The sequence below is a fragment of the Maribacter sp. ACAM166 genome, from assembly GCF_005771495.1.
In the GTDB taxonomy this organism is placed as follows: domain Bacteria; phylum Bacteroidota; class Bacteroidia; order Flavobacteriales; family Flavobacteriaceae; genus Maribacter.
Genome location: NZ_VAUW01000010.1, coordinates 57,672 through 115,342, shown reverse-complemented (window position 1 = coordinate 115,342; position 57,671 = coordinate 57,672). Strand labels below are relative to the sequence as shown.

At 35.7% G+C, this 57,671-nt stretch carries 54 protein-coding genes and 1 pseudogene (1 of these 55 only partly in view); 19 read left to right on the top strand and 36 right to left on the bottom strand.

Annotation, left to right across the window (positions count from 1 at the left end; all coding sequences use genetic code 11):
• The first annotated feature begins 239 nt into the window (after positions 1 to 239).
• The 6 genes from ES765_RS09465 (at position 240) to ES765_RS09440 (ending at position 2,958) form a co-directional block, all read left to right on the top strand.
• On the top strand, positions 240 to 674 hold the full coding sequence (locus ES765_RS09465; protein WP_138113566.1) for an RrF2 family transcriptional regulator: 435 nt from the start codon (positions 240 to 242) through the stop codon (positions 672 to 674).
• 134 nt (positions 675 to 808) lie between these two features.
• Positions 809 to 1,102: a cupin domain-containing protein gene (locus ES765_RS09460; protein WP_138113564.1), complete on the top strand. Its 294-nt coding sequence runs from the start codon at positions 809 to 811 to the stop codon at positions 1,100 to 1,102.
• Positions 1,103 to 1,108: 6 nt separating this feature from the next.
• The gene (ric, locus tag ES765_RS09455) at positions 1,109 to 1,834 is read left to right on the top strand and encodes an iron-sulfur cluster repair di-iron protein (protein ID WP_138113562.1); all 726 of its coding nucleotides are present in this window, start codon (positions 1,109 to 1,111) and stop codon (positions 1,832 to 1,834) included.
• A gap of 8 nt (positions 1,835 to 1,842) precedes the next feature.
• Positions 1,843 to 2,313 (top strand): hemerythrin domain-containing protein, encoded by a 471-nt coding sequence (locus tag ES765_RS09450; protein WP_138113560.1) that lies wholly within the window; start codon positions 1,843 to 1,845, stop codon positions 2,311 to 2,313.
• Complete coding sequence (locus ES765_RS09445) at positions 2,270 to 2,617, top strand: hypothetical protein (protein ID WP_138113558.1); 348 nt, start codon at positions 2,270 to 2,272, stop codon at positions 2,615 to 2,617. Before ES765_RS09450 ends, ES765_RS09445 begins: the two co-directional genes overlap by 44 nt.
• 23 nt (positions 2,618 to 2,640) lie before the next feature.
• Positions 2,641 to 2,958 (top strand): 2Fe-2S iron-sulfur cluster-binding protein, encoded by a 318-nt coding sequence (locus tag ES765_RS09440; protein ID WP_138113556.1) that lies wholly within the window; start codon positions 2,641 to 2,643, stop codon positions 2,956 to 2,958.
• Positions 2,959 to 3,141: 183 nt separating this feature from the next.
• Here ES765_RS09440 and ES765_RS09435 read toward each other — a convergent pair whose 3' ends face one another.
• The 8 genes from ES765_RS09435 to ES765_RS09400 form a co-directional block, all read right to left on the bottom strand.
• Positions 3,142 to 3,924, bottom strand: a complete 783-nt coding sequence (locus ES765_RS09435) for an ABC transporter permease (protein ID WP_138113554.1) — start codon at positions 3,922 to 3,924, stop codon at positions 3,142 to 3,144.
• Positions 3,917 to 4,627: an ABC transporter ATP-binding protein gene (locus ES765_RS09430; RefSeq protein WP_138113552.1), complete on the bottom strand. Its 711-nt coding sequence runs from the start codon at positions 4,625 to 4,627 to the stop codon at positions 3,917 to 3,919. Before ES765_RS09430 ends, ES765_RS09435 begins: the two co-directional genes overlap by 8 nt.
• Positions 4,624 to 5,862, bottom strand: a complete 1,239-nt coding sequence (locus ES765_RS09425) for a nitrous oxide reductase family maturation protein NosD (protein WP_138113550.1) — start codon at positions 5,860 to 5,862, stop codon at positions 4,624 to 4,626. Before ES765_RS09425 ends, ES765_RS09430 begins: the two co-directional genes overlap by 4 nt.
• 135 nt (positions 5,863 to 5,997) lie before the next feature.
• On the bottom strand, positions 5,998 to 6,429 hold the full coding sequence (locus tag ES765_RS09420) for a nitrous oxide reductase accessory protein NosL (protein WP_138113548.1): 432 nt from the start codon (positions 6,427 to 6,429) through the stop codon (positions 5,998 to 6,000).
• Between the two features lie 10 nt (positions 6,430 to 6,439).
• The gene (locus ES765_RS09415; RefSeq protein ID WP_138113546.1) at positions 6,440 to 7,081 is read right to left on the bottom strand and encodes a hypothetical protein; all 642 of its coding nucleotides are present in this window, start codon (positions 7,079 to 7,081) and stop codon (positions 6,440 to 6,442) included.
• Between the two features lie 123 nt (positions 7,082 to 7,204).
• Entirely contained in the window at positions 7,205 to 9,163 is a 1,959-nt protein-coding gene (nosZ, locus tag ES765_RS09410) for a Sec-dependent nitrous-oxide reductase (RefSeq protein ID WP_138113544.1), read from the bottom strand.
• A gap of 38 nt (positions 9,164 to 9,201) precedes the next feature.
• Positions 9,202 to 9,783 (bottom strand): fasciclin domain-containing protein, encoded by a 582-nt coding sequence (locus ES765_RS09405; protein WP_138113542.1) that lies wholly within the window; start codon positions 9,781 to 9,783, stop codon positions 9,202 to 9,204.
• A gap of 105 nt (positions 9,784 to 9,888) precedes the next feature.
• Positions 9,889 to 10,395: a c-type cytochrome gene (locus tag ES765_RS09400; RefSeq protein ID WP_138113540.1), complete on the bottom strand. Its 507-nt coding sequence runs from the start codon at positions 10,393 to 10,395 to the stop codon at positions 9,889 to 9,891.
• Positions 10,396 to 10,593: 198 nt separating this feature from the next.
• Between ES765_RS09400 and ES765_RS09395 the strand changes: the two genes are divergently transcribed.
• Positions 10,594 to 10,950, top strand: a complete 357-nt coding sequence (locus tag ES765_RS09395) for an RrF2 family transcriptional regulator (protein ID WP_138113538.1) — start codon at positions 10,594 to 10,596, stop codon at positions 10,948 to 10,950.
• A gap of 563 nt (positions 10,951 to 11,513) precedes the next feature.
• On the opposite strand, the gene ES765_RS09390 is transcribed toward ES765_RS09395, so the two are convergent.
• Positions 11,514 to 12,725: a hypothetical protein gene (locus ES765_RS09390; RefSeq protein WP_249356310.1), complete on the bottom strand. Its 1,212-nt coding sequence runs from the start codon at positions 12,723 to 12,725 to the stop codon at positions 11,514 to 11,516.
• Positions 12,726 to 12,926: 201 nt separating this feature from the next.
• Between ES765_RS09390 and ES765_RS09385 the strand changes: the two genes are divergently transcribed.
• The 4 genes from ES765_RS09385 (at position 12,927) to ES765_RS09370 (ending at position 17,256) form a co-directional block, all read left to right on the top strand.
• Complete coding sequence (locus ES765_RS09385) at positions 12,927 to 14,183, top strand: alginate export family protein (protein ID WP_249356309.1); 1,257 nt, start codon at positions 12,927 to 12,929, stop codon at positions 14,181 to 14,183.
• Positions 14,184 to 14,284: 101 nt separating this feature from the next.
• A complete protein-coding gene (nirK, locus tag ES765_RS09380) occupies positions 14,285 to 15,757 on the top strand; it encodes a copper-containing nitrite reductase (RefSeq protein WP_138113532.1) in 1,473 nt (490 codons plus the stop codon).
• Positions 15,758 to 15,790: 33 nt separating this feature from the next.
• Complete coding sequence (locus ES765_RS09375; RefSeq protein ID WP_249356307.1) at positions 15,791 to 16,546, top strand: formylglycine-generating enzyme family protein; 756 nt, start codon at positions 15,791 to 15,793, stop codon at positions 16,544 to 16,546.
• Positions 16,547 to 16,551: 5 nt separating this feature from the next.
• Positions 16,552 to 17,256, top strand: a complete 705-nt coding sequence (locus ES765_RS09370; RefSeq protein ID WP_171017272.1) for an SCO family protein — start codon at positions 16,552 to 16,554, stop codon at positions 17,254 to 17,256.
• Between the two features lie 358 nt (positions 17,257 to 17,614).
• On the opposite strand, the gene ES765_RS09365 is transcribed toward ES765_RS09370, so the two are convergent.
• The 4 genes from ES765_RS09365 to ES765_RS09350 form a co-directional block, all read right to left on the bottom strand.
• On the bottom strand, positions 17,615 to 17,839 hold the full coding sequence (locus ES765_RS09365) for a hypothetical protein (protein ID WP_138113530.1): 225 nt from the start codon (positions 17,837 to 17,839) through the stop codon (positions 17,615 to 17,617).
• Between the two features lie 556 nt (positions 17,840 to 18,395).
• The gene (locus ES765_RS09360) at positions 18,396 to 19,295 is read right to left on the bottom strand and encodes a neutral zinc metallopeptidase (RefSeq protein WP_138113528.1); all 900 of its coding nucleotides are present in this window, start codon (positions 19,293 to 19,295) and stop codon (positions 18,396 to 18,398) included.
• A gap of 125 nt (positions 19,296 to 19,420) precedes the next feature.
• The gene (locus ES765_RS09355) at positions 19,421 to 19,786 is read right to left on the bottom strand and encodes a hypothetical protein (protein ID WP_138113526.1); all 366 of its coding nucleotides are present in this window, start codon (positions 19,784 to 19,786) and stop codon (positions 19,421 to 19,423) included.
• Positions 19,787 to 20,083: 297 nt separating this feature from the next.
• On the bottom strand, positions 20,084 to 21,364 hold the full coding sequence (locus ES765_RS09350; RefSeq protein ID WP_138113524.1) for a M24 family metallopeptidase: 1,281 nt from the start codon (positions 21,362 to 21,364) through the stop codon (positions 20,084 to 20,086).
• 231 nt (positions 21,365 to 21,595) lie between these two features.
• Between ES765_RS09350 and ES765_RS09345 the strand changes: the two genes are divergently transcribed.
• Positions 21,596 to 22,375, top strand: a complete 780-nt coding sequence (locus tag ES765_RS09345) for a DUF481 domain-containing protein (protein ID WP_138113522.1) — start codon at positions 21,596 to 21,598, stop codon at positions 22,373 to 22,375.
• Between the two features lie 67 nt (positions 22,376 to 22,442).
• Here the strand turns inward: ES765_RS09345 and ES765_RS22885 are convergent, their stop codons facing one another.
• Positions 22,443 to 22,682: a PH domain-containing protein gene (locus ES765_RS22885; protein ID WP_138113520.1), complete on the bottom strand. Its 240-nt coding sequence runs from the start codon at positions 22,680 to 22,682 to the stop codon at positions 22,443 to 22,445.
• A gap of 1,177 nt (positions 22,683 to 23,859) precedes the next feature.
• Between ES765_RS22885 and ES765_RS09330 the strand changes: the two genes are divergently transcribed.
• Positions 23,860 to 25,053: a PAS domain-containing sensor histidine kinase gene (locus ES765_RS09330; RefSeq protein ID WP_138113516.1), complete on the top strand. Its 1,194-nt coding sequence runs from the start codon at positions 23,860 to 23,862 to the stop codon at positions 25,051 to 25,053.
• A 763-nt stretch (positions 25,054 to 25,816) separates the two neighbouring features.
• Here the strand turns inward: ES765_RS09330 and ES765_RS09325 are convergent.
• The 22 genes from ES765_RS09325 to ES765_RS22580 form a co-directional block, all read right to left on the bottom strand.
• Positions 25,817 to 26,770 carry a hypothetical protein gene (locus ES765_RS09325; RefSeq protein WP_138113514.1) on the bottom strand — a complete coding sequence of 318 codons (954 nt, stop codon included), beginning with the start codon at positions 26,768 to 26,770 and terminating at the stop codon, positions 25,817 to 25,819.
• Positions 26,771 to 26,948: 178 nt separating this feature from the next.
• Entirely contained in the window at positions 26,949 to 27,791 is an 843-nt protein-coding gene (locus tag ES765_RS09320) for a mechanosensitive ion channel family protein (RefSeq protein ID WP_138113512.1), read from the bottom strand.
• 121 nt (positions 27,792 to 27,912) lie between these two features.
• Complete coding sequence (locus ES765_RS09315; protein ID WP_138113510.1) at positions 27,913 to 29,271, bottom strand: NAD-dependent succinate-semialdehyde dehydrogenase; 1,359 nt, start codon at positions 29,269 to 29,271, stop codon at positions 27,913 to 27,915.
• 25 nt (positions 29,272 to 29,296) lie between these two features.
• Positions 29,297 to 30,487: a C45 family autoproteolytic acyltransferase/hydolase gene (locus tag ES765_RS09310; RefSeq protein ID WP_138113508.1), complete on the bottom strand. Its 1,191-nt coding sequence runs from the start codon at positions 30,485 to 30,487 to the stop codon at positions 29,297 to 29,299.
• 79 nt (positions 30,488 to 30,566) lie between these two features.
• Entirely contained in the window at positions 30,567 to 32,105 is a 1,539-nt protein-coding gene (locus ES765_RS09305) for a biotin carboxylase (RefSeq protein ID WP_138113506.1), read from the bottom strand.
• A 30-nt stretch (positions 32,106 to 32,135) separates the two neighbouring features.
• On the bottom strand, positions 32,136 to 34,871 hold the full coding sequence (locus tag ES765_RS09300; RefSeq protein ID WP_138113504.1) for an aminotransferase class I/II-fold pyridoxal phosphate-dependent enzyme: 2,736 nt from the start codon (positions 34,869 to 34,871) through the stop codon (positions 32,136 to 32,138).
• A 3-nt stretch (positions 34,872 to 34,874) separates the two neighbouring features.
• Positions 34,875 to 35,282, bottom strand: a complete 408-nt coding sequence (locus tag ES765_RS09295; protein ID WP_138113502.1) for a VOC family protein — start codon at positions 35,280 to 35,282, stop codon at positions 34,875 to 34,877.
• 29 nt (positions 35,283 to 35,311) lie between these two features.
• Positions 35,312 to 36,235: a carbon-nitrogen hydrolase family protein gene (locus ES765_RS09290; protein ID WP_138113500.1), complete on the bottom strand. Its 924-nt coding sequence runs from the start codon at positions 36,233 to 36,235 to the stop codon at positions 35,312 to 35,314.
• A complete protein-coding gene (locus ES765_RS09285; RefSeq protein ID WP_138113498.1) occupies positions 36,232 to 37,548 on the bottom strand; it encodes an aspartate aminotransferase family protein in 1,317 nt (438 codons plus the stop codon). The genes ES765_RS09290 and ES765_RS09285 overlap by 4 nt, the downstream gene beginning before the upstream one ends.
• Before the next feature lie 103 nt (positions 37,549 to 37,651).
• A complete protein-coding gene (locus tag ES765_RS09280; RefSeq protein WP_138113496.1) occupies positions 37,652 to 38,059 on the bottom strand; it encodes a PepSY-like domain-containing protein in 408 nt (135 codons plus the stop codon).
• A gap of 312 nt (positions 38,060 to 38,371) precedes the next feature.
• Positions 38,372 to 39,244 (bottom strand): Crp/Fnr family transcriptional regulator, encoded by an 873-nt coding sequence (locus tag ES765_RS09275; protein ID WP_138113494.1) that lies wholly within the window; start codon positions 39,242 to 39,244, stop codon positions 38,372 to 38,374.
• Between the two features lie 1,068 nt (positions 39,245 to 40,312).
• Positions 40,313 to 41,539, bottom strand: coding sequence for a bifunctional alpha/beta hydrolase/OsmC family protein (locus tag ES765_RS09270; protein WP_138113492.1), 1,227 nt, complete (start codon positions 41,537 to 41,539; stop codon positions 40,313 to 40,315).
• Between the two features lie 922 nt (positions 41,540 to 42,461).
• Positions 42,462 to 42,986 carry a glutathione peroxidase gene (locus ES765_RS09260; protein WP_138113490.1) on the bottom strand — a complete coding sequence of 175 codons (525 nt, stop codon included), beginning with the start codon at positions 42,984 to 42,986 and terminating at the stop codon, positions 42,462 to 42,464.
• Positions 42,987 to 43,569: 583 nt separating this feature from the next.
• A complete protein-coding gene (locus tag ES765_RS09255) occupies positions 43,570 to 43,797 on the bottom strand; it encodes a hypothetical protein (RefSeq protein ID WP_138113488.1) in 228 nt (75 codons plus the stop codon).
• A gap of 366 nt (positions 43,798 to 44,163) precedes the next feature.
• Positions 44,164 to 44,388: a DUF255 domain-containing protein gene (locus ES765_RS09250; protein WP_212744226.1), complete on the bottom strand. Its 225-nt coding sequence runs from the start codon at positions 44,386 to 44,388 to the stop codon at positions 44,164 to 44,166.
• A 91-nt stretch (positions 44,389 to 44,479) separates the two neighbouring features.
• Entirely contained in the window at positions 44,480 to 44,791 is a 312-nt protein-coding gene (locus ES765_RS09245) for a 4a-hydroxytetrahydrobiopterin dehydratase (RefSeq protein ID WP_138113486.1), read from the bottom strand.
• Between the two features lie 164 nt (positions 44,792 to 44,955).
• Positions 44,956 to 45,891, bottom strand: coding sequence for a protease modulator HflC (hflC, locus tag ES765_RS09240; protein WP_138113484.1), 936 nt, complete (start codon positions 45,889 to 45,891; stop codon positions 44,956 to 44,958).
• A complete protein-coding gene (gene hflK / locus ES765_RS09235) occupies positions 45,881 to 46,864 on the bottom strand; it encodes an FtsH protease activity modulator HflK (RefSeq protein WP_138113482.1) in 984 nt (327 codons plus the stop codon). Before hflK ends, hflC begins: the two co-directional genes overlap by 11 nt.
• A 339-nt stretch (positions 46,865 to 47,203) precedes the next feature.
• Positions 47,204 to 47,584 carry a hypothetical protein gene (locus tag ES765_RS09230; protein WP_138113476.1) on the bottom strand — a complete coding sequence of 127 codons (381 nt, stop codon included), beginning with the start codon at positions 47,582 to 47,584 and terminating at the stop codon, positions 47,204 to 47,206.
• Positions 47,585 to 47,595: 11 nt separating this feature from the next.
• Positions 47,596 to 47,922 (bottom strand): HPF/RaiA family ribosome-associated protein, encoded by a 327-nt coding sequence (locus ES765_RS09225; protein ID WP_138113474.1) that lies wholly within the window; start codon positions 47,920 to 47,922, stop codon positions 47,596 to 47,598.
• Between the two features lie 80 nt (positions 47,923 to 48,002).
• Positions 48,003 to 48,209: a hypothetical protein gene (locus ES765_RS09220; RefSeq protein WP_138113472.1), complete on the bottom strand. Its 207-nt coding sequence runs from the start codon at positions 48,207 to 48,209 to the stop codon at positions 48,003 to 48,005.
• Positions 48,210 to 48,677: 468 nt separating this feature from the next.
• The gene (locus ES765_RS22580; RefSeq protein WP_262710678.1) at positions 48,678 to 48,812 is read right to left on the bottom strand and encodes a hypothetical protein; all 135 of its coding nucleotides are present in this window, start codon (positions 48,810 to 48,812) and stop codon (positions 48,678 to 48,680) included.
• A gap of 248 nt (positions 48,813 to 49,060) precedes the next feature.
• Here ES765_RS22580 and ES765_RS22880 point away from each other — a divergent pair.
• The 6 genes and pseudogenes from ES765_RS22880 to ES765_RS09190 form a co-directional block, all read left to right on the top strand.
• Positions 49,061 to 49,246: pseudogene (locus ES765_RS22880) on the top strand (helix-turn-helix domain-containing protein); the annotation flags it as partial.
• 581 nt (positions 49,247 to 49,827) lie between these two features.
• Complete coding sequence (locus tag ES765_RS09210) at positions 49,828 to 50,385, top strand: RNA polymerase sigma factor (RefSeq protein ID WP_138113470.1); 558 nt, start codon at positions 49,828 to 49,830, stop codon at positions 50,383 to 50,385.
• A gap of 141 nt (positions 50,386 to 50,526) precedes the next feature.
• Positions 50,527 to 51,705 carry a FecR family protein gene (locus ES765_RS09205; protein ID WP_138113468.1) on the top strand — a complete coding sequence of 393 codons (1,179 nt, stop codon included), beginning with the start codon at positions 50,527 to 50,529 and terminating at the stop codon, positions 51,703 to 51,705.
• A gap of 53 nt (positions 51,706 to 51,758) precedes the next feature.
• Complete coding sequence (locus tag ES765_RS09200; protein ID WP_138113466.1) at positions 51,759 to 55,286, top strand: TonB-dependent receptor; 3,528 nt, start codon at positions 51,759 to 51,761, stop codon at positions 55,284 to 55,286.
• 16 nt (positions 55,287 to 55,302) lie between these two features.
• Positions 55,303 to 56,697, top strand: a complete 1,395-nt coding sequence (locus ES765_RS09195) for a RagB/SusD family nutrient uptake outer membrane protein (protein ID WP_138113464.1) — start codon at positions 55,303 to 55,305, stop codon at positions 56,695 to 56,697.
• Between the two features lie 197 nt (positions 56,698 to 56,894).
• Positions 56,895 to 57,671, top strand: partial view of a PIG-L deacetylase family protein gene (locus ES765_RS09190; RefSeq protein ID WP_138113462.1) — the 5' portion only. It continues 111 nt past the right edge of the window; only the first 777 of its 888 coding nucleotides appear in the window; the start codon lies at positions 56,895 to 56,897; its stop codon lies beyond the right edge, outside the window.

Genomic DNA, 57,671 nt, shown 5'->3' with positions numbered 1-57,671 from the left:
GAGCATTTACCCTATTCTGCCAATCCATTAACTTCTCCATTAATTCCACCACTTTTTCGGGTTCTTTATCTGCTACTGTTTAAATATACTTACTTTGTTCCTACTAGGATTTTGTTTCATAACTTTCATGAAACCGAAGGTTATCGTAACAGCAATATAGTAGTACTTAAATTTAAACAGGATAATTTTGTCCGATATAAAAATTATACTACCTTTGTAGAGTAATTAAAACTATGTAAATGTTTTCAAAAGCATGTGAATACGGTATAAGGTCAGCTACCTACATAGCCTTGAATTCTTTAGAGGGTAGGAGGGTAAGCTTAAAGGAAATTGCTAAGGAAATAGATTCTCCCGTAGCCTTTACAGCAAAAATCTTACAGCTTTTGTCAAAAAATAATATAGTTGATTCCGTAAAAGGAGCATATGGTGGTTTTGATATTAACAGAACTAAAATTGATAAGTTAATGCTAAGCGAAATCGTAAATGCTATCGATGGAGATAAAATATATGTTGGCTGTGGGTTAGGTCTAAAAGAATGTAATGCAGACAAGCCATGTCCTGTACACGAGAAATTCGTAGGTATACGTAATGATTTACGAAAAATGCTCGAAAATACAAGTCTCTACGAAATGGCTACAGGTCTCGAAATGGGATTAACGTATTTAAAACGCTAAAAAAATTAGACCTAAATCGGACAATTATATCCTATTTAGTAAAAAAATAAGAATTAAAAAAATAAAAGAGATATAAAGCTTCCCTATGTTTTGGCACACTAGGTACAATAGGGAGAGAGGTAAATACAAAATGTATGGAAGTATTAAATACGCCTAAATTGACACATTTGGCATTAGGCAAGACCATTAAGGTTATAAAAGTTGAGGGGTTAACAGGAATGAAGATGCCTGCACATCACAGTACTCAAGAAGCCGTTATTGTGGTGCAAATTGGCGAGGCACTGTTGCAAATGAAAGATGAGGAGCATCTATTGAAAGCTGGGGATTGTTTTGTTGTTCCTGCAAAAAAGGAACATACCCTGACCATTTTAAATGACTTAGAGGCACTAGCGATAATGGCCGTAGAATCTGAAATTAATTTTAAATAAAAAATTATGGAATATACTTTAGAAAAAACAATAGGAGAAATGGTTGCCGCAGACTATCGTATCGCACAAGTTTTTAAAAACCACAAAATCGATTTTTGTTGCAAAGGCAACCGTAGTATAGAAGAAGTTGCCAAAAAAAACGGTATTGATGCCGACAAACTACTTACAGAAATAGATGAGGTGCAAAGGCAGACCACCAACGAAAATACCGATTTTAAATCATGGCCTTTAGACCTGCTTGCCGACTATATCGAAAAAAAACACCATAGGTATGTAGAAGATCGCATTCCTGTTTTAAAGCAATACCTGAACAAACTTTCTAAGGTGCATGGAAAATTACATCCCGAACTGTTAAAAATTGAAGAACATTTCAACGCATCAGCGGGCGAATTGTCTATGCACATGAAAAAGGAGGAACTATTACTTTTTCCTTGGATACGTAAAATGATTAAGGCAGAACAGCAGAACCAATCGCTTGACAGACCTCATTTTGGTACGGTCAAAAATCCGATAGCCATGATGATGCAGGAGCACGAGAATGAAGGGGAACGGTTTAGGCAAATAGCAGAACTAAGCCATGATTACAAACCGCCTTCCGATGCTTGCAGTACCTACCGAGTAACATTTTCATTATTAAAAGAATTCGAAGAAGACTTGCATAGGCACATCCATTTGGAAAATAATATACTTTTTCCGCAAGCCGAGTTGCTAGAACAAAAGTTCATTTCTTAATCAAAAACATGGAGTTAAAAAAAATCAAGCCCATAAAACGGAGCCAAGCATTACAAGGGGTAAGTCGTGAACACCATCATGGCTTGTTACTCTGTTGGAAAATCCGCACAGGATTTTCAAAGGGAATAGCAGAAGAGCGAATCAAAACATATGTGGACTGGTTTTATATTACACATCTAGTGCCTCATTTTGAGCTAGAGGAAAATCATATTTTCCCCATTTTGGGCAACGACCATAAAATGATTAAAAAAGCGCTCGCACAACATAAAAGGCTGCATCGGCTTTTTGCCGAAACCGATAGCCCTTCAAAATCATTGAGCCTAATAGAGGAAGAATTAGAACAGCATATTCGCTTTGAAGAACGGGTGCTTTTCAACGAAATTCAAAAGATTGCAACTGAAGAACAATTACAAACAATTCTAAAAATACATAGCGATGAAAAATTCAATGACAATACCGATGACACATTCTGGATCTAAAAAAAGAGTAAATCCGCTATTAAAGTGGTACAATGGTGTACTGACTGAATTCAAAAAAGATCAAACGGGTTATGCCGCAATCGCGATTATAGCACAAAGTTGTTTAGGATCGGCCGCCGTAATGCTTTTGCTTATGAACGAAATGCCAATGGCAGTAAAAATGACCTTTGTGTTTCTCATTACTATTCTCTGTATGGGTTATAATGCAGCGGTATTGGCTCAACTGAAGTCTAAAATTACATTTAACATGCTTATAGTAAGTGTTGTATTCAGTAGTGCTGTTATAATCGCCAATTTATTTTGAGGAAACTTCATGAATAAGAAGGAATGTATTTTATCTATTTTAATGAATTTGGAGAAGAATACCGTGCAGAATTTAGGCCTTACGAGTATCATAATTTAATGGAACTACTCTTCGATAAGTATATTGAAGAGTGGGGAGACTGTAAAGGAAGGGCATGGTGTGGTACTTGTCACATTCAGATATTGGAAGGTCATATTTCTGAAACAGTAGATAGTGATGAAAGAAATACATTATCTATACTTAGTAATGTAACAGGTGAGAGTCGTTTGGCCTGTCAGATTCCAGTTACTTCTGCATTAGATGGTATTGTTTTTAAAATCTTAAAGGATGATGGTATTTAATTGACACTTATATAGTCAGTATGTAATCTTATCTATTTCAACACTTACGGAGAAGAATGCTGTACAGAATTTAGAAGCTATGCATAATATAGTATCCTGAAACCACTCTTAGATACATATATTTAAGAGTGGAGGATTACAAGAAAGGTTATGGTGTGTTACGTACCACATTCAAGTAGAAGTTTAGAAATCTTGTCTTTTTGATTTATAGCTCAATCGCCAAATAGGGAATACTGTCCATAAAATCAACATCAACAAGGATATGATTAGGCCTTGGTCTGTTCCGAAAAATTGTTTGAATACCGCTCCCGTATATCCCAACAGGGCTGAAATATCTAACTTTAAGAGAATCAAAGTGCGCGATAAATCTATCGGGTTAAACATCGTTGCAGCCAACGAAAAAGTATCTAAAGGGTATTCCTTAAAAATAATCAAAGACATTAGAAATAGACCGTCGTAAATGACCGCCATAAACAACCAGAGTAAAACAGCATAGCCAAAGCCTTTAATTTTATTCTCGTTCGATATCGCAATATTAAAGGACAAGGCGGTAAATATCATGGTCAAAAAAGCTCCGGTGACCAATAGTAAAGAAAAATCAAAAATTGCATCACTTTTAAATAATCCATAGAGTACGAATGGAATTCCTAATCCTAAGACCAAGCTCATGGTCAATGAACCTGCGACACCCAAATATTGACCTAAGAAAATAGAAGAGCGCTTTATGGGCTGCGCCAATAACAACTCTGTAAATTCTTTAGAATTATAGTAGTACATAATACCGAAAATGGTACCGATAAGTGGTACAAGTACAATAATGATATTCATTAAAGTTATGACTGCCTTAGAAACGTCATTATTCAAGAATAGTAGCACAAACCCCAGAATCAGGTAGAACAAGAAATATACGTAACTCCATCGGCTACGAATAAGGTCGTAAAAGCTATATTTTAGTATTTTAAGCATTGTCGTGTGTTGTTGCAATAGCCGCTATGGCATGTTCAAGATTAGTTTGTTGGGTCTTCGTCATTAATTCATCGATACTCCCTTTAAAGTAGATTTTTCCCTCTAAAAGATAAACGATAGTATCTGCCACTTCTGCAACGAATTGCATGATGTGAGAGGTTATAAGAATAGTTTTTCCATTCTTTTTTTCATTTTGTATCAATTCTTTTAGATGAATTAAGGAGGCAGGATCCAAACCTGTAGTAGGCTCATCTAAAATCAGAAGCGGACAATCGAACATAAAAGCCAAAACAATATTGACTTTTTGTTTGGTGCCTCCTGATAGTGTGGACAGTTTTTTATCTAAAAACGGTTCGAGTTTAAAAAGTGCGATTAGTCTTTCTTCTTCGCTAGGCATTTGGCGAAGGTCTTTTATCATTCGGATAAGCTCTTTGACTTTTAGGTTACCAGGAAAGTTAGCTATCTGGGGTAGATAATCGATTTGCTGTCGGTATTTCCAATTTTTTTTAATGGCTATTCCATCCATAAGAATAGTACCCTGGTTTGGTATTACCATACCCAAAATACTTTTGATTAAAGTAGTTTTGCCGGAACCGTTCGGGCCTAAAACGGCAAATATCCCATCCTTCTCAATGTTCAGGTCTAGACCCAAGAGGACTTCGTTCTTGCCGAATTTTTTATGTAGATTTTCAATTTGAATCATTTCACTTGCTTCATTAGGGGGTTAGCGTCCAAAAGATTATCAGGAGTAAAAACAGGCGATACTTTTTCTGAAAAGTCGATGATATCCATGAACAGACTTCGCAATAACACAATAGTTTCTGGAGTCTTGTTTACGATATATGAGAACAGTTTTACAGGTCGATAGGGTATATCACCGATACCATTCTTATCCAAATCGTAGCCTGCATAATCACTCCAATAATTAGAGTCGAAGACATTATCATTCAACTTGCTATTATAGGATAGGTCAAAAGAATTATGTAAAAAATTATTGTTTGAAAATGTGTTTTCGTAGCACGCACCTAAAATTTTAACGGCCCATCCGTTTCTGATGAAATTGTTGTTATTGTACTTAATTCTATTCGAGCCCTCTACATTAATACCTATGGTGTTTTCTTCAAAAGTATTTCCAATTATTTCTGCATCATTTATCTCTTTTAATAGGATTCCGAATGAAGTGGTACCCCAGTTCTTTTTAAAGGTATTATTCTTCATTAGTATCCGCTTTGAAAACATGACTGCGACTCCTGCGCCATTGTTTTCAAATGTGTTATTGGTGTAAACATCATCATTTGAGAACATAAAATGTAACCCGTAACGAAGGTTTTTTGTACTTATATTATTATTAATAGTAATATGGTCAGAAAATTCTAAATAAATACCATCGCGAGTACCTTGTACTATATTTCGATCTACTTCAACATTTTTTGAATACCAAAGTTGAATACCATTTCCTGAATTATATTCGTCTTTAGCATCGCCAATTATTTTATTATGATATACTTTTCCGTTATTTGACTTTTCAAGGTAGATGCCAAAAAATAATTTTTCGAGTACCACATTCTGAATTAAAAAATGTTCGCTTCTAACTACGCGAATTGCCGCATAATCTGAAGTATAACTCGTGCCGACGTTAATAATAAATAGCCCGTCTACTGTGACGTTATCGGAGACTATTCTGATAATCTCTCCTTGATCTTCACCATCAATTACTGGGAAATTTTCTCCCAGCAAGGTCAAAGGCTTATCTATAAGAATATTAAACTCCTTATAGACTCCTTTTTTAATTAATAAAGTATCAAAATCTTTAGCAATTTCAATTCCTTTTTTAATTGATGTTACTTTACAACTAGAACAAATGGGAATAGTGTTCGCATAAAGAGAAGTTCCTATAATGAAGTATATAGCCGCTAATAGACTTTGTGTGTAGTGCATTATTGAAAAATAAAAAATTTGGTATTGGAATTTGCTTTTGCCTAATGCAATATTTTCGTACAAAAATTAGAATGTTCTTTTGTTTTTAATTGATGAATTATCATATACTTGTTCTATTATTTGATTTTTTTTCAATCACTTGAAACGTTCTTGCAATAGTTTCCATGTAAACAATTCTCCTTTATTAATAGATTTCACATTTTCAGCTGCTTCTAAAGTCTCAAAAGCGGTTAAAAAGGCCCCCATAGGACTAGGAATATTATTACTTATAAGATAAGTAGCTTTTGTAGCATCAATAAATTCACCAGGAGCGTCATAATCGTTTACTAAAAATAGCGCTACCGACTCTTTATCAATTCCTTTTAAATAATTCAGCATACATTCTGAAGCATCAAATTTATAGCTCCTTCCCTTCTTAGTTACAAATTCAGCAGCATGTTGTTTATCAACAATAGTCATACTACAAAAATGACAACCATCACTGCCATAAGCAATTGGTTTAGGGCTAATGCTACAAGAAGAAAATGATAGCGATATCAGGGTTAATAAATATAAGAATTGTTTCATTTTTTAGCGATTACTTTTGTGATTTCATTTTTACTTCTTGAAAAGTAGATTTCCTTTGTTGCCATCCTAAATAAAAAGCAATCAAGGTCAACATCATGCCAACAAACATCATATAAGCACCGGTTCTTGGCCATGAAGCTACATCAAAATTTAGCATTTTAGCATTCCCAAGTAGTGGTGGTTTATAGGACATTGGTGTACCATCTGGGTTTGCCATTTTCATTATAGCATGAGGATCTAAATTAGTGCCGTAATCTACCATCCATGCATTAAAATCATACATACCTAAAACACCTAAAATAGACATTAAAATAAACCATCCTAAAAACCATTTATAGCTTATTTTATTTATAAAGCCTAAAATTCCTATAAGCACTCCTAAAAATACCATAGCTCCAATTACTATTGGAAACATACCAAATTCCCACATTTCTTCAGGCTTGGGTATTGTTTTCATTCCAATATAATGATTAAGACCATCTATATTTTGAATATCAAATTCGTTAAAACCCTTTATACCATCTATATAAATATTCATACCTAATGGTTCAGGATACTGAGGTGCACCCAGCATAATATTCCATAAAGGAAAAAAATACAATCCCAATAAAAACAAAGGGCCTACTATCATTAGTATACTTGCTTTTTTCATTATTACACACTTTAAATTATTTATACTATGGGTTGTAGAAGGTGGTCTGTAATGTTAAAAAGCGGGCAAGTCATAAACATTACCCGCTTTAAGTTCAAAAGAAATTAACTTACTATAGACTATTTAATCTCCTAAAGACCATGATAGTTCTAAATTAGAGTCTGCTGGTGATACTCTAACATAACCCTGCATTTCTTGGTGTAATGCAGAACAGAAATCTGTACAATAAAAAGGCCATACACCTACTTTTTTAGGTTCCCAAATAGAAGTTTTGGTTTGGCCAGGCATCACTAACAATTCTGAAGTGTTTTGTCCAATCATAGCAAAACCATGTGGTACATCAAAATCTTGTTCATGATTTGTAATATGGAAATAAACTTTATCTCCTACTTTAACGCCTTCAATATTATCAGGTGTAAAATGGCTACGAATTGTTGACATATAAATATGCACATCTTTTCCATCACGCACTACACGAGCATCAGCTGGGGTTAGTGTTGCATACTCATTTTTGTTGTCTGCAAGTCTATAGATTTTCTTAGATTTTGGTGCTATTAGTTCAGCAGGTATACCAGCAGCGTAATGTGGTTCACCATGTGTTGGGAAATCATAGATCAACTCCATCTTATCTCCAGTAATATCATACAATTGCGCTGAATGTTCCATCTCTGGACCTGTAGGTAAGTAACGGTCTTTTGTGATTTTGTTCATCGCTACTACATATTTACCAAATGGTTTTCTTGAATTTCCACCAGGTATCATTAAGTGGCCTACAGAGTAAAAAGTAGGTTTTCTATCAATTACTTCCCAAGTACCTAATTTCCATTTTACTACTTCAGAAGAAATAAAGAAAGTTGTATAGGCATTTCCTTTTCCGTCAAATTCGGTATGTAATGGACCTAAGCCACCACTTTTCACAGTACCTGCTAAAACATCTTCGAATTTTAAAATTGGAATACCATACGCTTCACCATCAAACTTTTTACCTTCAATAGCTGCAATCATTTTATCAAATGAGTGAACGGTAAGATCAGCTGATAATTTTCCGTTTCCAATGATATATTCTCCAGATGGATCAACATCACAACCATGTGGAGATTTTGGTGTTGGTAAAAAGTAAACAGCACCTGGTATCTTTGTTGGGTCAACTGTTAATACTTCTTTTACCATTGTCGAAGTTGCGGAATGTGTTTCATCACTATAAACATTATGCGCATAATTAGCAGGCATTTTTGTTCCACCACCATTATTTACATACTCTTCAATTTTTTTCCAATTAATTGCCGCAATAAAATCTTTATCATTCTGTGATGCATTAACTTCTAACAAAGAGTTAGCTTCTTCAGTATTATAGGTAGTAAAGAAAAACCAACCATGAGATTTTCCACGTCCAGGATGTGATAAATCATAGTTAAAACCAGGCATTAATATCTGAAATTTAATAGCCATGTGACCACTATCGGGATCAACAGAGATAAATGATAAGGCACCTTTAAAATTACCTTTATATTCATTTATAGGCATATCGCGTTGCGGAACAGGAACAGAAAAACGAGTTCCTGCTACTACATATTCTGTATTCTCTGTAATAAAAGAAGAACTATGGTTCCCTGCACTATTGGGTACCTCGATTATCTCAGCGGTCTCAAACGTTTGAAGGTCGATTCTAGCAATACGTGGAGTATTGTTACCATTAATAAAAATCCATCTACCATCAAGTTCGCCATTTGTTTGCGAAATATCAGGGTGGTGGGAATCATCCCAGGGTACAAATCCAAATGAAGTTTCTAACATAGGCTTTGTTTCTTCAGAATAGCCATAACCAGAAGTTGGAAATTGAGAGAATACAGGAATCTCCTTAAACATTCGTCCTGAAGGCAAACCATACACGGTAAGATTTCCACTATACCCACCTGACATAAAAGCGTAAAACTCATCTTGTTCACCTGGTGCTACATACACTTTTTCTGCATTACTAGAATTAAGTGCACCACTTGAGGAACCTTCCCCATTTTGGTTACCGCAACTAAAGAGTATCGTAGAACCCAATAGTGCCATTAAATAATTTTTATAATTTTTCATTTTTTCTAGGTTAATGTTTGTTATTTATTTTTATTTGATTACTGTGTTGGAGGTAGTATTACTTTATCTACAACATGTACAATTCCATTTCCAGCAGGAATACTTGCAATAATTTTAGCACCACCTACGTAGACATCATCACCTATTATTTCAACTGTTGTGTTTTGATCATTTGCCTGACCTAATTTTTTAAATTTTTTCAGAAAATCTTTAGAATAATTACCCGCAGTAACATGATGTTTCAAAATATTTGCTAAAGCTGCTTTATTCTCTGGTTTCAATAAATTTTCAACCGTACCATCAGGCAGCGCATCAAAAGCAGCATTAGTAGGTGCAAAAACCATTAATGGGCCAGCGTTTACTAAAACATTCTCTAATTGAGCAGCTTGTACTGCAGCTACCAATGTGGTATGATCAGGTGAACCAATAGCTATTTGTAAAACATTGGGCGCTGAACCATCGTCTTCAATAAAGGCTTGTCCTTTATTCTCCGTATCTGCTACTATTGAAGTCTCTGCAGAAGCTTTCGCGTTTGTGGTCTTAGTCTCATTTTTGCAGCTGATGATTAAAAAAAGCATCAAAAACGAACCGAATAGGAATCTCAATTTGGTTGTTTTCATAATAATAGTTTCTAGTTAATACTTTGATTATTTATTTGAAATCAGAACAGCGAAAATTAAATAGAGAGAAAAGGTTTTTCTAACGTATTCTCTTTTCTCTATACTTTATAGGGTTCTGAAATATTCTAATATCGATCGGGTTTCCGCTACGGTAAGATTTTGATTTGCCATGGCAGCCCCATTAAATTCTATCAACAAATCTTTGGCACAGCGGTCTTGTTCTGTCATTAGCTTAGGGTCTAGAATCATGTTCATAATCCATTCGGGACTCCTTCTTTCTAGAATTCCTTTTGGAGATGGACCAATGAACCTTTTATCTAATTTATGACAAGCTGTACAGTTCATTTTATAGATTTCACTTCCAGCTGCAGCCATTTCAGTGTTGATTTCAGCGTCTAGGGTTATAGACGTAATCTGCCCAACACCTTTATCATCAAGCGTAATACGTTGTGATGCAGGAACGGCATCAGATTCTGGAACAGCTGCTACAGAATTTTCTGTAGCTTTTGAACGGTCTACACTAAACCCATCTTTTTTCTTTTCTTCCTTACCACCACACCCTACTACTAGTAAAGCCAACATGATACCTGATAATAAAACATTGATTTTCATATGATTTGTTTTTAATTAAAGTTCAAAAATAGTTTCTGGGCTTTACTATAAATATGATATGTATCATATTAAGGACAAAAACATCTCTTTTATAGTGTACACTGATTTTAATCGTACCAAAAAAATGCTTTTCAACTCCTCAAAATATGCAGATAAGGCAGTACTATTCTTTTATATGAATTCTATGAAGGATAAAAAATGATGGTTAAGGGTAGTTATAGCACCATGCATGTATCCGAAGCATATCTTGGCAAATTGTTGCAGGAGCTTTCCAGGCACAATATCATTTCCTCAATCAGAGGTCCAAAAGGCGATTTTTTCTTGACCGATGAAGAACAAAAGCAATTTATTTTGGATATTGTTAGGATTATAGATGGTGAGAAACGTATAAATTTTTATGTCTTAGGAATAAGCCAGCGCAATATTAGCAGCCCTTGTATGCTACATGAAATGGTCGGACCTAGTAAGAGCAACATCTTAAAAATTCTCACAAGCATTACCAATTACGATTTGTTCCACTATATTAAAAAGGCAGATGTGTTTTTTTACTACTAAAATCATTTTCAGGGGTATCTCAACTTCTTTTTGCCAATATATATCGAGTGCCAAGATGATTGGATGAAATCACCAATAAAACGTGAATGATATGAACCGGAATATGAGACCGTTAAATGACTGCTTTAGTTGTTATATAACACGTTGGTAATAATTGGAATTATGATACAAATTATTCTTACACATAATCCTATGTAGTATTAAACTTCAGCATTAGGTCAGTCAAAAAATAAGAATTGGATTCACTGAAAATAATAATAGAAACGATATATATGAAAGACCAAGCTTTGGGTAGTACCTATGATTGAGGTGAAAAATACAATTGGAAAAAGATTCTGATGAAATTAAATACTTCTGGAAAGTTGGTGAAGCTTGAGGTAAAGTGTCTAATTAAGAGGTTCTTATCATGTTGAAAAAACGGCAGGGCGTATTTCTGATAAAATGGACAACAATAAAAAAGATACATTAGCCAAACACGCTAATGTGACATTTGAAAGTCGTTGGGCTTACCACACGCTTTTTAATTAGGTTATGGTTTTCATAGTTTTAAAGGATGATGAAGTTTAACAGTCAGGTACATAGTCAGAATGTTTTTTGTTCCAAACAAGCATATAAATCAAGCTAAAGGGTATTAATGCGCTCCCAATTGCCAAAGTGTCATAATAATTTTCAAAAAGAGAAAACCCCTGCCAACCGGCTACCCCTTTGTAAAAAATAAGTATTTCGGTCAATACAAACCCAAATACATATATGTAATACCCTTTTGTTGAAATTTTCAGTAATCTAAAATAGTCAAGTAAAAAAAATAGGCTGATTGTTATCGCTCCTAAAAATGTCCAATGTAAATACCCTATGGTGAAATCTAAATAGGTGATAGACAGATTGGCAAAATAGGGGAGTGCGGTAAGTAACTGGAGAGCCATTTTAATAAAAAATATAAACGCAATGCTTTTTAACATTCCTATTTGTAAAGAAGAAAAAAATATCTTTTGCTTTTCTATTAAACGGACTGTCAGTTTTATCAAGAACCCGAACGCAGTCAATTGTAATATGGCCCCAATAGCTCCCAAAATATTAAGAATTATTGGTGGATGCGTAAAAAGGGTAGATAGGAAAAATGAAAGTAAAATTCCGATATTGATGCTCCAAAAGAACTTTTTAAACGTCTTCTTGTCTAGTACGATCTGGTATTGTTCAAGCAAGTAAAGGAACAACCCGAACAGGGCCAAGACCATCCAGCCGTTATACTGAAAATGAAGGTAGAAATAAATAGCTAATCTATACCATATCGATTCCGCCCCTAACGTGCTCATAATGATGCCAAGTGTCCACGGTCCAATACTAGAAAGTACCATGAACCACAGAGCCGCTTTAATACATTTGTAGGAATTCGTTTGTTTGAATTGCTGTTTGATGTATTTTGTGAAAAACCAAAAAAACCAATAGGATGCGAACAAAAACAGGGTAGAAAAAATAATAGAAAACAGTGCATAGCCCTGAAAAGGGAAGGTCAATAGCATACCGATTAAGGTGATTTCAGTAAACCAAAATATTTTTAGATACTTTTTATTCTGTACGTCACTTTGAAAAAATAATGTTTGGATTAACGTCGTCAATGCTACATACGCCCAGCCTAAAAGTGCTATATGAGAGTGGGTATGCACAATAAATTTATAATTAATCGGTATTTCAAAAGAATGAATGGACCGTAAAACAATGCCAAAACCAGCTGCCAGTATAAAATAGGTAAACGCAATTTTTACGTGGGTTTTCAATCTTATTATTTTGGATGCAATTTAATTATAAAACCAGTAAATCAATTATTCTTCCACTTACAAAGTAGCTGAACGATATAATAGTTCTCAATTATAATTATCCAAATAACCTGATGAAAGTCATATGTCTAGATTTTTTTTATACCGAATTTTGAATCGACCAAGTGTTTAATCGTACGAATTCCAAGATATTTTCTATTAATGAAGCCAATCAAAATCCTTCTACCATTATTTTTAATGTTTTTAATTCACTGTGTAAATGCACAATTTACCGTTGATACCGAACTACGCCCCCGTTTTGAATACCGACATGGTTTTAAGACTCTTTTCCCCGATGAGACAGATCCCGCAGCTTTTGTTTCACAACGTACACGATTAAATTTAGGATATGCTAACGAAAAACTAAATTTTTACCTGAGCCTACAAGATGTTCGGGTCTGGGGAGACGTACCACAATTGAACATAGCCGACAACAGCGGACTTAGTATTCATCAGGCTTGGGGAGAAATTCTATTAAACAAAGACTTTTCGCTTAAGCTGGGGCGTCAAGAGATTCTCTATGACGACCACCGTATTTTCGGAAATGTCGGATGGGCGCAACAAGCCCGTAGCCACGATGCTGCACTTATAAAGTTTTCACATGAAAAATTTAGATTCGATTTAGGTGTTGCGTTTAATCAAGATGCCGAAAATTTAACCGGAACAACCTTAAGAAACACAAGAACTTATAAAAGCATGCAATACGCTTGGTTACATAAAGATTTTAAAGACTTACAAGCAAGTTTTCTAGTGTTGAACAATGGGATGCAATTTATTGATAACACCAATTCTGAGAACAATGAAACTCGATATTCTCAGACGCTCGGCGGCCATTTGAAGTATTCTTTCGGAAAAATAGATTTTATGTCGAATCTCTATTATCAATTGGGGAAAGATGTTGCCAATAATGATATCAATGCATATTTATTAGCACTAGAAGCGAATTATGAATCTTCACCAACTCTGAAATTCACCCTTGGCACAGAACTACTAAGCGGTAACAACGGTGGCGCGCCAGAGAACGGTAAGAATGATGCCTTTACCCCGTTTTATGGCACCAATCATAAATTCAATGGTTTAATGGACTATTTCTATGTAGGCAATCACAACCAAAATGTTGGACTGTGGGATGTTTATTTCAAGACTATACTTGCTGTAGACCAGCACTCTAATGTGACAATGGCACTGCATAATTTTAGTTCCCCTTCTGAAATCGCACCAAATGTTTCCAATCAATTGGGTGTAGAAGCAGATTTTTCTTATGTATATACTATGGATAAGAATATTTCGCTATCGGGTGGTTATTCTCATCTTTTCGCTGCGGAAGGGATGGAATATATCAAAAATAATTTTGACGGTAATACCAATAATTGGTTATGGGTTATGGTAACGATTACACCAATTCTATACAATAACTAATCATCATTTTAAATACGCAGTAATATGACAATTGTCATATTACTGCGTATTTAAAACATCTATTTTTAACAAAATTTTTAGAAATAATTAAAACCATACGTATGAAAACATATCAATTTAGTATCCTTAAGTCTACAAGGTTACTTTTTGCCATAGTAATTTTTATAACATTTTTATCATGTAAAAACAATAAAAAAGAGGAAAGTAAATTTACCAGTAGTATGGAAATTCCTGCTACGGTAGAAATGATTGCCACATTGACTTCACCACCAAATGTACCTCCGCCAACCGGTAAGAGAAAGGCCAAAAAATTGATTGTAGATATGGAAATCCTTGAACAGGAAGGTGAAATGACCAATGGGGTAAAATATGTGTACTGGACATTTGGAGGAACAGTACCTGGCAGTTTTATCCGAACCAAGGTTGGAGATGAGGTAGAATTTCATCTAAAAAATCATCCTGATAATAAATTACCTCATAACATAGATCTTCATGCCGTTACAGGTCCTGGTGGTGGTGCCGAATCTTCTTTTGTGGCTCCTGGTCATGAAAAAGTTTTTTCGTTTAAAGTACTAAATCCTGGTCTTTATGTATACCATTGTGCTACGACTCCCGTGGGGATGCACATTGCAAACGGAATGTACGGTCTAATTTTAGTAGAGCCTGAAGAAGGCCTGCCAGATGTGGATAAGGAATATTATATCATGCAAGGCGATTTTTATACCAAAGGCAACAATGGTGATCGTGGATTGCAGCCTTTCGATATGCAAAAAGCAGTTGATGAAAAAGCTGACTATGTGGTATTTAATGGTAAAGTAGGCGCACTTACAGGCGATAATGCCATTACCGCCAATGTTGGTGAAACTGTACGGCTTTATGTAGGCAACGGTGGTCCTAATCTCGTATCGTCCTTTCATGTAATCGGGGAAATATTTGATAGGGTTCATATTGAAGGTGGAAGTTCAATCAATGAAAATGTACAGACCACTTTGATTCCGGCTGGGGGCGCTACGATTGTTGAGTTTAAGGTAGAAGTGCCGGGAACTTTCATTTTAGTAGACCACTCTATTTTCAGGGCATTCAATAAAGGTGCATTGGGAATGCTCAAAGTTCAGGGCGATGAGAACGAAGCTGTGTATTCGGGTGAGTTGCGAGATGATATTTACCTACCCGAAGGTGGTGGTATACAAAAAATGCCTTCTTCGGATGCTTTACCCGAATCAGAAATACCTGCCAAATCGATGGCAGAACGAATGGAGTTCGGTAAACAGACGTATATGCAGACCTGCTTTGCCTGTCATCAAGCAGAAGGACAAGGAATACCTAATGCGTTTCCACCCTTGGCAAAATCCGATTACCTTAACGCAGATGTTAACAGAGCGATAGATATAATTTTACATGGTAAAACAGGTGAAATCACAGTTAATGGTGAAAAGTATAATAGTATTATGACCGCACAGACGTTGTCTGATGATGAAGTGGCAAACGTGCTGACATACGTATATAATAGTTGGGGCAATGATAAAAAAGAAGTAGTACCATCCATGGTAAAAGCAGTTCGAAATAGTAATTAATCAACTAGAAATATGAGTTCTTTCTTTAAAATTATGATTGTACTCTTAGCTGCTTTGACCTTTCATACAATTCGGTCACAAGAGGGAATGGTACAAATTAAGGGTGGAACTTATATTCCTTTATATGGGGTAGATTCAACGGCCGTCACGATAGCTGATTTATCGATGGATGTTTACCCCGTTACTAATGCCGACTATTTAGAATTTGTCAGGGAATTTCCGGAATGGCAAAAAAATAAGGTAATACGGTTATTCGCCGATGGTAATTATTTAGTCGATTGGGAAGGTGATCTTTCCTACGGTAAAATGCTAGCCGCAGAAGGCCCTGTAACAAGTGTATCTTGGTTTGCGGCAAAGAATTATTGTGAATGTCAAGGTAAAAGATTGCCAACCATCGATGAATGGGAATATGCAGCGATGGCTGATGAAACCACAGCAGATGCTAGAAAAAAAGAATCCTATAACCAAAGTATATTAGATTGGTACGAGGCTCCCAAGTCTTTGAAGAAGAAAGTCGGCTCTACATTTAAAAACTATTGGGGTGTTTATGATTTGCACGGGCTGGTCTGGGAATGGACCATGGACTTCAACGCAGTGTTGATTTCCGGAGAATCAAGAAAAGATGTAGACAAGGACAGTAATCTTTTCTGTGGTAGCGCGGCTGTTGGGGCTTCAGATCTAATGAATTATGCCGCGTTTATGCGCTATGCCTTTCGTGGAAGTATGAAGGCCAACTACGCAGTAAAGAATCTAGGATTTCGTTGTGCGATGGACGTTCCCCAAATATAAAATAAATGAAAAATTCAAAAACGATACTTATTCTCTTCCTTGTAATAAGTACACTTATCTCTTGTAATACAAAGAAAAAGGATGATTTGGCTACAATCTCGTACCAATGCCCTATGAAGTGTGAAGGCGATAAAACGTATGAAGCTCCAGGAATCTGTTCTGTCTGTAAAATGGAACTAAAGGTCTACGAACCAAAAATTAAAGAAACGAATGAAATATCAGACATGTCGATATATAACCTTCCATCGGTTTGGACAAACCAAGACAATCAAGAGGTTGAATTGAAATATTTACAGGGAAACGTTGTGGTAATGGTCATGATCTATACTTCTTGCCAAGCTGCATGCCCTAGGTTGGCAGCCGATATGAGGGCTATTGAAAAGCAGATTCCGCAAGCAGGTAAGGATAATTTAAAAATGGTATTGGTGAGTATTGACCCTGAAACTGATACACCTGAGCGGTTAAAGAATTTCGCCGTAGAAAACGAAATGAATTCCAATCGATGGGTTTTTCTTAGAGGATCTGTAGCGGATACCCGAGAATTTGCCGCAGTTTTGGCTGTAAACTATAAGAAGATTTCTCCAATGGATTTCTCTCATTCTAATATTATTAGCGTTTTTGACCAAGGGGGAGAATTAGTTTACCAAAAAGAAGGCCTTGGTGTAGATCATAAAAAAACCGTCAATAAGATTCTAGAACTTGTAAATTGAGTTTTTTTCATTTGTTGTTGCCAACGTTAAAAATACCTTGTAAAGATTAGGTGTACATTTTAAATTTGGCTGTGAAGCCACATCTATTGTTTTGGGCTGGCTAAGTACTCTTCGGTTTTTGGATAAGGCTATATTGTATTTGATATTAATTAAAAATAGAGCTAAAAATCTCATTTGGTTTTAAATCAAAATGCCTAGCATATACGGTGGATAATGGAGCAATGGGTGTGCACTAGAATAAGTGATGATGTTTAATCGTTGCCATTAATTGGTTCTCTATTATTGAGTGGCAGGTGCTACAAGGAATATAAGGTAGACAGTAGAGTGATGGACTAGGGCTTTTGATAAGAGGTTTGGTTCATTCTACGATTTCGTAGTCAATACTTAGTTTACGCAAAGATCTTAAAGCAGAACCAGAGTTTCTGTCTTCCATCTCAATATCTACAGCGTCTCCTTCTAAGAGTATATCCGTAAGTTCATTCGATAAGGATTCATCAATGTTAGATGAAATCTCTGCAATACATTTGGCTATAGCCCTTCTATCTGGCCTCTGAGCATCACAAGACAATAAGTTTAATTTCATGATAATAATTTATTTATGCAATGTACTATAGTTGATAAGTCTGGATGATACTTTCAGCATTATTCTTTTGTAAGTGAAATTGAATTGACCTTTATTTAAACTTTGACTTTAAGGTAATCATTTTTAATTCGGGAGTTGGGGTGTAGCGAATTTAGCCATTTGAGCATTCGGCTTTAATGAACCTTTTGGGAAAAATAAACTATTAACCTTTTTCAACTATTCGTTTATAAAAGTAAATGCTATCAGAGCTACGTTGTTGCACAAATCCTTGATTACAGCGACCCTGCTCACCCAAACTTTTGTAGGTGACAATTTAAATCATATGGTATTTAACCTTTTAAGTATCTTATTGTCAGTTTCTTATAGTTAGTGGATGCGTTTGGCTTAATGAACCTTATTTTTTATGAATATTTCACAGTGTTCTCGTCAGCTTGGCGTGACGACGTACCATTTCCCTGCGAGTAAATTACGGCACATAGGCTAAGCTCTTGTTTTATTTCAAGCTTTTGCTTAGGTATTTGAATGATTAATGATCGAGGGTCTTACTGTACTTCAATTAAAGAGATGTTGCATTAAAAGTATCTCCCTGCGAAATATCTCCAGTTTCAAACCCCTTTTTAAACCATCGAATTCGCTGTTCTGATGTGCCATGCGTAAATGAATCGGGAACTACCTTTCCAGTCGACTGCTGCTGCAACCGATCATCGCCAATGGCATTGGCTGCATTAAGGGCTTCTTCAAGATCACCTTTCTCCATCATTTGCGTCATACTTTGAGAGCGATTTGCCCAAACACCCGCTAAGAAATCGGCCTGTAGTTCCAATCGAACGGAGTATTTATTGAATTCTGTCTCACTTAATTGCCCTCTGAGTTTATTTACCTTATCCATAGTTCCCATAAGCTTTTGAATATGGTGACCCACTTCATGTGCAATGACATAGGCTTGTGCGAAGTCGCCAGGAGCATTCATTTGTCGTTCCATATCCTGAAAAAAACTGAGGTCAAGATATAATTTCTCATCACCAGGACAGTAAAAAGGCCCCGTAGCACTAGAGGCGGAACCACATGCAGATGCCACGTAACCTGTAAAAAGTACTAAGGTAGGTTCGCGGTAATTGTCTAAAAGATCATTCCAAACATCTTCGGTACTGGCCAGAATAGTAGCACTAAAGTCGGCCTGGGTATTCTCTTCTTCAGTACCTTCATAGGGTGCCGTAGATGTGGTTTGACTCTCGCTCCCAAGAAAAAAATTACCAAGTAAACTTATGGGGTTAGTACCGGTAACAAATGAAAATACAAGAAACAGTCCTACGATAATCAAACCGGTTTTTGAAAAAAGAATCTTAATTAATGGGCCAATCAACATGGGACTAAAACCACCGATACCTCTTTTTGAATTAGACTTGCCCCTTTGGTCATCTACATTTGAACTTTTACGCCTTCCTTGCCATTTCATACTAATAATTTATTCAATAAAATAAGTTAAACTGTACTATATACCTTAATAATTTAAATAGAGTTTGAATTTGTTTCATGCGCTATAGAAATAAAGATACCTCTTTTAGACTTTAAAGATTGTCCTTATTTAGTTGAAGACCATTCCATAATTTCATCACGTATCTCTTTCGATGTACGTTGCCTTCTTTTTGCTATACTTTCGATGATGACTGAAAAACTTCCTTTTCCATATTCGAAGTCTGCATCCTGCACATCAGGATAATGTGAAAGATATTCATCACGCACTTCTAACCACTGCAATTCTAGCTGTAAGTCAGATTTCGAAGTTGCCACTCCTCCATTGTTAACAGGTTTTCCTATTACATCCTTTAAATTTCCAATGGACTCCCTATCATGGTCATCCTGACTTAGACCACCACTTTTCGGGACATCCTTTTCTGCGCGCCCAAATAATTTGTCATTATCTTGAATCTTCTTGCCTGTATCCATTTGAAACTATTTGATTATAAACTAAAATTACAAAATGAACAACATCAATTTTGCTCAAACGGTGTTTTAACTAACTTAATAAAGTGCAAAAGTGAATGAGCAATTAGCCTCGAGGTTAGATGAACTTAACCCTGATTTTTAGGAATCTTACCTCTATAGTAATTGTTCAATTTTTAAATTAAATACTGATAGTTTTATGCTCAAATACGATTAAGAGGTATCCTTTATTTGAACTTTACCTTTTAAAAGCAACGCAGGCACAAAACTGTTCTTTGTTACGCTGTAAGAATCTTGTTGTTACGAAACAAAGGGTTGGTCTATTGAAGGACTAGGCTGAGAGAACCATTTAGGCCCCTGGTCGGTCATATATACACAATCTTCGAGACGCACTCCGAACTCCCCTACAATCGAAATATTAGGCTCAATACTAAAGCACATACCTGGTTGTAATAGTTGTTCATTTCCTTTTACAGCGTTGCCCCATTCATGACCGTCCATTCCAATACCATGGCCTGTTCTATGTGGCAATCCAGGCAGTTCGTATTCGGGGCCAAACCCAGCATCGGTAATTACCTTTCGGGCTGCGGCATCTACATTTTTAAGCGGCATGCCGAGTTGGGCGGCGGCGAATCCTGCCGCTTGAGCTTTTTTCTCCAAGTCCCAAATCTCTTGTTGTCGTTTCGTAGGTTCTGCGCCAAACACAACCGTACGACTAATGTCTGACTGGTAGCCTTCGACCGCACACCCGCAGTCTACTAACACAATATTTCCATTTTTCAATGCCTGCGGTTTGGTACTGCCATGGGGGAAAGCTGAAGCTTCCGCAAAATTAGCCATCCCGAATTCATGATATCCACCAAGGTTTTTATGGGCCATTTCAATGGCATGTGCAAAGTCAGAAGGACTTGAGCCTACTTTCAGGCTACCAAGGGCATTTTGAATCGCACGTGTAGTAATATCCGTTGCCTTTTGCATCAGGGCAATTTCAGCAGGGGATTTTATGATTCTACAGGGTATGGTAATTGAATCCGCACTAATAAAGGCCATTTGTGGCGCTTCCTTCTTTATCCCATTATAGATAAAAAAACGCATACGTTCCTCAATACCGATTTTACCTGATGAGACTCCAGCTTCGGCTATCGCTAAAGCAACTTGGGCATACGGGTTTTCATCTTCTTGCCAGGGATATATTTTAGAGCCCACTACAATAATCTCTTTAAGGCGAGTTTCTTCAAAACCCGGACAGATATAGCGAACTTCACCAAAAGCGGGAACAACTGCAATCATGGGGCGTTCACTCGGCCACCAAGATAGGCCCGTAAAATACTTTAGTGATGTTCCGGCATCTAACAACAAAGCACCGATTTCCTGTTCTTGCATTAGCCGTTGGGCTTTGCTAATTCTACTTTTTAGTTCATCAGTAGAAATAGGCGAAATACCTTTAGTCATAAAAGTGCTATGTTCATCGATAGCTTTTTTATTTTTTTTTTCGGAACTAGGGCTACACGAATTTAATCCAGTGAAAATTGCGGCTCCGGCAACAACGGTCGATGAGCTAATAAAGTTTCTTCGGTTCATTTTCTAAATAGATAGGTTTTGAGTAGCTTAAATGTAGTATTTCAGATGCAACGAAAGAGCTTTAAAAGTTTTTCCTCTCGATCTGACATTTTCAAATTCTATATTTAATAGATTTCACCTTCAATATTAGAATCCTTTATTTAAACTTTTCTCAGAATAAAAATAGCGATAATTTTGTTATTATCTTTTAGCTTTCTCAAACGTCCAATAAATTAACTCCTTATAAATCTCATGAAATATTCTTTGAATTTTATTCGAACGATTACGTGTATTTCACTATTATTTTTTGGCTATTTCCTACAGGCTCAACTGGTCAATATCGAATCTAAACGTATGCATACAGATTCCATCAGGTTTGTTCTTAATAGTGACCTACTTTTTAATTACACAGATAATAACGGTGCATATATTCTTCAAATCGGGTCTAATCTGAGTACACAGTTGAAATCAAAGAATCTTAAAAGCATTTATTTCTTAATAGGTAACGTTAACCTGATACGGTCTAAAAACGAAGATTTTCAGAACTCATATTTTATGCATGCAAGATTTAACCAGAAGTTATCTGATGTCGTTCGTTTAGAAGCATTTGCGCAAAACCAGAATAACAAAAAGCTTACTATAACAGAGAGAAGCCTATTGGGGATTGGATTTCGGTTTAAACTCCTCGCCACTAATAGGACACGTGTCTATTTTGGCAATTCATATATGTATGAAATTGAGACAATCGAGTTAACCGACCAAAAATTCTATAATCATAGAAATAGTAGCTACGTCTCATTAAACCAAGCCTTCAAAAGATATAATCTCGATATCACTGGAACTTTATACTTTCAACCTCAATACAATAATATTGGAAATCATAGAATATTAAGCCAATTCAAAGCGGAAGTACCCCTCACGAAAACAATCAGTTTTTCCGCACTATATAATTATTCTGTGATTAACTTTAATTCTAGTCTAGAAGACGATCGCTCTTCAAATATAAGTTTTGGTTTTACTTTAAATATATAAAAACATCAATGCCAATAAATAACCTTATGTAGACACTAACCAAAAACACTTAATTTAAACTGTAGCACTAGGTTTTTAATTTGTATGTAACTTCAATTTTCGGATTTAATTGAGTTATATGTTTTATGAAACCAGATTTATCTTTAGGCGAAATCAAAATGGTACCATATGCATCGTATACAATTTCAAGTCTATCTAGAGATGCAGCTGGGGCACTTAGAGGATTATTCGTTTCTGATATTTTCCTAATTTTATCTATTTCGGATAACGCCCTTATTGTTTTATTTTGGGTAAATAGATTCGACATATCTTCATAGAAATCTTCGAAAACTGCAACTATATCATAAGCCTCTTTTTGGGGGGGTCTGATAAAATTGATTCCTTTTCTATCATTTTGGTGTAATCTCTACCTAAATTATCGGGGACAAGAAAAAGGAATACGCTACCTCAGTCTAATTTTCTACACTCGCCAATCACTCTTGATTTACTGGCCTTGGTCAAGAGCATACAACACTTTTTTGACTCCTGGCGGCAAAATAACCACCCGCTTTTTTGATTCATTGATGATTGTGCCCTCTAAAAGTTGAAAACTCAATATCTATGTGTAAAATAGAATTGCGTGACCATGATTGTTAACAACCAAAGAATACTGCCCTATTCGCTAATATATTTGCGCTAGTTTCATTAAACTTTGGCTGTAATTGCTAGTCCGTACAGAAAAGAGATAACTTCTTTTTTATTTTGATTTTTTCAATCTCTTTTCTTCTTTCTTTTCCTTCGCAGTTTTTACAGGTGCTTTTTTGACATTCTTCTTTGAGTCTTGACTTTTTGCCATAATTATAATTATTAATTGTTTGTTTTACTTACTCCAATTCAAATTAATTCTTTGTTTAAAACTTTAGCTTAAGTGCTATTAGAAAAGTCTACAACGGGTTTTACGTCCTTTTTAAGAACTGGAAACTTTATCTGTGTAGATGTTCTTTTTATCGCCACCCTACTTTAAAAAGCCTCGATTTATACGTCGAGGTATTTTTCGTTTGTACTTAGACGAGCATACCAAAAAGCATAGTTAAAAGTTGAAATTAAAGTTAAAATATACACTATTTAATTGATACCTCAATTTAAAATTTATGGGCTTAATGAAGTGGTAGTGTACAGAGTGTTTAAATAAAGTGTTGGCGAAATACAATCTGAGTACCCCATAAAAGAATAATTAGAAAGAACACTAAATAAAGTCAGGTACGGGTTCCTCATAGGTTAAAGCCTTGTACTTTATTAAATTGTTCTAAAAAATGGTTGTTTTTTAGGATGGTGTTTTTCTTTTTTCAAATGGGGATAATCTAAGCTTACCTATTTACCTATTTACCTATTTACCTATTTACCTATTTACATAAGTCATAACATACATATAGTATAACTGACATATTGGGTATGTAATGAATTGATTTTTTTATACCTAACTTATACCTTATAAGTGATAAAAAATGCAAGATAAATCGACCCTTCAGGAATTAAAAAATCAGATTGTTGAATTAAAGAAACAAAATGAAATTTTACGATTGTATTCTTCATTTCAAAACAATGAAGAAATTGAAAAATACACCCATAGCATCTTTGATAATATGGGGGATGCGGTATTCGTAAAGGATGACCAAAGTAGGTTAATCTTTGTTAATGATGCCTTTTGCAGAATGATTAATCTTTCAAGGCCTGAAATGATTGGTAAAACGCTTGCAGAACATGTTCCTCTAGTTGAGCGTGAAAGTTTTTTAAAAATTGATCAACGGGTCCTAACAGATGGACTGGAAAATATAAATGAGGAGTCGCTTACGGTAAGAGGAAGACAAACCATAATGATTTCCACTAGGAAGTCGAGGTTTATCGATTCTAATGAAAAAAAATTTCTTATTGGAGTCGTTCGTGATATTACCGACCGCAAAAAATCAGAACAGATATTAAAAGAAAGGGAAGCACAATTTAGAGAACTAAATGTAACTAAAGACAAACTACTTTCAATAATTGGCCATGATTTAAGGGGTCCATTTATAAATATTTTGACATTATCAGAACTGTTAGTTGAAGATGTGGAAGATTTAGATGTTGTAGCATTTGAACAGTATTTAGGTATGATAAATTCAATTGCCAAAAACGCACTTACGTTGCTTGATGATTTATTACGTTGGGCGAAATTGCAAACAGGAGAACTAAATTATAAATCAGAAAAAATATATTTATCCTCAACTATCCAAGAAGTAGTCGCACGGTCAAATTCAATTGCGAAAGCCAAAAATATAGCTTTAAATCAAATTAAATCGGATAACATTGAAGTGTTTTCAGATAAGGAAATGTTCAAAACAGTTTTACGAAATCTTATTTCAAATGCAATCAAGTTCACTAAACCAGGAGGGAATATAGATGTCTACGTAATTTCAAAACAAGACCAAGTTGAAATCACTGTTTCTGATGATGGAGTTGGAATTAATGAAGAAACGAGTAAAAAATTATTTGGTACATCTGCAAATATATCCTCTTTAGGTACGGCAAAAGAAAAAGGTTTTGGTTTTGGATTAACCCTTTGTACAGAGATTATGGAAAAGCTCGGTGGTACTATTAGGGTCGAAAGTGAAGTAGGAGTGGGAAGTGATTTTAAATTTACGTTGCCTTTGAAAAAAACATAGTGGAAACCGTTGAAAATTTTATAGAACAAACAACTGAGAAGAATTTCGGAATACGTATAAACGAATCCTTTAATTTTTTTAAACAAACGTTTTACAGAACTACATGATAAGCTATCAAAGTTTAAGTAAATCTGTTTTTACTTATTTGAACATGTTTTAAGTAGTCCCACCCTAAATGGTACATCATTGACCATTTCAAAAACGGTTCATTCTTCCATTTCGTTCCCTAAACTTTCTTAAAGTTCATCGAAACGCTATTTTTTAGAAGATTTTCGGGTCATTTAAATGAACCCTAGGTGTCCTATAAAAGGGTAATTAACGAGAATACTAAAAAGGACAAGAAAATGGTACGCATATAAAATAGGGTAATGCACTCCGGTAAAATGGTATTCTACACCTTTTTTAGGCAATAATCAGATGCCTAGTTTCACAACCGTATAGCTTTAGTCATTTCATTTAGTCTAGATCTGTAGCCAATTTCAAGAGATTACCGCAGTCTCTGGATAAATTAATCAGAACTGCTCGTATACTACACGTTTAAAAGCCAGCTCACAAGTCAAAATCGCAAAAGAGTATAGTCTACCTCATACTTAAAACTAAGATGAATGGACTAAAGCCAGTAGGCAAAACTAGGTCTTATGAAAAGTTACAATATAGTGCCGTAAAACGAAGGTTGTATTATATTATTAACATAGAATCTGAAGGTGTGGCTTTTAATTAAGGCTTCAGAATTAGAAAATATGTGCCTTTTCTGAAAGGATCTTTAGCCCTTATAATACTGAATCAAATAAGCAATCAATATACTTACCATGAGCCCAATATTGACTTTTGCAAAGTCTTTGATTATTAAATGGTAGGTCTTTTTTAATTCCTTTTTTCTTAAAAGATAACTTATGGCGATTTCCCTACCTGCCAAAATACCGACAAAAGTCCAAGTAGTGCTCATAGGGACATCATTGAGAGTAGTAAAAAAATACAATAAAATACCATAACAGGCATCGATGATTGTAGCCGATCGTATATGTTGGGTGTTCGATTTTTGGTTTACGATTTCCTGAATCTTGCCTCCCTTGGCATTGAATATATAGGCCATTATCAAAAGAATGATACCTAAGGATATCATAAGCTCGGATAATTGCAATTGTCGGGGCAAAAAAACAAAAATATTTGCAAAATCCTGTATCAACCATTGTGACCATAAAAACCCGGTAGAAAACCATTGTGCTACCAACCAGTATTTCCGCTGCTTTTTCTTGTCCATCAAACGAATGGATGCTGGAGATTCAAATTTACGCGATATAAGTAGGTAAAGAATCAAAGCCACAACGAAGGCCAAGGAATAGCCAAAAACGGACTTAAGAATCATTTTCTCAATGAGCTGACCCGAAGAAAATACACTCAATATCATGAAAGTGGTACTAACTGGAATACCGAAACGGGTTATAACAAGCAAAGAAATTGGCGCCAATAGATACCACCAAGGCATAGGGTTTGGCAACGGTATCTCTGATAACCTGCCATAAGACGCATCGCCGCCGTTTGTATACCACCCAAATAGTATGGTGACTGTTAGTATTGAGCCGGCAAAAACCCAAAGAAACCACCATTTAATTTTTGAGTTTGAAGCAATAAAAGTTCCAAGAGTTTGTATGACATCGTTTGCAATTACGGCGTAGACGGCAATTAAAAATCCTGCATATATTATCAGTTGTTCCATCTAAATAATGTTTATTTCATACCGTTACAAGAAAGCGAATGCCCCGTATAAAAATAGAATAAATTAAGAGGGAGAAACTCATTTAAAAAAACAAAAAAGCTTCGGTATTCAACAGCACGCCCCGGTAATTTATAACACATTTGATTGAGAATATATAATGTTGTTTTTCAAGCTTTTACTACTTATCATTTTCATTGGATCTAAAGTGTAGATCCATTTGTGGAAAGGGTATTGTTATTTGGTGCTCGTTAAATTTTTTATTTATAATTCTTCTGATATCACTTTTTACTTTTCCTATTCTGAATATGCTTGAACTAAAGAATAAAAGCTGAAAATCTAATGAGGAGTTTCCAAAGTTCAACAATCGTGCTTCTACTAATTTTATATCGTGGATTTCAGGGTGTTCAAAAGCACTTTCTTCCAAAATTTTTATAACCTTATCCACATCACTCCCATACGCTACGCCAACATCTATTTTAAACCGGGCCTGATGTGATTGGTGGCTCCAATTAATCACTTTACTAGTGGTGATTAGGGAGTTAGGAATAATTATGGAAATGTCATCCCTATTGATGGCCTTAGAAGTTCTAAGACCAATACTTTCGATTTTAACAACATCACTATCAATTTCCAATACATCCCCTATTTTTATAGACCGTTCCGAAAGCAAGATGATTCCCGATATTACATCGTTAAATGTTTGCTGCAATCCAAGTCCAATACCTACTAATAGTGCCGCCGAACCAGCTAATAATAAAGTTACTTTTATTCCCAGAGCCTCAAAGCCCAATGCAATAGCCATTACCCAAAGTACATATTTTATTATTTGAAATATGGCATACGTGGTTCCCTTATCTATGTTTTTGAATTTATACTTGCGAAAAAGGGCATGACGGATGAGCCACAATGCTGTTTTGGTAGTCACTATGATAATCAAAATGGAGAACACCTGAGAAACCTTTAGGGTATAACTGCCCAATTTGAGGATTTCAGTCTCAAAAATATGATTTACTATTTCCATACCTAAATAAGCTATTGTGCGTTTTATTTGGCCTATAATTTAGTTTTGAACTATTGGTTTTCAACCGTAAATTCATAACCTACAAAGCCGCGTTAAATTTACTTTTTTTAAACAACTTCAACTACTCCTTTACATAAACGGTTTTCCGATTTATAAATTCCATCATACCATCTTTTGCTAATTCGCGACCATACCCTGATTTTTTAGTTCCACCAAAAGGTAGTCTAGGATCAGATTTCACTAATTCGTTAATAAAATAGGCCCCATCGTTTATCTTATCGACATATTTTAATGCCTTTTCAATATTTTTGGTAAATACGGTTACTCCAAGTCCATAGGTAGAATTTTCTGAGAGTTCAAAGGCATGGTCTATATTCTTAGCTTTAATCATTGCCGCTAAAGGACCAAAAGTTTCTTGATTAAAAGCAGCCATCCCTGGCACTACATCTCCCAAAATGGTTGGTTCATGATAGCAACCATTTTGTTTTCCTCCGAGCAATAATTTTGCGCCTTTTTTTACTGACTCATTCACCTGTTTATTCAACTGATCCGCAAGATCAAGTCGCGCTAGTGGTCCTATCTTGGTATTGTCGTTCATTGGATCTCCCGATTTTAATTGTTTTACGGCTTCGATGAATTTTATGACGAACTCGTCATATATGCTTTCCATTAAAATAAAGCGCTTTGCCGCAATACAGCTTTGCCCGCAGTTTAACATTCGGGCATTAATAGCGGTTTTAACCGCCACATCAATATCGGCATCTTCCCAAACAATAAAAGCATTGTTACCGCCGAGTTCCAATACCGTTTTTTTGATATGTCGACCCGCAATTTCCGCAACTGCTGAACCTGCTCTCTCACTTCCTGTTAAGGTTACAGCTTTTACTGCTTCGTGTGCAATTATAAATTCTGTTTGATCATGATGAACTATCAAATTTTGAAAAACATGAGGAGGATACCCTGCTTTAATAAAAACTTCTTCGATTAATTGCGCGCAGCCAAAAACATTTGGAGCGTGTTTTAATAATCCTGTATTCCCTGCTGTTAAAGTCGGCGCTGCATACCTAAGAACTTGCCAAAATGGAAAATTCCAAGGCATTATCGCCAACACGCCACCAATAGGGTCATGCTTAACAAAACTTTTATAGGCATCGGTAGCAATGAATTCGTCCTTTAGAAACGACGCTGCATTTTCAGCATAATAATCACACACCCAGGCACATTTGTTCACTTCTGCTCTTGATTCTTCAATAGGTTTCCCCATTTCTAACGTAATCATTTTGGCATACACTTCTACGTTATCCCGTAATACATGTCCTGCTTTTTTAATTAGATGACAGCGTTTGGAAAGTGGAACTTTTCTCCAAGACTCAAAAGCCACTTGGCTTCTGTTTAGCTTTTCAACTAAGGCTTCTTGAGTAAGTGCTGTATATAATCCAACTTGCTCATCATTGTAAGGGTTATTACTTTTGAATTCCATTTTTTATACCATTTAATTTGCCAAATTAATATTCAACAGGTTCGTTCCAATAATCAACTACTACTTCCCAAGCTATTTCACCGCCAGGCATTAGTCGATCACGAAGCTCTTTTTGTTTTTGTTTTGTTTTTTTACCAGCCATACCATTGACCAATGAATCCACAACTGCATCTTGCCATCTATATTCATTACTTTCTACAGGAGCTGCCCCCAAAGTGTTAGAAGGAATAACGGGTTGCATAGTAGAATTGTATTGTATGAGGATATTTTCTTCAGCAAAATTATCGAAACTTCTTTCTAGTGCCATAGAAGGCCAGAGTACTTTCATAAGTAAGTTTTCTGGCTGATAAACTGAGGTATATAAGGTTCCGAATCCTTCAGTAAACTTTGTGTTATACAACGGAGAATGCAAGAAGGCCTTTGCTAATTCATTCGCACTAATATTTTTTGATTTCAAGTAATTTTTAATAAAATTATACCGCTTTATTGTTTGATTAAATTGAGCATTTTCAGGCCAATCTATTTCACCTTGATGATTTGTAGCGAATGAGTCGTTAGTTACTAATGGTGCTTTATCAGGAGCTAATTGTACTGTTTTAGAAGCCCCTGTTTTGTCAACTATAGTCACGTTATATGACATGTGCGATGGAATGCCTTTTAATACGTTTACTGCCTCAGCTGTATTGGTGCAAAACTCTAATACATATCTTAAAATAAAAGGAATTCCGAATCCATAACCAACTTCTTTTCTACCTCCAAATGTGAGGGAAACACAAAGTCCTGAATCGTTCATGCCATCTACTATTCCAATTAAACAATCAGAAGTACCCATCACCTTATGGTCATTCCATTTACTCAATAATATGGTGCCTTCCAGTAAATCTGGGTGATAATCATAATTGCGGACTAGTTGAATTTCATCTGCTTTAATGACTGCTTGTGCACAAGCACTGATATATGCTGGCGGCTGAAATCCTGTCAAAAAACGAGCAATAACAGGGTCGGCATTGGTCAATGTGCACAGATGCTCATACGTTGACCACATTTTAGGCATATATTTTTTTAGCGCATCTTGTGAAGTCTGCAAATCAGGTGTGTTCACGGTGTCTTTTGACAAAAACCAAGTTCGGTATCCTGGCCAAAAGGTATTAAATAATTTATTCCATTTTGCTCCTGCAGTAGTCGGTTCAGAGACCGTACTAAAATTTAATTGCATAGTGTATCTATAAAAATTAAGCCCATAAAATTTTATGGGCGATATGAATGGTAAATACCATTCAAAGTGTTTGTGCTGCTTATTTGGTTAAACTACCCGTTAGTGCAATTTTCTCTCGTTTATCTTCTACAATTTCTGACACATATTTTCCACGAATGGCATCGATCCAATTTTGTGCACGTGCGTTGATTTTAAAATCATCGGTCATCATGCGACCTCTTGACACCAAAATACCCATATCTGCACCTTCATACAAATAGTCCCCTTCTTTAGCAATATGTAGAAAAAATGCTTCGTTTTCGGTTTCTACCGCTCTTCTGTGGGTATCCATCCTATCAAATTGTATGTGACCAGTATCAAACATTTTCCAAATTCCCGATTTTGGAGCTTGAGAAACATACTCTATAGTATCTTCGGTATGTTTAATGATTAATTGACTCCATCCGTCTATGTTCTCTTGTCTTGCCCATCGATCGTTTATTTCTTTGACATTTAAGCTGTATTCAACATTCATCCATTCTAAAATATGAAAGATAAAAAGAGGAGCATCTGCCAATGCGAAAACTGCATGGTTGGTTATGGAGCTCGCGCCCGTAACCCTCGGATTTAATTCCCCAAGATAAATTTCTCCATTATCTTGATCGATAAGAAAATCCAATTCGAAATAACCTTTATATCCTTCTTTTCTTAACTGATTACCGAATAATTGCGTGTATTTTGTTGCTTTTTCTCGAATTTCAGGACTAAATGCATTCGGATAAATTTCATTACCACACCAACCGCCTTTGTAAGGGGTCAGTTCTTTAAAGCCAACAAGTTCTGTCATTAAAGGAGCAACTATAGTACCGTGCCTTGTTACACAGGCTTCAATCGCGGAGCCTTTGCAATTGATGCGTTTCATTATTTTGACTTCTTTTTCTTTGATAATCTCCTCTTCATGTTTTTTAAATTCTTCTTCATTAGAGATAAAGAATGTAGTATGACCTGAATCACCAAAAGGCGTTTGGATAACTAAATCGGTGCCAAGAATTTTAGAAACTTTATTCAAATGCGCATAATCTGAAACAGGAGAAAGTACGTATGGCACACAAGGTACACCTGCTTTTTCAGCTAATCTATTCGTGTTTACCTTATTATCCATTAAGGTTCGCATCTTAGCCGGAGGAAACATTATTTCAAGGCCTAATTTTTTAGCGAGCTTTTCCGTTTTTTCATCAAACATTAAAAACATAGCTTTTCCTGCGGACTTTCCTTTTTTTCTGAGGTTCAAATACGCTTGAACTTCAGGATGCTGAAGTAGGTAATTGTTAATATCCTCAATACTCGTAAATTCATCATGAGGAATTTCCTGCTGTGGTGAAAACACATTGGGATGCAGTCCATCAAAACATTCGATATGGCATATAAATTTAAATCCTTTTATCCATTCATCTGCACCAAGCATATTGAAATTGGTTGCACTAATAAAATATAGCGGTGTTTCATTTTTATGAAAGAATCGTCTTATATCAGCGACTCCATTAAGTACTTCATTTTTAGAAGTCTTTTTTGCAGGTGTTACTTTTTTACGAATTGGTTTTTCCGCTTTTTTTGTGTCTATTGCTTTTTTTGTAGTCATATGAATATGTTTCAAAAATTAAATTAATTGCTATTTCTTTTTTCCAATGGACATGCCGCCCATTGATGTGGTGATTTTATGCCTATCCAGCACTTTTTCTTTGAATACCCGAAGACCAAGATCAGAGCGGTATCCGTGAATTTCACTAACATCTAAAACCGTCATGAAGTTGATGATTTCTTCGCTAACCACTTGACCTGGCACTAATACAGGAAAGCCAGGAGGATAAGGGATTACAAAAGTGGAAGCTACCAGATTCCTACCTGTGGCCATAACTGATAAACAGTCATTTAATGGAACATATTCGTAATTTTCTTCATCATATGCTAAAAAATAGGCTTCTCTCAGATTGCCTCCTGGCACTCCTGGCACAGCCTGAAATGATTGATGGAAATAACTAAAGTCTGGTAATGGTGGCACTTCTTTGGTTAATGAATGTATCTTTTTATCCCGTATTTCCCTTTCCTTATCGTTTAAAGCCTTTAACTCATCATCCAACTCATCCGCAATTTTTAAAAGTGCATTAGTCAGATAGGTGATACTACCTCTAGTGGTACCAATATTCGTCATGAATAGTACCGTATTACGAGACGTTTTGTTAATTTGGATATTGAATTTATCCATTAAATATTTGTTTTTAAAAGTATCACCATCTACACCAGTCTTTCCAATATATAAGGTGATTTTTGTAGGGTCCAGAACAAATTCATCTTTCTGCCAAGCCTCGTCCATGCGGTTCCAACCTTCGTTTTGGGTATAATATTCCTTAAGACCAGTTTGGCGAAATTTATCTGGAATAAAATCATGAACAGTCAAAACATCAAAGTATTTACTCAATTGAGGATTGTCATTAATCTTAGCACGGAGTACCATGGCCATTTCAATACTTTTTTCGACCAATTCAAATCCTTCAAGTTGTACTTGCCGCCTGCCAATATCTAAAGACGCCAACATCTGGTAGTTTGGTGATGTAGAAGTGTGGGTCATGTAGGCTTCTAGAAAGGTGTTCTCAGTTTTTCTACGGAAATCCTCATCCCAAATATGAATCATAGAGCCTTGTCTAAAACTGCTCAACGTTTTGTGTGTACTTTGAGTAGCATAGACACGTATTTTAACCTTATCAGGATCTGGCAATAATGATTGTTCTCCACCACTTAATCCTTTTACATGTTCTTTATACGTTGTTTTATAATTAGCGTTGCTATATTTTTCATAAAGCTTTTTTGCAGTGAACATGCCCGTTCTTTGCTTATAACTATATGCAAACCCTGCAAAAGCGAACCAGGCTTCATCCCATAAAAAGACCATGTCGGGCTTAATGGCGAGCACTTCTTCCATAACGCGCTGTACATTGTAAACAAGACCGTCAAAAGTGCAATTGGTCAAGAGTAGCATCTTCACTTTATCTAGTCTTCCGGCTTCTTTAAGCTTTAATAACTTCGTTTTAATTTGTTCTAAAGGAACCGCTCCGTACATAGAGTATTCTTCAATCGGGTAGGAATCCAAATACACTGGATAAGCACCTGCCAAAACCAATCCGTAATGATGCGATTTATGACAATCCCTATCAATTAGAACCACATCTCCAGGCTTAACCAAGGCCTGCATAACAATTTTATTTGCAGTAGATGTTCCATTGGTTACGAAATAGGTGTTTTGCGAACCATAGGCATCGCGTGCCATCTCTTGCGCTTTTTTAATTGGCCCCGTTGGTTGCAATAGTGAATCTAGGCCACCTGTTGTGGCTGATGTTTCAGCCAAAAACATATTTCGGCCATAAAATTCACCAAAATCGTTTATCCATCTGGATTTAAATACTGAATTTCCACGAGATATGGGCATGGCATGAAAGACCCCAGTTGGTTTTTGACTATACTCCACCAAGGCAGAAAAGAATGGGGTATTATAACGTTCAGCTATACCGCGCATAATAGTTAGATGTAGTTCTTGTATGTCTTCTGTTTGATAGAATATACGTCTGAACCCTTTTATAGTACTATCTTTTAAGTGTGCTAAAGATGTATCTGTAACATAATACGTATCTAGCTCAGGCCGAAGTTGTTTGATTAATCCGCCAATTATAGGCCCAAGATCAGTTTCTGGTTTTGAAGAAAAATCATGCTTAGTAACTTCTTCAATATAGGGTTTTATAAGTGGTGTAATTAGCTTTGAATGATAAGGCGGGGCATATCGCACTACAACAGCTTGAATATTATGATTGAAAAGCAACGTGATCATAGCGTCTTGAAAAGAACGTTGTACTACGACACCATAACTGAATTTGTCATTTGATGTTTGTAGCGTTCTTAAATTATGCTTCAATTTATGCTCTTCTTGTTCAGAAATATTGTCAACAAATAGAACCTCAAAATGATTTTTCCGAACGCTATTATGCTGGTCATGTTCCTCGGCAGACTGCATACTTTGCTCTTCAAAATCAATAAATTCTGGATTACTCTTATAGCTGTCGCCCACCAGTTGCTTTGTAGTTTCCGACACCAAATTGGCTAAGGAGGCATATTCTTGACTTATAAATGCACTTTCTAGTTTTTGCAAACGCTCCTTTCCGGGAGAGGCGAAAAAGCATTCCACCCCTTTTAAATCTTTTAGTAACTCCGTTACTTTTTGTTTGTGTGTTTTTTCATTTACAGACCCTTTATGACAACGTGTTAGTTCGGAGGTTTCAATTTTTAGCTTGTTCCAAAAATCGACCCGAAGTTGTCCGATGTTATAATAAGGTGCAGTTTTTGTTTTATTTTTAGTCACGTTTTAATTTTTTGAATGCAAGGCCAGTTTATTTCCTTGTGAATCTAAAAAAATGGCAAAATACCCCTCGTTTAAACTAATGAGAGTTTTTGTCATAACTACGCGGCCGCCTACCTCTTCTACTTTATTAAGTACATTGTTTAGATCGTTACCTCCGTTTAAATAGAGTAGTGGGCCTTTATCAGAAGGAATTGATCCAGGGCCTGAAATTACCGCTCCGCCAATACCTGACGTAACTGGAAAAAAGGCCATGGCATTGACATCCGTAATATTTTGAGCCATATCAATTCCAAATATGTGATTATAGAAATGTACTGCTTGTTGAAAATCAATCGCAGGTATTTCGAACCAACTCACATAATCTTTAATTGCTTTTTCTTTACTCTTTTTATTCATTGGAATTCCACCCATATTTTTTATTTTAAATTAAACGATTATACTTATTGTTTGAGAGGGGAGACTTTTTGTGCTAATGCGTTTTCTTTGATTTTTAGTTCTGTGATTTTATCCAAACGTGTAGGTTTGATAAGTGGCCCTAAAGAATCAAGGTATGGCGTTTCTAAATTGGGTTGATAGATACCAAAATGGCTTGACTTTAAATGGTCTCTAAAGCTTTTTAAAGGTTGTCCCAAACGAAGAATGCCTAATTCGCGACTTCTTTTAGCTCTTTCAATGTTCAATTCTAAGGGGATAATTTCTTCGGTGCCTTCAGATTGATGTAATACGCGTCCGTCTGGCCCACATACAATTGATCGACCACACCCACCAGTATCCAAACCGTTGACATCAAATAAATAGCATTGGTTAATAGAAGCCATAGCTCTTACGATAGATAATTCGATTTCTCTATCGATAGTTCCTGACATGGTAGGATGCATGATAACTTCGGCACCCATGGTTGCCAATGTTCTGATGGTTTCAGGAAACCACATATCATAACAAATAGACACCCCAAATCGAGCCACATTTGGCACATCAAATACGCAGTAATGCTCTCCTGGTGTTACACCAGTTTCGTAAGGATAAAAAGGAAACATTTTACGGTAACGGGTTACAATTTCCCCTTGAGGATTGATAACGGTTGCCGTATTGTAAATTTTATCTTCACTTTTTTCAAATATAGAGCCAGGAAGTAGCCATATTCCATATTCTTTGGCTTTGGCTTGCATTTCAACTTCAAAATTATTTGGAATTGGTTGTGCGGTGTGCGTCAAAGGGCCGAAAGCACAAAGTTCACTAAACATAATCATCTCTATCCAAGGGTAAAGATTCATGGTGATATCAATTTTCAGCTTCATCATTTCCACATTGGAAGCGACAGCCGACACGTTCATTTGTATTCCTGCGATTGCGAATGGTTTCATATAGTGTGTATTGCTTTTTTAATTTCGGCTTCCAAAATAGATAAGCCTTTTTCTAATTGTTCGTCTGTTATTACTAAAGGTGATAAAATCCGTAATGCATTTTTATAGGTACCTGCACTTAAAATAATTAACCCGTTTTCGGCACAACCTTTCACGATTTTAGGGCATATTTCGGAATTAGGCTGCCTAGGGTCTCCGTTTTTGACAAATTCAATGGCTACCATAGCGCCTACTCCTCTTACATCGCCAATCTCAGAATGTTGCTGCTTTAAATGGTGTAATCTATCCATGATTACTTTACCTATTTTGAAGGCTTTTTCATTCAAATTAATATCTTTCATGTATTTGATTGTCGCAGATGCCGCAACGCAACAGATAGGGCTTCCGATGTAGGTGCCACCAATAGAGCCAATAGCCGCAGCATCCATAATTTCTGCCCGGCCAACGACTGCGGCAATAGGCAGACCTGACCCCATAGATTTCGCATACGTACTAATATCAGGTTGCACCCCGTAATGTTGCCAACTTGCCCAGTGCCCTGTGCGACAAAATCCACTCTGGATTTCGTCCATGATTAATAAAATTCCATGCGCGTCGCAAAAGTCTCTTAGTCCTTCTAGGTATTTTTGAGGAACAGGATTAAAACCACCTTCACCTTGTATTGGTTCTATAATTACAGCTGCAACGCTTTTTACATCCACCAGGTTAAGCGCACTTTCATGAAGCCTTTTGAGTTCGTCTTCTACAAATTGATCCATATCACGTGACCCACGATACCTATAAAAATTTGGAAAAGGAAGACGGTATACTTCTGGAGCAAAAGGGCCACAATCATTTTTATAACTCACTTTACTTGTCAAAGTCATCGCCATCATAGTCCGCCCGTGATAGGCCCCAGTATAGCAAATGACAGCAGGGCGTTTAGTGGCTTGTCGTGCAATTTTGATAGCATTCTCTACCGCTTCGGCACCTGTACTTACTAACATAGACTTTGTCTTTTTACCATGTGGTAAAATCTCCGCCAGTTCTTCACAGAGTGTTATGTAGGGTTCGTAGGTAACCACATTAAAACTGGTATGCAGGTACTTTCCGGCCTGTTCCTGTATCGCAGCCACAACAGGTTCAGGGCAATGACCAGCGTTTACAACGCCAATGCCTCCAGCAAAATCAATAAGCTCCCGCCCGTCGACATCAATAATTATTGCTCCTTTTGCAACTTGTACCGTAGCCGTATTAAAAACGCCAACACCGTTAGCAACCGCCTCTTTTCTTCGGTTAAGGAGTTCTTGGGATTTAGTCAATTCTTTAATCATTTTTAATAGTTTCCGTTATTTTATAAGGTAGACTTGATAAAATCAGTTCCACCCATTTTCCTATGTATTGAATAATGAGCTAAGCTTCTAGGGTGAAGTGATTTTACAAGAACAATTTGCCTACAATTTTACCTGAGTGGTCATACAGGAGTTTAAGTGAGTATAAACTAGTATTAAGATTTATCTCATAAATACTTCGATTGGGAGTTTGAACATGATAGATTTGTTGAAGTCCATTACGAGTATATTTTTCCTCCATCGTACGTTGTATCTGTTCAGGAATTTTATCCCATGAAATAAAGGTGATGGTTTCTAGCCATGTCCCTTCGCTATTGAATAAAGCCGTACATTTTTTCTTTTTATGCTTGAAATTAACGTGCCATTTAAAAACACCTGTCTGTTGCCATAAAATGTGCGTTGATTTGGGGAATTTTAAATTAAACGAGCTTAAGACCATTGCATTTGCGATAGGTTTCCTGCTTCTGAACAAACGCTTTACTGATAATGACATCTATTACTTAAATTTTTTTTAAGGGTGTGATACGATTTGGTTTTGCCTCGGCTATTTCGTTCCATTTTTTAAATTTTTAAAAAATGATTTAAGCGTAAATCGTACTATTTTTTAAATTCTAGAATAGTATGGATGGTTCACTAATTATTTGTGCTGCAGCCGATTTAACCCACTTGATAATTTTTCATAGCTCAATAAAGTTATGTGATTAGGAGCGTCAGAACAGGTACCTAGGTACCTGTTGATGTTAATTTTTTTAAAATAAATAAAAACTAGTTGGGTAAATAGGGGTGTTACCTCGTGAAGAAAGAACTAGGGAAGATATTTTTCCTCAGCAATCGATAAAAGTATTTCTAGATTCTTAATGTTGATTTTTTTACGGCTTACTGAGATAGCCCCGCAACGTTTTAATTCTTGAATATGTCTGCTAACTACAGATCTTGTAGTGCCTATCATACCTGCAATTTCATCGTTGGGCAAATTATTGATTAATTCCAATTTTCGGGTTTCGCCATTTATATTTTTAAGCAGTAAAGCGGCAAGGCGTACCAAGGTACTATGAAGAGTTACATCGGTGGCAACATCCATAAGTTGTCGCATACGCTCCCCTAAATAGTACAAAATAGCCTTATGCATTGCTGGATAATCATTAATCCAAGAACGCATTTGATCCATAGGAATTTTTAAGACTTCCAATACGTCAAAGGCTTCCCAGTATACATCGTGTGGTTCTGCATCGAAGAGGGATAGAACATCGAAAACATCTCCATTTGATAAAACAAAGACGGTGTGTTCTCTTCCAGAATCGGGATTTGACTTGAACACCTTAAGTCTACCGGAAACGATAAAGTGAAAGGTGGTAGCTACCTCTAAACTATTTTTAAAACTTTTGACGTTCCACCGTTCCACTATCATTTGGCTTAAAAGCCGCTCAAGGGACTCGGCACTAGAATCCTTTAAAAAAGAGGATTGCGCTAGCGCTTGTAGGTATCTTTGGTAATGTTTATTCTCGGCTGTCATGAATTCGAATAATAGTAAAATTACTAAAATTTTATAAAATTCAGGGGTTGTCAGAATGACTATAGTTTCCGTTTTTCTTAGTCTAAAATAAAATCTACCGGAATCCCATTCCTTTAAAAAGGAATATTGCTGTCTTTTATAGTCGATTTTTTGGATTTTAATCAAGTAGGACCGAACTGGATAGTTTTATAAAAATCTAAAAAATTTTATTAGTTAAAGAGCATCAACTTGAATTTTTTATTTCAACTTAATAAGTTTTCCATAAAACGAAAGTTTATTGGAATTGATGTATTGACTTGATATTCAGTAAGACATGCCTTATGTTGGTGGTTTCACCCTCTTTTTGGTATGAAGCCACTTGTTGATTATCTTGTTTTTAATAAAAAGTTCATAAAGGCCAAATGGCAATTTCACCCCATCTTTCATTAAGGTCTATATTTGATATTTTAGACCTATACGAAGAATTAAATTATTGAAAATTGGTTCAATTTACATGCCGATGAGCTTTTTAGCGTGGCTTTTCATAAAACATCATCGAAAGAAATGGCGTAAGACCTTGTATAGGAAACATTTTTGTCTGCGGTAAGGGGATTCAAAAATTTCAGAAATGACAGTCAACCAAAGACCCGCGATTACCCTCAAAGGAGAGAGTTCATACCATTCTAAATGGTTTGTAAGCAAAGGCCTATATATTTTCAGTTTTCTGATCCAATACTTTTATTAGGGAAACCTATAGTGGTAGAAATTATTTGCTAATTGGGAATCCAAATTTCAATGTATCGTTTGATCTCGTTGGTGAACAAGCAATGTTAGACTTCGAATATGTGGACAATGCTGTTTCGGAGTTGTTGGTAAAGGATAATGAAGGAAACGAGTGGAATGTTTAACCGAGGCTATTGATGGTCCAAGAACAGGGCAATTTTTGGGAGACTCCGATTCTTTTATGGGGATGTGGTTTTCCATACCGGCTTTCTATACGACCGAACTGAATGGCCGCTAAAATTTATATAGATGTCAATTAAAATTAAAATATAGAGCTAATTTAAACAGCGAAAACTTGGTTTTTTTTGTTATTTGATAGCTTTTTTAGTGGCGGAGCTCTAAAGAAAAAGTGATTATGCGCTTCCCTTAGCCTGCAATATTCTATGCTTCGCACTTCTCATCCCTTTCCGACTATATCATCGGTAATTCTTTTTGTGGGGCTAGTGCTGCGAATGCAACTTCTGGTTAGCGCTACTGCAAACTATCCAACAATTTGGTAATCACTTGTGTCTCGCTGTTTAACGTTTTATGTACCGGACATTTATCAGCAATTTGTAACATACGCTCCCTTTGTTTTTGGTTTAATGCGCCGTTCAATTGTATGTCTCGATGAAACGTATCTATTTTTGCTGTGTTATTCTCACAGCTTTCACAATCTAAGGCGTGGGTCTTGCCATAGGTGGTATGTACCAATACATTTTCTAATGGCCAATTTTTCCGTTTGGCATACATTTGAAGGGTCATTACCGTGCAGGCCGATAAACCTGAAGACACCAATTCGTAAGGCGACGGACCAAAGTTGTTTCCTCCAAACTCTATGGGTTCATCAGCGACCATAAAGTGATTTCCAACTTTCATCTGTGTTGTGAATCCGTCATCGGAATCAAGGCTAGCCACTACTTGATGTTTCGTTTTCGGAAGTCTTTCTTCGTTTTCAATCATCAAATAGCGTTTTGCCCAAACCGAAATGACCTCACCAACGTACTCGGAATCTTTTTTGTTCATCAGCAGATGATCCGCTCCGTCTAATGAGACAAAACTTTTAGGGTGATGGGCCGCCTTGTATATCTCCTCTGCGTTTTGGATACCTACGGTCGTATCCTGCGGGGAATGCATCAGCAATATCGGCTTACGCAGTTTTTTTACGGTCTCAGGTAACGATTTGGTTTTAAGATCTTCCAAAAACTGTTTTTTGATGGTAAAATCCCTTCCGCTTAAATTTACGACGGCTTTTCCATTGGCCTCGATTTCCTCTAGGCTACTTTTTAATAAGTGCTGTACATGTGAAGGGCTAGAGGGTGCACCTATAGTGGCTAACGCCTTTATTGAAGGTATTTTCGTTGCTGCGAAAATTACGGCCGCACCACCTAAAGAATGGCCGATAAGTAAGGTAGGGGCAGTGTGTTTTTTATGAAGATAATCTGCTGCTGCAACAAGATCCTCGACATTGCCAGAAAAATTGGTATCGGCAAAATCACCTTCGCTCTCGCCTAATCCCGTAAAGTCAAAACGCAGTACCCCAAAACCATTTGTGGTTAGTGCCTTAACGATATTTTTTATGGCCAACAGATTTTTGTTGCAGGTAAAACAATGGGCAAAAATCACATAATTATGAGGGTGTCGGTCTACTGGAAGTTCTAATCTGCCTTCTAGTACTTGTCCTTCTTTATTATTAAAAGTTACTTTTTGTAAATTCATTTTAGAAGGTTTTTAAAAAATAAAAATTAATAGAATGAACTATTAAATATAATATATCAATTATCCGCTAATTGAAGAAATTTACCGCTATCCTTGTTATAAAAAATTGGTATTTGGGACTTATAATTCCGTGTCAATATTTTGGAATACCCCCTCGCTATGAATTAGAACCTTAAGGGCGATTACGCAGCTTATTTCTCTTCAAACTAGTTGCTAGTAAAAGGTAATCAAGGCTTCGCTTTATCGAATGCTATCTCTTAGCATTAAGATAAGAAATATAAAACAGCTATGTTCCAGATGTTAGATTAAGATATTCTTACAGCGATTATACAAGAAAATCATTCGGTCGTGCTACAATACGTCGTAAGCTGGATATGACAGATAGCGTAACCGCTTTTGCTATTTTTAAAAGTGGAGAGTTTGTAAGTCAAGTATAGAGCAATAAATAGAATAATCTCAAAAAATTGTAGATGAAGTTTCCAGTAATTAAACATTTACAGAGAAATAACGACTAAGGAAGTATGCGAAATCGCATAGTAGTGTGGAGTCTTTCTCAGAGCGCCGCTTGTTAACAGAAGAGGGTATAGATGTAGTGGGCGAACTCTTAACCAATTTATGTGGTGCAATATAAAAAACACAATATGATTGCTAGCGGAATGTCCAATCGAGATGCCACAAACAATTTTGGTAAAAACTATTAGGTTCCATTACTAGGTAGTTTTCAGAAATTTAAAACAAAGTATTGTTCGTGTTTGCAAGAAAAGGTGTTAAAAATGATACGATAGAATAAGTATGGGAAGGAAAGAACTTTACTGCCAAACCATTAAATTAGTAAAATTATAAAGGAGAAATCATGAATCTACACAACCCTCCATTGTTAAAGTCAGAAATGCAAAACTAAAATTTAATAATAGTTATAAAATTATAAATACTTAGTGATTTTTGAACTCATCGGTTTTGTGATTGAATAATAATAATCAATAAGATGTCCTTTATCGTCAACTAAATACTTTTGAAAATTCCATTTTACACTAGAACTTTTTTTGCCGTTTATGTCTTTATCCGTAAGCCATCTATACAAGGCATGTTGCTGACTTCCTTTCACGTCTAACTTTTCAGTAAGTAAAAAGGTAACTCCAAAATTTAATTCACAAAATTCTTGAATTTGTAAAGCATCTCCCGGTTCTTGCTTACCAAACTGATTACAAGGCGAACCAATAACAATAAGTTCTTTTGAATACTTGTCACTCAACGTCTGCAGCTCTTTATATTGTTTTGTAAATCCACATTCGGAAGCAACGTTGACAAAAAGAATTTTCTTCCCTTCAAATTCTAAAAGAGAAATAGGCTTTCCACCTATAGTATTGATAGTTATATCATAAATTGACTGTCTTTTTATTTCAGTAGATGTACTTGGAGATAATTTTGCTTTATCAATTGTTTTCATAACTATATTTTAAAAGATGCAATCCCATAAGTTGTTTCAAATATTTCCATAATAAAGCTGCTTTGTCCCGACAACAAAAATGCAGCTGTTGCTGACACTTCATTAAGGTTAAAGATTCTCTTTAAGGGAAAATGTTTTATTATATTCTCGAGTAATTTGTTATTACCCTCACGGACAAATTTTACTAAACGTATTATGTTTTGATAAAGTTAGCATAACGCCTTATGTTTTTACTGTAATTCCAAAGCAATATATTTAAAACTTTTTCCGTGTGTCCTCAAGAAATAAAAATGGCGCTTTTTCAAATTGTTCAGTTTCTAGACATTTTGAAAGTACACCACCACTTTGTACTAGGTTTAATATAGTAAACCTACAAAGGGGTATAGAAGCATCAAGATTATTTCTGCAAGATTTTATAAATTCTCTCAATTCTTGAGTTAAAATTGCAATTCATATTTCAGTATAAACGTCTGAGTGTACTGTTTTTGACAATATCAGTCTTAAAATTATCGTCCAGTAGGTTTAGCACAGCAAAGTTATAAAACTGCTCCAAGAACATTTAATTCGTTGCTTTTTAGAGTGCTTATATTCCTGAATCAGGTCTTCCTTTTAATCGAATATCAATTCTTTTTTTCTTAACGGTTAACCGCTTCATTACGTCCATTAGTGTCGTATCTTTTGTCTTCTTATAAATTTCATTGATTGCTAATACAAGTCGTTTTGCTTCTCTTGAAGCTGTTACCCTGTCACTAGTAGACATATGACTCATTTTGGCTTTTTCAAAGATTGTTGCTTCTTTTAAAATATCCATTTTTATATTTTGTTTATGTTTATTCAAATATAGTTAAACATAATGTGTATTTCTAATCTTGTGTATTGATTATGATTATTTTAAGATGAAACGAAGAATTGCTTTTTAGGGTGGTGTGCCACTAAAAAGCATATTAGACGAGATTATTGGAGTAAGTGTAAGCTATATAAAGGCTGCCATTTATGAATTAAAATGAGAGTAATTACCCTCTTTACTTTAAGTTAAAAAAACTAATTTTCTACTTAATTACCAGTTCCATAAGGCGGATGTTTTATGGAGCTAATAATCGCAATGGATTTAATGTGGTTTTTCTGTTTCTTTCGCTGCTTTTTCCTGAACTTTTTTTTTTGGTTTGGCTACATCTTTTTATTTTTTCAGGTAAGTTTTTCTAATACTGTGCATTTTTGCTTTTTCTAACGCTTCTTCACCCCATGGATACCAATTCACAGGATTATGGGCGTGTTGCAATAAGTAAGGACTACTCTCGTGAATTAGGTGATTAGTAAATTTATGAGTGGTATCAGTTTTGTTTTTTTCTTGTCCACAAGAAGTGAACGAAGTTAGAAGCAATATTGATATTAAAAATTTCATAATCCGGTTGTTTTTGTAAGAGGACAAAAGTTTTGCATGGGTTGAAATTTCATACAACACTTAGCTATGGTCAGTAGCGACCCACAGGGTGTTATTGTTTATCATTTTGTTTTGTATAGCTTGTTAGTATCTCATCAATTCCTTTTGCCAATTGGAAATCTTTATTCGTGAGTCCATCTGCATCATGGGTGCTAAGAGCAATATTGACTTTATTATATACATTTTCCCAAGTTGGATGATGGCCTGACTTTTCAGCAATAATTGCAACTGATGTCATAAAAGAAAATGCTTCGACAAAATTCTTAAAAATAATTTCTCTGTAAATGGATTTTCCTTTTAGAGCCCACAAAGTATCAATTTCTTTCATTCTGTTCTGAGCCTCTTGTTTATTTAAATTTGTCATTTTTGTTTGTTTTTGTTAGTAAAATAATCGGGAACAATTTTTTTCTGGATAAAGGAGTTGATGAGTTCAATTGGTAAGTGCGGCACACTTACCAATTGAACTCAGCTAATTTGACTTTCTAGTTAAAAAAAATCATCACCATCAATCTGTTTTTTCATAAAACGTTAATCCATCTTTTTTAGGTATTTATACAATTCGCTATCTGTTGAAATGAAAATGGATGTTTTTCCATCAAATGTTTTCTCAAATGTTTCCATTGATTTCAGAAAGCCATAAAGGCTTCTCGATTGATTCGACTTATCATAAGCTTTTGCATAAATAGAGGCAGCGGTGGCATCTGCCTTACCTTTAATCATCTCAGCATCTCTGAATGCAAGGGATTGTATATTTTTAAGCTCCCGTTCTTTCTCACCATTAATTCGTGATGCTTCTCCCTGACCTTCTGAGCGGAATTTATCAGCGATTCGGAAACGTTCGCTTTTCATTCGCTCATATACCTGGTCCTGTACTTCCTGCACATAATTGATACGTTTAAATCGAAAATCTAGTATCTTAATTCCTAGCTCCTTCGTCTGTTTGTTCGCCGATTCCAATATCATTTGCTGAATTTTATCCCGGCCTACATAAATCTTTGCCAGGGAGTCACCAATGATTTCAGTATCGGATGATTCAGGGATTCTGTTACTCGTACGCACAGCTTCTTCAATGTCATTATTCGCTATGAAATTTCTTGTGTCTCCATCCAGAATATCATCTATACGTGATTGCGCACCCCGTTCGTTTGTTAGCCGTTTAAAAAACTGAAGTGGATCTGTTATCTGCCATCTTGCATAGGTATCGACAAAAATGAACTTTTTGTCCTTGGTCGGCACTTGGTTTGGATCGCCATTCCATTCCATATAGCGTTTTTCGAAATAATTAGCATCCTGTATAAAGGGCAACTTGAAGTACATCCCGGGCTTGACAATAGCTTCTCCGACGGGCCTACCAAACTGAGTGATTACCACCTGGTCCTTCTCCTGTACAATAAACACACTACTATTTAAACCTATCAGGGTAATAATGACGAATATTCCAATTAAGATTGATTTAGTTTTCATTATTTTCTGTTTTCTTGTTCATCTGCATTTGTAATAACGGCAACACGCTGCTGCCTTTTTGGTCTGTTATGACTACGTTCCCGATTTCGGGTATCACATTTGACATTGTTTCAAGGTAAATCCTTCTTTTTGTTACCTCAGGTGCCTTAATAAATTCATTATACAGCGCTGTGAATCTAGCCGCTTCCCCATCCGCATTATTTATACGCTCGGCAGCATATCCTTCAGCCTGTTGAATGGTTTCTTCCGCTTGCCCTCTTGCTTTCGGTATTACTTTATTGTATTCCGATTTTGCTTGATTAATTAACGTTTCCTTTTCTTGCTGAGCTTCATTCACGGCATTGAAAGCTGCTTTTACAGGCTCCGGCGGATTGACATCCTGAAGCACTACTTGTTCTATTTTGATGCCCATTGAATACTCTCTACATATTTCCTGAATGAGTACCTCTAACTCACTTGCTATTTCCGTACGGCCAACGGTCAACACTTCATTTACGGTGCGGTCACCTACAATTTGTCTCATTGCTGCTTCAGAAATAATACGCAGAGTGCTCTGAGGATTTCTGACCTTAAAAAGATTCTTGTAGGCATCATCGACCCTGTATTGTACAACCCACTGCACCTCTGCAAGATTAAGATCTCCAGTAAGCATTAGTGATTCATCTTTTGTACTTGATGATGCAAATTGAGTGTTTTTCCCTGCTCTCGAGGTTCGGAAACCAAATTCCAGTTTTTGTTGCCGTTCTACCGGAACTTTATAAACATCCTCAGCGAAGGGTATTTTAAGATTCAATCCCGGTTCTACTTGTCTCACATACTTTCCGAATCGAGTGATAACACCCACTTCTTCAGTACTTATCTGAAAAATTGATAACGAAAAAATAATTGCTAAAAATAGTAATGCGACAATAAACCGCCAGTACTCAAGTATTTTTCCTAATTGGGGTGGGAGATTTAATTTTTCTTTATTCATTTTTTTAATTTTTAAAATGTCATGGTAAAACCTGTAAGTTCTTTAACCTACTCAACCATCAGGGCGTAAATTCTGCTTTAAATATTTCCAAGTTCTCTTTTTTCTAATTTGAGATCGCTCAGGTTATTTCTTGAGAATTGCTTTTTCCGCCCTGATATTCTTTCTTTATTACATGGAAGCGAAACGTTTCTGTGGTATGTCAAGAGGGAAACCCAGCTTGTTTCGCTGACATGGAATTCGATTTATCAAAGCGAAAATCCAAAATATAATTTCAAACCAAATGATTCCCTATATACACTGCATTTTCCAAAAGAGAAGATTCTCATCATTCATTTTTTATTATGTATTTTCAAAATGATTTACGACAAACGCCTCTTTTTCATTATCCGTCATCTTATCAGCGGATTGGATATCAATATTTATATCCTTAAAATGTGAATCCTTATTCAATAAATTATGTAGTTCTGTTTTTGCATTTGTCGGGCCAAATAAAAGCACATTGTCATAATTTAAAATCACATCAGCAATTTCTTTGTAATAGGCTTCATGCATTTGCTGCCTTTTATTATGCATAAGATTTTCACTTCTGTTCAACGCTTCTTCTTTTGTATTAAAAGTAAAATCTGATGTTATGGAACGACTGTGTTTCTTGAAATTTAGATCAATCAAATTTGCCGTTGAATGATCCATCCAAATTCCTAGCTTTTTTTGTGTTTTCATTTTGACTTTTATTATGTGGTTGTATTATGATTTTGCATCCTTCCAAGAATTGTTTCTAAAGAAGTTGTAAGTTTGTCAATCGCACCAGATACAGAAAGTTCAACGGTATCGGCCTGACATGAAACTGCTAAAGGTTGTCTGCCTTCAATTCTTGTTTCCAGCAAACATCGTATATCGTTAGGTCCTTCCTTATTTCCATTTTCATCTGATAGATGAACTTCTATTCTTGTAATATGGGATTCAAAATTTCTCAGCCCTTCTTCTATCAAGGAAGTAAAATAATGCTGATCTTTTTCATTACCACTAATCGTTTTGTCGGTATTAAATTGAATTTTCATAATTGTATTTTCTTAGTTTAATTACTCGTTTTCAAGCTATATCTTCTTTTTAATCTTTTTCGTTCTGTGAGCTTTCCTTTTCATACTTCTCTATGTGTTTTAGCATATTTACTTAAAATCTCAACTAAAGAATGATAATAGTCCTCAAGGTTTTTGATATCTATTTCATCCTCTTCAGAATCGTTTACCGGTATTTCAGTTATGTGTTTAGATAACTCGGGGAATTCTTTGTGAATTTTGGCGGTGATACTTATTATATTCTGCTCTAGTTCTATCTTGGTTTTCATATGCTTTCTATTAAAATGGATTTTATCTGAATAATTGTTTCCAAAGTGATTTTTGAGTCAATTGAGAGGGTTGTCATACATGATTTTTACTTTTTTTTCAAAATGTGTATCGCCTTTTTTTTAGGTATTACATTGGTGATTGTGACCGTAGGTTTAAGATAAATCTGGTTCATCATTAGTTCATTTTCCAGCTTTCACATAACCTGATAGCTGAAACTCGTAAAATGCCGTATTGGATTTTTGCTAGAGTTGAAGAAGACGTCATAAAACAACTGTTAACTGCGGCCAAGAACATGTGTTTTGGAGACCAAATTCCTTCAATCCCTTCGTGAAATTCAGGTGAAACGGCAACTTTGATTCAAAGCCCTTTTTCTCTTTTCAATTCTAGGGAGCACCTAATGCCTTTGCATCGGTAATTTTAAATCATATCTACATTAAAATAATGCGGTTGCATTGTTCTTTTTGAAGCTATTTTTTACTTTGATTCTCATCAATAGTTCTCTTGTCAATATCAAATGTCTTATTATTTATATCGGTGCCCCCAGACGGATTCGTAGGATTTGATTGTTCTACTTTCCTTTTGAATTTTCTTGTGTCGCTCATTGTTTTTATTTTATTACTCATTAACATGGAGTATAAGACATAGGTTGCGAATTCTAGGTTAAAGCGGGTTAAGCCTATGTTAAAATGTTTTCAAGAAGCAGAACCTGAGAGGATTAGTAGAACTTCTTTCCTTTTAATTTTTGTGTCATCTAAGTTCAAGTCATATATGCAACACCAATCTTACATGAAAAATTATAAACAACGTTTCCTTTTTCAAAAGGTATCAAATTTAGTCGCTACTCAAAGAAGGATTATCACAGAAAGAAATAGCCACTCTAGTAGGTGTCTATAAAAGTACTTTAAGCCGCGAGTTGAAACGTAACATACCTAAGCAAGAGCAACCTGCTAGGCTTTATATTGTCGAACACACCCAGCGTAATGCTAATTTGCGCCACAGTACCAAGTCTAACAGATTCTTTTTGGTGAAGGTCTAAAAAAGCGCATTGAAGGATTTATGAGCCTTTACGAAACCTTAAACGTCATAGGCCAAAGAGATTGTAGAGAATTGAATAGGTGTCATCAGAAGATTTTTTTCTAAGAAAATAGAGCTTCGACAGGTTTGGGTCAAAAGGATAATAGAAGTAGAATGACTACTAAATTACAGACCCATTAAAAAATTCAAGTATAAGAACCCAATTGAAGTCCTAAAAGATAAGTACGTTGCACTTATGACTTCAACTTAGACATAAGTAAATTCGAAATTGAGTAATTCATTTCTAGGTATTATAAATCGTATTAAATCCAAATTACATTCAACTCTATTTGAATTATTTTTGAATTATAATGATAATTGTTAAATTTTTAATAACATTGTTTGTTTCTTTTTATGCAAGTGAATTGTATTGAAGTCTAATTTTAACCATTGAGTAATCCTTACTGAATGGTTATAGGTTGTGCCTGGTCAAATTAATTTTAACCATAATTCAACTTTTATAGCTTAACCAAGGCTAGTTTGTTTATTGTAAAATTTGAGCCAGTCTTTCAGGTCGAAAGTTGGTTTATAAAAATAATCAATATGGACAATAACAGCTACAAAGATGATAAGTTGCTTATTGAAGAGCTTAAGAAGGGTTCTGAGGTTGCGTATGACTATTTTTTTAGAAGTTATCATAAACAATTATGCAACTATATTTTAGCAATTTCTGGCAATTCTAAATTAGCCGAGGAAATAGCCCAACAAGCTTTTATTAAAATTTGGGATAAAAGGGCCACATTATCTATTAAAAATAATGGGCTTAAGAAATACTTTTTTAAAATGGCCTACAATCTCTTTATTGATTATAAGCGTAAGGTTAAGAAAGAATTTAAGCTTTTGGAGCATTTAAAACAAGAGGCTTATTCTGATATTGTAGCTATTGATTTCAACCAATTTGAGCATAAGCTAAAATTGGTTGAAACTGAAATTGAAAATTTACCTGATCAATGTAAAAAAGTATTTGTAATGGGTAAAAAGGAAGGACTTAAGTATCAAGAAATTTCTGAAAAGCTAGATATTTCAATTAAAACTGTTGAAGTTCACATGTCTAAGGCCTTAAAAAGACTAAGAACACAGTTATCCCCTTTCTTCTTTTAGGTAGAGCTCATATTGATTAATCTTCATAAATTAGACCTGTAATTCGCTAATAAATTTAATATTCTGTTAATAAAATAAATTTCGAGTAGGGGTTTTTAAGAAAATATACGTCTCTTAATTAAAGGGTTTTAATTTTTTTACATGACCAAGCTTGATATTAGAACAATAATTACAAAATATCTTTCTCAAGAAGCGACCACTGAAGAGATTTCAATTCTTTTTGAATGGGTAAAGAAGGAGGGAAGCCAAGATGTATTTAAAAAATTTGTTCAGGCTGATTTTTTAGTTAATTACAAAAATAAATCGTGGGATTCTGAAGTGGCTTTTGAAGAATTTTTACAATGTATAAAAGTTAAAGAAGAGACGAAGGCGCTACCATTCTACGCAACCAAGCAGGTGTGGAAATACGCTGCTACAATATTGATATTAATTACCTCTACAACTTATTTTATAATCAATAGATATTCCAAATTCAAAATTCAACCCAAATTGAATTCTAATGCAATAACACTTCAATTGGATAGCGGCGAGATTATACATCTTGAACATGATCAAGACACTTTAATGCACGTCAATAATGGATTAACAAGTATTCATTTGAACAATGGCGTATTATATCAGAACAATAAAGAAAAAACTAAGAATAAATCGGGTAGTAATACCTTAAAAGTTCCTTTCGGAAAAATTTTAGGAGTCACCTTAGAAGACGGATCAATCATAAGGTTGAACTCTGGATCAGAGTTAACGTATCCGACCAGTTTTGCAAGTCTGGATAAAAGGCAAGTTCTTTTAAAGGGCGAAGCATTTTTTGAAATAACAAAAAACCCAATAAAGCCATTTATAGTTAAAGCTAATGACATGTATACCCAAGTATTTGGAACAGTCTTCAATATTTCTGCTTATGAAGAAGATGATAAAGCTGAAGTGGTTTTGGTTGAAGGTTCTGTAGGTGTAGGTAATGAGAAAAGTTTTAGGAGGGAAAACTTAGCAATGCTGAAACCATCTCAAAAAGTCACGAATTCTAAAATTTTAGACAAGTCATTTATCATAGAAGATGTTAATGTAACCCCCTACATATCATGGGTCAATGGCGTAATAGCTTTTCAGAATGAACAAATGTCTGAAATAATAAAAAAATTAGAACGTCAATTCAATGTTCAAATTATCAATGAAAATGAAATGCTCGGAGAACGAAAGTTCACTGGTATGTTTGATAAGGAGGGTATTGATTTTATTTTAAAAACAATACAAACTCACACACATTTTAGTTACACGAAAAAAGGTAGAATAATTATTATTAAAAAACAAGTAAGCCTATGATTTGAATCAATTCCTGACAAAAAGAAACAAATACTAACTAGACTAAATTAATTATGAAAAAACAGAAAACTATATGTGCTAAAGCTCTAAAGTTTCCTAAGAGCTTAATGTTCTTTTTATGTATGTCGCTATTTTTTAGCTACGCTAATGCAAGTAACTGCACACAGGAAAACATTGTAACCATTAGTACTGAAAATAAGAATCTAGGGTACATATTTGAAACAATAACAAATACAACAGGGCATAAATTTTTTTACGAGGCATCTGAAGTAGATTTAAATCGTACAGTGACAATTAGAAAAAATAATCTTTGTATTGAAGATGTTTTGAAAGAGGTGTTCAATGGTACAGATTTGGGGTATGAAATACTTTCTAGCCAAATTGTGATAAAGAAAAAGGAAAAGGCTAATCTGGGTAACTTCGTTCCTGTTAAAAAGGTAGAACTGCCTGATTTACAGATAAGTCTTGTAGGAACCGTTTTAGACGAGAGCGGAATACCCTTGCCGGGAGCAACGGTTATAGCCAAAGGTACAACTGTTGGAACAACAACTGACTTTGATGGAAATTTCGAAATAGCATTGCCAACAGGTGTTTCCAGAATTAAAGTTTCTTATTTGGGATACAAATCCAAGGAAGTAGATGTTTCAGGTCAAACTTCTATTACGATAAGTCTTGTTGAAGATGCAGCAGCTTTAGAAGAAGTTGTAGTGGTTGGTTATGGAACTTTAGCTAAAAAAAGAGTAACGGGATCTGTTATCTCGATTTCTCAAGAAACGATTGTTGAGGTACCGTCTTTAAGTCCAGAGAGCGCTATTATTGGTCGAGTAGCTGGTGTTCAAGTTCAAGAAACTTCTGGTGAGCCAGGCGCAAGCCCAAACATTCGAGTCAGAGGTTCAGGTTCGATATCTGCAGGCAATGACCCATTATTTGTGATAGACGGAATTCCAATATCTAGAAACCTTACCTCGGTAGGTGTTAATGGAGGGGTGGCCCGGAGAAGAGCAGCTTTTCAGCCACCGCCAGTAAACCCACTTGCAACCTTAAATCCAAATGATATTGAGTCAATACAAGTATTGAAAGATGCTTCGGCGGCAGCAATTTATGGGTCTAGAGGAGGAAATGGAGTGCTGTTAATCACTACAAAAAAGGCATCTTCTACGGATGAGGGACGATTTTCATTTGACTCATTTGTCAGTATGCAAAATGTTGCCAACAAAATTGATTTAATGAATGCCCCAGAACTAATAGATTTTACGAGAGACGCAAGAAATAATAATTACCTGTCTTCAGTAGAAGGTGCATCAATTAATGATCCTATTGGACCTGGCGATAGGGGGAATGCCAATTATGAAATGCCAGAATCCTTTATCAATTGGGACGGTACTGATACAGACTGGCAAGATGCTATTTTTAAGACCGGTATTGTTAACAATTATAATTTTTCATATGCCTCACCAATAAAGAACAACACAAGTTTCTTTACATCGGTAGGATATTATAAGCAAACTGGTGTTGTCGAAAAAGCCAAATTTGAGCGTTACAATATCTTGTTAAACTTAAATTCTCAGCTTACTGATAAATTGAACTTAGACCTTAGGGTAGCCCCAACAATCACGGAAAACCAAAGGGTACCTGCATCTGCACCCTATTTTGCTAGACCACCTGGTATTATTTATTCAGCACTGGTACATTCTCCTACGGTAGCTCCATACAATTCAGATGGTACGATAAATCAACTGAACAACCAATCCTACATAGGCGGAGCAACAACCACCGCGAGTAATCCTTTAGCCATTATTGAAGGCATTGACGATAAAATTTTTCAGTTTCAGACTCGAGCATCCTTAGGGTTGTCCTATGAAATTTTACCCGAGTTAACCTTTAAGACTTTTGGTGGTACATATATAAATTTATATAATCAAGACTTTTACAGAGCGAATACATTATTGTACAGAAATGCCACTGAGGGTGAGTCATATGCGCAAGCAACTTCTTCTACTGAGGTTAACTGGGTGTGGGAGAATACGTTGAATTGGGAAAAAGAATTCGATGATCATTTTATAAATGCTGTTCTCGGGTATACTGCTCAGAAAGATAATATTACTATAAAGCAAGTTTTGGCAGACAATTTCCCAGATGATTTGGTAACGACTATAAGTGGAGGTCAAGTATTTGCAGGTAATTCAATACAGGAACAATGGACTTTAGCCTCGTCTTTATTTAGAGTAAACTATGCGTTCAAAGATAAATATCTATTTACCGGTACGATACGTTCTGACCGTTCCTCTAGATTTGGTTCTGATAATCAAACCGGTTATTTTCCTTCTTTTTCTGCAGGATGGCGTTTAAATGAAGAGTCATTTTTACAATCCGTAGATGCTATTTCAGAATTAAAATTTAGATTTAGTTGGGGTGAAACAGGAAACTTTGAAATTCCAAATTATGGAGCAATCGGGCTTCTTTCCCCAGATAATTACAACCTTGCTGGAAACGAGGTGAACGGACTGATACAAAGTACCATTCCCAACCCCGAACTAACGTGGGAAAAGTCGCAACAAACTAATATAGGTTTGGAGCTAGGTCTGTACAATAATAGGGTCTTTTTATTGGCCGATTATTATACTACGAAGACTTCAGACTTATTATTAAATGTTAGTATTTCTTCGGTTTCAGGATTTCAGACAACGCTACAAAATTTAGGAGAAGTAGAGAACAGTGGATTTGAATTAGCACTAAGTACTAAGAATTTTGTTGGAGAGTTTTCATGGGACACGGACTTAAATTTCTCTACAAATAAGAATGAAGTACTGTCTCTTAATGAAAGTAACGAACCTATATTTTCAGCTGGTAGTGCTGGTGTTAGGCATGTGACTAGGGTAGGCGATCAAATAGGTAGTTATTATGGTTATGTAATGGATGGTGTTTATCAAACGCAAGCTGATATTGATAACGCACCTACAGATACTCAGGCTCCTAATGCTGCTCCGGGCGATTTTAGATTCAAGGATATTAATGGAGATGGTGAAATAACGCCTGATGATAGAACCGTTACCGGAAGTTATTTTCCTGATTTTACATGGGGGATTAATAACCAATTCAGGTATAAAAATGTTGATTTCAGCTTTTTAATTCAAGGAGTTGAAGGAAACGAGATTTTAAATCTAACCTCACGTCACATGAAAAATGGGGAGGCAAATTTTAATTCTTATGCCGTATTTAATAATAGATGGCGTTCAGCCTCTGATCCAGGAAATGGAAAAATACCAAGAGCTGATAGGGAGACTGGTAACCATGGAAATAACAACAGACCTTCTTCTTTTCAAGTAGAAGACGGCTCTTTTCTTCGTCTAAGAAATGTTACGCTAGGCTACTCAGTACCTACCGAGAAATTATTAGGTGAAAGTGGTATCGATAGACTGAGATTTTATATTACAGGGACTAACCTTTTTACAATTACGGATTATTTAGGATATAATCCAGAGGTTAGTAACATATCCAATAATAGCTTGACTCCTGGAGAAGATTATGGTGCCTATCCACTAACAAGATCTTTTACCATGGGTGTTAATCTAACTTTTTAATTTAAAACTGTAAAAGATGAAAAAAATAATCATAGTATTCTTAACAATATGCGTCACATCAGCATGCAGCGAGGATTTTACGGACTTAGCGCCAATTTCCAACAGGAATGAGGCTGATTTCTTTAATACTGCAGATGATTTTGTAGCTTCCATAAATGCAAGTTATGCAGGGTTGCAAGATACAGGCGTCTATAATAGAGCCTATTGGGCATTGTTTGAAATGCGTTCTGACAACACCGATCAAGGCCCTGATGCAACAGGCTTGGCTAGACAATATACTGAAATCAACCAATTTACCGAAGATCCTTTAAATGAACAGATAGATGCTGCTTGGAGCGGATCGTACCGGATAATTGCGAACTGTAATGTTATTCTCAAAAGGATAGAAAAGGTAGTTGATATCGAGGAAGGTCTCAAGAATAGAATAATAGGCGAGGCAATTTTTCTAAGATCTTTAATGTATTATCATTTAGCTGTTGCCTTTGGCAATATTCCATTGCAATTAACTCCATTTGTTCCTGGTGATGGTCTTACCCAAGTAGATGCGACCACTGTGTATGCACAATTGGTATCAGATTTAGCTACTGCTGAAGGTAGTCTGCCTATTTCTTATCCATCAAGTGATTTAGGTAGGGCAACCAAAGGTGCGGCTGCCACGCTACTAGCAAAAGTTCAGTTAACACTCGGTAATACTGGTGATGCTGAAACTACTTTACGACGAATTATCAATAATTACAACTATGATTTGGTGCCAAATTATGCCAATTTATGGGGTATAGGTAATGAGAATAATGTAGAGTCGATATTTGAAGTACAGTTTAGTAGTGGTGGTATAGGTCAGGGAACTACATTAACGAATGAATTTTCCCCTAGCGGTGATTTACAGACTGGGCAGGGATTTGGAAGAAATAGACCAACGGAGACACTGGTAAGCGCTTTTGAGGAAGGGGACCTTCGTTTTGAGCCTTCTATGGGTACTTCTTGGATTAACGTTGATGAAGAGGTCATAGAACAGAATTATGTAAGGAAATACGAAAGTAACCCGCCGACAGAAAATGACTCCGACAATAATTTTGTGGTTTTTAGATATGCAGATGTTCTGTTAATGCTTGCCGAAGCCTTAGGGGAATCACCTGAGAGTTATGAATTGATAAACGATGTTAGGACTAGAGCTGGTTTGGATGATATTGACGCTGCTACACCAGGTTCTTTTCAAGACAAATTACTTAAAGAAAGACAAGTAGAACTTGCGTTTGAAAATCATCGTTGGGCAGACCTTAAAAGGTTTGGGGTTGTAAATGATAAATTAATTGAAGCTGAGTCAGATGTTATTAATCCTGGTGATATAAGAGATCTATATTTTATACCTCAACGTGAAATGGACATCAATTCAAATTTTGTTCAAAATTAATTGTCATGAATGGTATTGAAAGAGTTTAATTGTTTGAGTTAGTTTGATTGAACCCATACTATGAATTTACTACTTATGGCACTATGGGTTCTTCTCAACCAAAAGTATTTTAAAATACCGTAGTTAAAAGTTGCTTTAAATGAAGTGATGCGAAAAACGATTATAAATTTTTTACCTAATTAAATATAAATTATACAATGAAAAACTTAGCACTATTTATTTTCCTTTGCTTAGCATTCACAACAAGTAAGGCACAAGAGAAAAAGGTATTGAACATATTGGCAATTGGCGCACATCCAGATGACTGTGATTCAAAGTTTGGAGGGACAGCGGCATTATTTGCTAAAATGGGACATAATGTGAAATTCTTGGCGCTTACCAATGGTGATGCAGGTCATCAAAGTATGGGAGGAGGGCCCTTAGCGAAAAGGCGTAGGCTAGAGGCAAAAGACGCAGCCAAAGCTTTGGGCATTGCCGAATATGAAGTACTAGATAATCATGATGGTGAACTATTTCCCACATTGACTTTAAGGCTTGATGTCATTAGAAGAATTCGAAATTGGAATGCGGATATTGTACTAGGACTTAGACCAAATGATTATCATCCAGATCATAGGAATGCGGGATCGGTTGTGCAAGATGCTGCGTACATGAACATTGTGCCCAATGTTGCTCCAGATACCCCGCCGCTTAAAAAGAATCCAGTATTTCTTTACATGAATGATAATTTTAAAAAACCCTATCCTTTTCAAAAGGATATTGCAGTAATAATTGATGATGTTATTGATACGAAAGTAAAGGGGTTGGCAGCGCATGAGTCGCAAATGTTTGAATGGGGTCCTTGGACCAATGGAACTGATCCATCTACAATCCCATCGGGTGAAACAGAGCGTTTGGCTTGGCTAAAGGCAAAATGGATGAATAGAAAACCTGATGCAAGTACTTTGGAAGCTGTAAAGAAATGGTATCCTACT

Excerpts from the sequence above, each read along its gene's own strand:
- ES765_RS09465 (WP_138113566.1), top strand. The coding sequence starts at position 240 with ATGTTTTCAAAAGCATGTGAATACGGTATAAGGTCAGCTACCTACATA.
- ES765_RS09460 (WP_138113564.1), top strand. The coding sequence starts at position 809 with ATGGAAGTATTAAATACGCCTAAATTGACACATTTGGCATTAGGCAAG.
- ric (WP_138113562.1), top strand. The coding sequence starts at position 1,109 with ATGGAATATACTTTAGAAAAAACAATAGGAGAAATGGTTGCCGCAGAC.
- ES765_RS09450 (WP_138113560.1), top strand. The coding sequence starts at position 1,843 with ATGGAGTTAAAAAAAATCAAGCCCATAAAACGGAGCCAAGCATTACAA.
- ES765_RS09445 (WP_138113558.1), top strand. The coding sequence starts at position 2,270 with ATGAAAAATTCAATGACAATACCGATGACACATTCTGGATCTAAAAAA.
- ES765_RS09440 (WP_138113556.1), top strand. The coding sequence starts at position 2,641 with ATGTATTTTATCTATTTTAATGAATTTGGAGAAGAATACCGTGCAGAA.
- ES765_RS09435 (WP_138113554.1), bottom strand. The coding sequence starts at position 3,924 with ATGCTTAAAATACTAAAATATAGCTTTTACGACCTTATTCGTAGCCGA.
- ES765_RS09430 (WP_138113552.1), bottom strand. The coding sequence starts at position 4,627 with ATGATTCAAATTGAAAATCTACATAAAAAATTCGGCAAGAACGAAGTC.
- ES765_RS09425 (WP_138113550.1), bottom strand. The coding sequence starts at position 5,862 with ATGCACTACACACAAAGTCTATTAGCGGCTATATACTTCATTATAGGA.
- ES765_RS09420 (WP_138113548.1), bottom strand. The coding sequence starts at position 6,429 with ATGAAACAATTCTTATATTTATTAACCCTGATATCGCTATCATTTTCT.
- ES765_RS09415 (WP_138113546.1), bottom strand. The coding sequence starts at position 7,081 with ATGAAAAAAGCAAGTATACTAATGATAGTAGGCCCTTTGTTTTTATTG.
- nosZ (WP_138113544.1), bottom strand. The coding sequence starts at position 9,163 with ATGAAAAATTATAAAAATTATTTAATGGCACTATTGGGTTCTACGATA.
- ES765_RS09405 (WP_138113542.1), bottom strand. The coding sequence starts at position 9,783 with ATGAAAACAACCAAATTGAGATTCCTATTCGGTTCGTTTTTGATGCTT.
- ES765_RS09400 (WP_138113540.1), bottom strand. The coding sequence starts at position 10,395 with ATGAAAATCAATGTTTTATTATCAGGTATCATGTTGGCTTTACTAGTA.
- ES765_RS09395 (WP_138113538.1), top strand. The coding sequence starts at position 10,594 with ATGATGGTTAAGGGTAGTTATAGCACCATGCATGTATCCGAAGCATAT.
- ES765_RS09385 (WP_249356309.1), top strand. The coding sequence starts at position 12,927 with ATGAAGCCAATCAAAATCCTTCTACCATTATTTTTAATGTTTTTAATT.
- nirK (WP_138113532.1), top strand. The coding sequence starts at position 14,285 with ATGAAAACATATCAATTTAGTATCCTTAAGTCTACAAGGTTACTTTTT.
- ES765_RS09375 (WP_249356307.1), top strand. The coding sequence starts at position 15,791 with ATGATTGTACTCTTAGCTGCTTTGACCTTTCATACAATTCGGTCACAA.
- ES765_RS09370 (WP_171017272.1), top strand. The coding sequence starts at position 16,552 with ATGAAAAATTCAAAAACGATACTTATTCTCTTCCTTGTAATAAGTACA.
- ES765_RS09365 (WP_138113530.1), bottom strand. The coding sequence starts at position 17,839 with ATGAAATTAAACTTATTGTCTTGTGATGCTCAGAGGCCAGATAGAAGG.
- ES765_RS09360 (WP_138113528.1), bottom strand. The coding sequence starts at position 19,295 with ATGAAATGGCAAGGAAGGCGTAAAAGTTCAAATGTAGATGACCAAAGG.
- ES765_RS09355 (WP_138113526.1), bottom strand. The coding sequence starts at position 19,786 with ATGGATACAGGCAAGAAGATTCAAGATAATGACAAATTATTTGGGCGC.
- ES765_RS09350 (WP_138113524.1), bottom strand. The coding sequence starts at position 21,364 with ATGAACCGAAGAAACTTTATTAGCTCATCGACCGTTGTTGCCGGAGCC.
- ES765_RS09345 (WP_138113522.1), top strand. The coding sequence starts at position 21,596 with ATGAAATATTCTTTGAATTTTATTCGAACGATTACGTGTATTTCACTA.
- ES765_RS22885 (WP_138113520.1), bottom strand. The coding sequence starts at position 22,682 with ATGTCGAATCTATTTACCCAAAATAAAACAATAAGGGCGTTATCCGAA.
- ES765_RS09330 (WP_138113516.1), top strand. The coding sequence starts at position 23,860 with ATGCAAGATAAATCGACCCTTCAGGAATTAAAAAATCAGATTGTTGAA.
- ES765_RS09325 (WP_138113514.1), bottom strand. The coding sequence starts at position 26,770 with ATGGAACAACTGATAATATATGCAGGATTTTTAATTGCCGTCTACGCC.
- ES765_RS09320 (WP_138113512.1), bottom strand. The coding sequence starts at position 27,791 with ATGGAAATAGTAAATCATATTTTTGAGACTGAAATCCTCAAATTGGGC.
- ES765_RS09315 (WP_138113510.1), bottom strand. The coding sequence starts at position 29,271 with ATGGAATTCAAAAGTAATAACCCTTACAATGATGAGCAAGTTGGATTA.
- ES765_RS09310 (WP_138113508.1), bottom strand. The coding sequence starts at position 30,487 with ATGCAATTAAATTTTAGTACGGTCTCTGAACCGACTACTGCAGGAGCA.
- ES765_RS09305 (WP_138113506.1), bottom strand. The coding sequence starts at position 32,105 with ATGACTACAAAAAAAGCAATAGACACAAAAAAAGCGGAAAAACCAATT.
- ES765_RS09295 (WP_138113502.1), bottom strand. The coding sequence starts at position 35,282 with ATGGGTGGAATTCCAATGAATAAAAAGAGTAAAGAAAAAGCAATTAAA.
- ES765_RS09290 (WP_138113500.1), bottom strand. The coding sequence starts at position 36,235 with ATGAAACCATTCGCAATCGCAGGAATACAAATGAACGTGTCGGCTGTC.
- ES765_RS09285 (WP_138113498.1), bottom strand. The coding sequence starts at position 37,548 with ATGATTAAAGAATTGACTAAATCCCAAGAACTCCTTAACCGAAGAAAA.
- ES765_RS09280 (WP_138113496.1), bottom strand. The coding sequence starts at position 38,059 with ATGTCATTATCAGTAAAGCGTTTGTTCAGAAGCAGGAAACCTATCGCA.
- ES765_RS09270 (WP_138113492.1), bottom strand. The coding sequence starts at position 41,539 with ATGAATTTACAAAAAGTAACTTTTAATAATAAAGAAGGACAAGTACTA.
- ES765_RS09260 (WP_138113490.1), bottom strand. The coding sequence starts at position 42,986 with ATGAAAACAATTGATAAAGCAAAATTATCTCCAAGTACATCTACTGAA.
- ES765_RS09255 (WP_138113488.1), bottom strand. The coding sequence starts at position 43,797 with ATGGATATTTTAAAAGAAGCAACAATCTTTGAAAAAGCCAAAATGAGT.
- ES765_RS09250 (WP_212744226.1), bottom strand. The coding sequence starts at position 44,388 with ATGAAATTTTTAATATCAATATTGCTTCTAACTTCGTTCACTTCTTGT.
- ES765_RS09245 (WP_138113486.1), bottom strand. The coding sequence starts at position 44,791 with ATGACAAATTTAAATAAACAAGAGGCTCAGAACAGAATGAAAGAAATT.
- hflC (WP_138113484.1), bottom strand. The coding sequence starts at position 45,891 with ATGAAAACTAAATCAATCTTAATTGGAATATTCGTCATTATTACCCTG.
- hflK (WP_138113482.1), bottom strand. The coding sequence starts at position 46,864 with ATGAATAAAGAAAAATTAAATCTCCCACCCCAATTAGGAAAAATACTT.
- ES765_RS09230 (WP_138113476.1), bottom strand. The coding sequence starts at position 47,584 with ATGAAAACACAAAAAAAGCTAGGAATTTGGATGGATCATTCAACGGCA.
- ES765_RS09225 (WP_138113474.1), bottom strand. The coding sequence starts at position 47,922 with ATGAAAATTCAATTTAATACCGACAAAACGATTAGTGGTAATGAAAAA.
- ES765_RS09220 (WP_138113472.1), bottom strand. The coding sequence starts at position 48,209 with ATGAAAACCAAGATAGAACTAGAGCAGAATATAATAAGTATCACCGCC.
- ES765_RS22580 (WP_262710678.1), bottom strand. The coding sequence starts at position 48,812 with ATGAGCGACACAAGAAAATTCAAAAGGAAAGTAGAACAATCAAATCCT.
- ES765_RS09210 (WP_138113470.1), top strand. The coding sequence starts at position 49,828 with ATGGACAATAACAGCTACAAAGATGATAAGTTGCTTATTGAAGAGCTT.
- ES765_RS09205 (WP_138113468.1), top strand. The coding sequence starts at position 50,527 with ATGACCAAGCTTGATATTAGAACAATAATTACAAAATATCTTTCTCAA.
- ES765_RS09200 (WP_138113466.1), top strand. The coding sequence starts at position 51,759 with ATGAAAAAACAGAAAACTATATGTGCTAAAGCTCTAAAGTTTCCTAAG.
- ES765_RS09195 (WP_138113464.1), top strand. The coding sequence starts at position 55,303 with ATGAAAAAAATAATCATAGTATTCTTAACAATATGCGTCACATCAGCA.